This is a genomic window from Kribbella sp. NPDC020701, from assembly GCF_055562215.1.
In genome coordinates this window covers 1-56,853 of record NZ_JBVHFT010000014.1, presented here as the reverse complement: position 1 = coordinate 56,853, position 56,853 = coordinate 1, and the positions used below count along the sequence as shown (strand labels likewise).

The 56,853-nt window shown below is 68.1% G+C and carries 48 protein-coding genes and 2 pseudogenes (1 of these 50 only partly in view); 28 read left to right on the top strand and 22 right to left on the bottom strand.

What is annotated here, in order from left to right:
- Positions 1-402, top strand: partial view of an aminoacyl-tRNA deacylase gene (locus ACZ3HV_RS29785; protein WP_465688909.1) — the 3' portion only. The gene continues 48 nt to the left of window position 1, outside the view; 402 of the gene's 450 nt are visible here — the last part of the coding sequence; its start codon lies off the left edge, out of view; it ends in the stop codon at positions 400-402.
- On the opposite strand, the gene ACZ3HV_RS29780 is transcribed toward ACZ3HV_RS29785, so the two are convergent.
- Entirely contained in the window at positions 399-1,319 is a 921-nt protein-coding gene (locus tag ACZ3HV_RS29780) for a helix-turn-helix domain-containing protein (RefSeq protein WP_465688907.1), read from the bottom strand. The two genes, ACZ3HV_RS29785 and ACZ3HV_RS29780, sit on opposite strands and share 4 nt — an antisense overlap.
- A gap of 1 nt (position 1,320) precedes the next feature.
- Positions 1,321-3,003 (bottom strand): chitinase, encoded by a 1,683-nt coding sequence (locus ACZ3HV_RS29775; RefSeq protein ID WP_465688905.1) that lies wholly within the window; start codon positions 3,001-3,003, stop codon positions 1,321-1,323.
- 412 nt (positions 3,004-3,415) lie between these two features.
- Here ACZ3HV_RS29775 and ACZ3HV_RS29770 point away from each other — a divergent pair, with 412 nt between their 5' ends.
- Positions 3,416-4,240: an HAD family hydrolase gene (locus tag ACZ3HV_RS29770; protein WP_465688903.1), complete on the top strand. Its 825-nt coding sequence runs from the start codon at positions 3,416-3,418 to the stop codon at positions 4,238-4,240.
- A 305-nt stretch (positions 4,241-4,545) separates the two neighbouring features.
- On the opposite strand, the gene ACZ3HV_RS29765 is transcribed toward ACZ3HV_RS29770, so the two are convergent.
- Positions 4,546-5,325 carry a Fic family protein gene (locus tag ACZ3HV_RS29765; RefSeq protein WP_465688901.1) on the bottom strand — a complete coding sequence of 260 codons (780 nt, stop codon included), beginning with the start codon at positions 5,323-5,325 and terminating at the stop codon, positions 4,546-4,548.
- A gap of 24 nt (positions 5,326-5,349) precedes the next feature.
- Here ACZ3HV_RS29765 and ACZ3HV_RS29760 point away from each other — a divergent pair, with 24 nt between their 5' ends.
- From ACZ3HV_RS29760 to ACZ3HV_RS29745, 4 genes are all read left to right on the top strand, one after another.
- Positions 5,350-7,572, top strand: coding sequence for a bifunctional glycosyltransferase/CDP-glycerol:glycerophosphate glycerophosphotransferase (locus ACZ3HV_RS29760; protein WP_465688899.1), 2,223 nt, complete (start codon positions 5,350-5,352; stop codon positions 7,570-7,572).
- 118 nt (positions 7,573-7,690) lie between these two features.
- Positions 7,691-9,385, top strand: coding sequence for an arginine--tRNA ligase (gene argS / locus ACZ3HV_RS29755; RefSeq protein ID WP_465688897.1), 1,695 nt, complete (start codon positions 7,691-7,693; stop codon positions 9,383-9,385).
- Between the two features lie 12 nt (positions 9,386-9,397).
- A complete protein-coding gene (locus ACZ3HV_RS29750) occupies positions 9,398-10,429 on the top strand; it encodes an alpha/beta hydrolase (RefSeq protein ID WP_465688896.1) in 1,032 nt (343 codons plus the stop codon).
- Between the two features lie 40 nt (positions 10,430-10,469).
- Positions 10,470-11,438, top strand: coding sequence for a GNAT family N-acetyltransferase (locus tag ACZ3HV_RS29745; RefSeq protein WP_465688894.1), 969 nt, complete (start codon positions 10,470-10,472; stop codon positions 11,436-11,438).
- On the opposite strand, the gene ACZ3HV_RS29740 is transcribed toward ACZ3HV_RS29745, so the two are convergent.
- On the bottom strand, positions 11,439-12,926 hold the full coding sequence (locus ACZ3HV_RS29740; protein ID WP_465688892.1) for an MFS transporter: 1,488 nt from the start codon (positions 12,924-12,926) through the stop codon (positions 11,439-11,441).
- Positions 12,927-13,071: 145 nt separating this feature from the next.
- On the opposite strand from ACZ3HV_RS29740, the gene ACZ3HV_RS29735 reads away from it, so the two are divergent.
- Positions 13,072-13,650 (top strand): TetR/AcrR family transcriptional regulator, encoded by a 579-nt coding sequence (locus ACZ3HV_RS29735; protein WP_360364521.1) that lies wholly within the window; start codon positions 13,072-13,074, stop codon positions 13,648-13,650.
- Here the strand turns inward: ACZ3HV_RS29735 and ACZ3HV_RS29730 are convergent.
- On the bottom strand, positions 13,631-14,164 hold the full coding sequence (locus ACZ3HV_RS29730; protein WP_465688889.1) for a dTDP-4-dehydrorhamnose 3,5-epimerase family protein: 534 nt from the start codon (positions 14,162-14,164) through the stop codon (positions 13,631-13,633). The two genes, ACZ3HV_RS29735 and ACZ3HV_RS29730, sit on opposite strands and share 20 nt — an antisense overlap.
- Positions 14,161-15,366 (bottom strand): DUF2786 domain-containing protein, encoded by a 1,206-nt coding sequence (locus ACZ3HV_RS29725; RefSeq protein WP_465688887.1) that lies wholly within the window; start codon positions 15,364-15,366, stop codon positions 14,161-14,163. Before ACZ3HV_RS29725 ends, ACZ3HV_RS29730 begins: the two co-directional genes overlap by 4 nt.
- A gap of 300 nt (positions 15,367-15,666) precedes the next feature.
- On the opposite strand from ACZ3HV_RS29725, the gene ACZ3HV_RS29720 reads away from it, so the two are divergent.
- Positions 15,667-17,061: an FAD-binding oxidoreductase gene (locus tag ACZ3HV_RS29720; RefSeq protein WP_465688885.1), complete on the top strand. Its 1,395-nt coding sequence runs from the start codon at positions 15,667-15,669 to the stop codon at positions 17,059-17,061.
- On the opposite strand, the gene ACZ3HV_RS29715 is transcribed toward ACZ3HV_RS29720, so the two are convergent.
- Genes ACZ3HV_RS29715 through ACZ3HV_RS29700 form a run of 4 tightly spaced genes read right to left on the bottom strand, consistent with a single transcriptional unit; the run spans position 17,058 to position 19,504 of the window.
- On the bottom strand, positions 17,058-17,804 hold the full coding sequence (locus ACZ3HV_RS29715) for an SDR family NAD(P)-dependent oxidoreductase (protein WP_465688883.1): 747 nt from the start codon (positions 17,802-17,804) through the stop codon (positions 17,058-17,060). The genes ACZ3HV_RS29720 and ACZ3HV_RS29715 overlap by 4 nt on opposite strands.
- Positions 17,797-19,038: an AMP-binding protein gene (locus tag ACZ3HV_RS29710; protein ID WP_465688882.1), complete on the bottom strand. Its 1,242-nt coding sequence runs from the start codon at positions 19,036-19,038 to the stop codon at positions 17,797-17,799. Before ACZ3HV_RS29710 ends, ACZ3HV_RS29715 begins: the two co-directional genes overlap by 8 nt.
- The gene (locus ACZ3HV_RS29705; RefSeq protein ID WP_465688881.1) at positions 19,035-19,286 is read right to left on the bottom strand and encodes an acyl carrier protein; all 252 of its coding nucleotides are present in this window, start codon (positions 19,284-19,286) and stop codon (positions 19,035-19,037) included. Before ACZ3HV_RS29705 ends, ACZ3HV_RS29710 begins: the two co-directional genes overlap by 4 nt.
- Positions 19,287-19,327: 41 nt before the next feature.
- Positions 19,328-19,504 (bottom strand): hypothetical protein, encoded by a 177-nt coding sequence (locus tag ACZ3HV_RS29700; RefSeq protein ID WP_465688879.1) that lies wholly within the window; start codon positions 19,502-19,504, stop codon positions 19,328-19,330.
- Between the two features lie 114 nt (positions 19,505-19,618).
- Here ACZ3HV_RS29700 and ACZ3HV_RS29695 point away from each other — a divergent pair, with 114 nt between their 5' ends.
- On the top strand, positions 19,619-22,081 hold the full coding sequence (locus ACZ3HV_RS29695) for a hypothetical protein (protein ID WP_465688877.1): 2,463 nt from the start codon (positions 19,619-19,621) through the stop codon (positions 22,079-22,081).
- A gap of 31 nt (positions 22,082-22,112) precedes the next feature.
- Here ACZ3HV_RS29695 and ACZ3HV_RS29690 read toward each other — a convergent pair whose 3' ends face one another.
- Positions 22,113-23,693 carry a glycoside hydrolase family 10-like protein gene (locus ACZ3HV_RS29690; protein WP_465688875.1) on the bottom strand — a complete coding sequence of 527 codons (1,581 nt, stop codon included), beginning with the start codon at positions 23,691-23,693 and terminating at the stop codon, positions 22,113-22,115.
- 83 nt (positions 23,694-23,776) lie between these two features.
- Here ACZ3HV_RS29690 and ACZ3HV_RS29685 point away from each other — a divergent pair, with 83 nt between their 5' ends.
- Both ACZ3HV_RS29685 and pseI read left to right on the top strand, forming a co-directional pair.
- On the top strand, positions 23,777-24,283 hold the full coding sequence (locus ACZ3HV_RS29685) for a GNAT family N-acetyltransferase (RefSeq protein WP_465688874.1): 507 nt from the start codon (positions 23,777-23,779) through the stop codon (positions 24,281-24,283).
- Positions 24,283-25,332, top strand: coding sequence for a pseudaminic acid synthase (gene pseI / locus ACZ3HV_RS29680; RefSeq protein ID WP_465688872.1), 1,050 nt, complete (start codon positions 24,283-24,285; stop codon positions 25,330-25,332). The genes ACZ3HV_RS29685 and pseI overlap by 1 nt, the downstream gene beginning before the upstream one ends.
- A 94-nt stretch (positions 25,333-25,426) precedes the next feature.
- On the opposite strand, the gene ACZ3HV_RS29675 is transcribed toward pseI, so the two are convergent.
- The 6 genes from ACZ3HV_RS29675 to ACZ3HV_RS29650 all read right to left on the bottom strand — a co-directional run bounded on the left by ACZ3HV_RS29675 (position 25,427) and on the right by ACZ3HV_RS29650 (position 34,351).
- Positions 25,427-27,610, bottom strand: coding sequence for a glycosyltransferase family 2 protein (locus ACZ3HV_RS29675; RefSeq protein ID WP_465688870.1), 2,184 nt, complete (start codon positions 27,608-27,610; stop codon positions 25,427-25,429).
- Positions 27,610-29,346 carry a hypothetical protein gene (locus ACZ3HV_RS29670; RefSeq protein ID WP_465688868.1) on the bottom strand — a complete coding sequence of 579 codons (1,737 nt, stop codon included), beginning with the start codon at positions 29,344-29,346 and terminating at the stop codon, positions 27,610-27,612. The genes ACZ3HV_RS29675 and ACZ3HV_RS29670 overlap by 1 nt, the downstream gene beginning before the upstream one ends.
- Positions 29,339-30,160 carry a hypothetical protein gene (locus tag ACZ3HV_RS29665; protein ID WP_465688866.1) on the bottom strand — a complete coding sequence of 274 codons (822 nt, stop codon included), beginning with the start codon at positions 30,158-30,160 and terminating at the stop codon, positions 29,339-29,341. The genes ACZ3HV_RS29670 and ACZ3HV_RS29665 overlap by 8 nt, the downstream gene beginning before the upstream one ends.
- Positions 30,160-32,442, bottom strand: coding sequence for a glycosyltransferase family 2 protein (locus ACZ3HV_RS29660; RefSeq protein WP_465688864.1), 2,283 nt, complete (start codon positions 32,440-32,442; stop codon positions 30,160-30,162). The genes ACZ3HV_RS29665 and ACZ3HV_RS29660 overlap by 1 nt, the downstream gene beginning before the upstream one ends.
- 57 nt (positions 32,443-32,499) lie before the next feature.
- Entirely contained in the window at positions 32,500-33,252 is a 753-nt protein-coding gene (locus ACZ3HV_RS29655) for an N-acetyltransferase (protein WP_465688862.1), read from the bottom strand.
- 115 nt (positions 33,253-33,367) lie between these two features.
- On the bottom strand, positions 33,368-34,351 hold the full coding sequence (locus ACZ3HV_RS29650; protein ID WP_465688860.1) for a glycosyltransferase family 2 protein: 984 nt from the start codon (positions 34,349-34,351) through the stop codon (positions 33,368-33,370).
- Positions 34,352-34,480: 129 nt separating this feature from the next.
- On the opposite strand from ACZ3HV_RS29650, the gene ACZ3HV_RS29645 reads away from it, so the two are divergent.
- Positions 34,481-36,646 carry a hypothetical protein gene (locus ACZ3HV_RS29645; RefSeq protein ID WP_465688858.1) on the top strand — a complete coding sequence of 722 codons (2,166 nt, stop codon included), beginning with the start codon at positions 34,481-34,483 and terminating at the stop codon, positions 36,644-36,646.
- On the opposite strand, the gene ACZ3HV_RS29640 is transcribed toward ACZ3HV_RS29645, so the two are convergent.
- The gene (locus tag ACZ3HV_RS29640; protein WP_465688856.1) at positions 36,639-37,661 is read right to left on the bottom strand and encodes a PseG/SpsG family protein; all 1,023 of its coding nucleotides are present in this window, start codon (positions 37,659-37,661) and stop codon (positions 36,639-36,641) included. The two genes, ACZ3HV_RS29645 and ACZ3HV_RS29640, sit on opposite strands and share 8 nt — an antisense overlap.
- Before the next feature lie 177 nt (positions 37,662-37,838).
- Here ACZ3HV_RS29640 and pseB point away from each other — a divergent pair, with 177 nt between their 5' ends.
- The 8 genes from pseB to ACZ3HV_RS29600 all read left to right on the top strand — a co-directional run bounded on the left by pseB (position 37,839) and on the right by ACZ3HV_RS29600 (position 45,832).
- Positions 37,839-38,822 (top strand): UDP-N-acetylglucosamine 4,6-dehydratase (inverting), encoded by a 984-nt coding sequence (gene pseB / locus ACZ3HV_RS29635; RefSeq protein WP_465688854.1) that lies wholly within the window; start codon positions 37,839-37,841, stop codon positions 38,820-38,822.
- 3 nt (positions 38,823-38,825) lie between these two features.
- Positions 38,826-39,950 carry a UDP-4-amino-4,6-dideoxy-N-acetyl-beta-L-altrosamine transaminase gene (gene pseC / locus ACZ3HV_RS29630; protein WP_465688852.1) on the top strand — a complete coding sequence of 375 codons (1,125 nt, stop codon included), beginning with the start codon at positions 38,826-38,828 and terminating at the stop codon, positions 39,948-39,950.
- 10 nt (positions 39,951-39,960) lie between these two features.
- Positions 39,961-41,346, top strand: coding sequence for a methyltransferase domain-containing protein (locus ACZ3HV_RS29625; protein ID WP_465688850.1), 1,386 nt, complete (start codon positions 39,961-39,963; stop codon positions 41,344-41,346).
- Positions 41,346-42,161 carry a hypothetical protein gene (locus ACZ3HV_RS29620; RefSeq protein WP_465688848.1) on the top strand — a complete coding sequence of 272 codons (816 nt, stop codon included), beginning with the start codon at positions 41,346-41,348 and terminating at the stop codon, positions 42,159-42,161. The genes ACZ3HV_RS29625 and ACZ3HV_RS29620 overlap by 1 nt, the downstream gene beginning before the upstream one ends.
- Positions 42,149-42,886: a cytidylyltransferase domain-containing protein gene (locus ACZ3HV_RS29615; protein WP_465688846.1), complete on the top strand. Its 738-nt coding sequence runs from the start codon at positions 42,149-42,151 to the stop codon at positions 42,884-42,886. The genes ACZ3HV_RS29620 and ACZ3HV_RS29615 overlap by 13 nt, the downstream gene beginning before the upstream one ends.
- A gap of 50 nt (positions 42,887-42,936) precedes the next feature.
- The gene (locus ACZ3HV_RS29610; protein WP_465688844.1) at positions 42,937-43,752 is read left to right on the top strand and encodes a class I SAM-dependent methyltransferase; all 816 of its coding nucleotides are present in this window, start codon (positions 42,937-42,939) and stop codon (positions 43,750-43,752) included.
- A gap of 104 nt (positions 43,753-43,856) precedes the next feature.
- On the top strand, positions 43,857-44,198 hold the full coding sequence (locus tag ACZ3HV_RS29605; protein ID WP_465688842.1) for a DUF485 domain-containing protein: 342 nt from the start codon (positions 43,857-43,859) through the stop codon (positions 44,196-44,198).
- Complete coding sequence (locus tag ACZ3HV_RS29600; protein WP_465688841.1) at positions 44,195-45,832, top strand: solute symporter family protein; 1,638 nt, start codon at positions 44,195-44,197, stop codon at positions 45,830-45,832. The genes ACZ3HV_RS29605 and ACZ3HV_RS29600 overlap by 4 nt, the downstream gene beginning before the upstream one ends.
- A gap of 47 nt (positions 45,833-45,879) precedes the next feature.
- Here the strand turns inward: ACZ3HV_RS29600 and ACZ3HV_RS29595 are convergent, their stop codons facing one another.
- Entirely contained in the window at positions 45,880-46,536 is a 657-nt protein-coding gene (locus tag ACZ3HV_RS29595) for a winged helix-turn-helix transcriptional regulator (RefSeq protein ID WP_465688839.1), read from the bottom strand.
- 49 nt (positions 46,537-46,585) lie between these two features.
- On the opposite strand from ACZ3HV_RS29595, the gene ACZ3HV_RS29590 reads away from it, so the two are divergent.
- From ACZ3HV_RS29590 to ACZ3HV_RS29580, 3 genes are all read left to right on the top strand, one after another.
- Positions 46,586-47,017, top strand: coding sequence for a pyridoxamine 5'-phosphate oxidase family protein (locus ACZ3HV_RS29590; RefSeq protein ID WP_465688837.1), 432 nt, complete (start codon positions 46,586-46,588; stop codon positions 47,015-47,017).
- Between the two features lie 177 nt (positions 47,018-47,194).
- The gene (locus ACZ3HV_RS29585) at positions 47,195-50,785 is read left to right on the top strand and encodes a discoidin domain-containing protein (RefSeq protein ID WP_465688835.1); all 3,591 of its coding nucleotides are present in this window, start codon (positions 47,195-47,197) and stop codon (positions 50,783-50,785) included.
- Positions 50,786-50,978: 193 nt separating this feature from the next.
- Positions 50,979-51,446 carry a hypothetical protein gene (locus ACZ3HV_RS29580; RefSeq protein WP_465688833.1) on the top strand — a complete coding sequence of 156 codons (468 nt, stop codon included), beginning with the start codon at positions 50,979-50,981 and terminating at the stop codon, positions 51,444-51,446.
- Between the two features lie 142 nt (positions 51,447-51,588).
- Here ACZ3HV_RS29580 and ACZ3HV_RS29575 read toward each other — a convergent pair whose 3' ends face one another.
- The 3 genes and pseudogenes from ACZ3HV_RS29575 to ACZ3HV_RS29565 all read right to left on the bottom strand — a co-directional run.
- Positions 51,589-52,005 carry a MarR family winged helix-turn-helix transcriptional regulator gene (locus tag ACZ3HV_RS29575; RefSeq protein WP_360364468.1) on the bottom strand — a complete coding sequence of 139 codons (417 nt, stop codon included), beginning with the start codon at positions 52,003-52,005 and terminating at the stop codon, positions 51,589-51,591.
- A 67-nt stretch (positions 52,006-52,072) separates the two neighbouring features.
- Positions 52,073-52,582, bottom strand: a pseudogene (locus ACZ3HV_RS29570) (asparagine synthase-related protein); the annotation flags it as partial.
- Positions 52,578-52,733: pseudogene (locus ACZ3HV_RS29565) on the bottom strand (hypothetical protein); the annotation flags it as partial. The pseudogenes ACZ3HV_RS29565 and ACZ3HV_RS29570, both read right to left, overlap by 5 nt.
- A 493-nt stretch (positions 52,734-53,226) precedes the next feature.
- Here ACZ3HV_RS29565 and ACZ3HV_RS29560 point away from each other — a divergent pair.
- The 5 genes from ACZ3HV_RS29560 (at position 53,227) to ACZ3HV_RS29540 (ending at position 56,677) form a co-directional block, all read left to right on the top strand.
- Positions 53,227-53,352, top strand: a complete 126-nt coding sequence (locus tag ACZ3HV_RS29560) for a hypothetical protein (RefSeq protein WP_465688831.1) — start codon at positions 53,227-53,229, stop codon at positions 53,350-53,352.
- A gap of 20 nt (positions 53,353-53,372) precedes the next feature.
- Complete coding sequence (locus ACZ3HV_RS29555) at positions 53,373-54,164, top strand: SDR family NAD(P)-dependent oxidoreductase (RefSeq protein ID WP_465688829.1); 792 nt, start codon at positions 53,373-53,375, stop codon at positions 54,162-54,164.
- 65 nt (positions 54,165-54,229) lie between these two features.
- Entirely contained in the window at positions 54,230-54,937 is a 708-nt protein-coding gene (locus ACZ3HV_RS29550) for a hypothetical protein (RefSeq protein ID WP_465688827.1), read from the top strand.
- A gap of 28 nt (positions 54,938-54,965) precedes the next feature.
- On the top strand, positions 54,966-55,667 hold the full coding sequence (locus ACZ3HV_RS29545; RefSeq protein ID WP_465688825.1) for an NAD(P)-dependent oxidoreductase: 702 nt from the start codon (positions 54,966-54,968) through the stop codon (positions 55,665-55,667).
- 47 nt (positions 55,668-55,714) lie between these two features.
- Positions 55,715-56,677, top strand: a complete 963-nt coding sequence (locus tag ACZ3HV_RS29540) for a sigma-70 family RNA polymerase sigma factor (protein WP_465688823.1) — start codon at positions 55,715-55,717, stop codon at positions 56,675-56,677.
- Positions 56,678-56,853 lie beyond the last annotated feature (176 nt).

The window sequence follows — 56,853 nt, the reverse complement described above, 5'->3', positions numbered from 1 at the left end:
GTGACGCGGCACGGCCGGGTGAACTCGCTCGAGGAGGCCGCGGCCGCGCGAGGGATCGAGCCGGCCAGGCTGATCAAGACGATCGTGGTGCGGCTGGCCGACGACGACTACCGGTTCGTGCTGGTGCCCGGCGACCGGGAGATCGCCTGGCCGAGGCTGCGCGCGCTGCTGGGCGTCAACCGCATCTCGATGCCGGACAAGGACACCGCGTTCGACGTGACCGGCTACGTCCGCGGCACGATCACTCCGCTCGGCAGCACGCACGCCTGGCCGGTGATCGCCGACGACCGGATCACCGGCACGATCTCGATCGGCGGCGGCGACCACGGCGTCGGCATCACCGTGAACGCCGACGACCTGGTCAAGGCCCTCGGCGCCACGGTGGCCGACGTCACGGACTAAACCAAGAGCCCTCGCTGACCTGCGCGAAGGCCGGCCTGGAAGCGGGTCGTGGCATCCAGAGCTTTGAGGATGCGTTGCATACGGCGTTCGACTGTGCGTTGGGCTACGCCTAAGCGGCGGGCTATTGCCTGGTCTGTCAGGCCTGCCGCGGCCAGCGAGAGTAGCTGGCGATCCTCGGAGGTCAACGGACCTTCGGTGGCGGATGGCATCAGCGGGGTCGCCTGTTGCCACAGAAGTTCGAACAGGCGCACCAGCGCCTTCAGCAGACTCGAAGGCCCGAGCTCGACAAGCACGTCCGGACCCGTCGGCAGCAGCGCGGTACGCCGGTCGACCAGGACCAACTTGAGCGGGACATCACGCAGCATCCGGCAACCGGCGGACCGCGCCGCGGCCACGTCGGCCGGCTCGGAGAGCGACCTCATGTCGTAGACGGTTCGATAGGACACTCCATGCGCCCGTCGTGACTCGATCGGCAGCACGACATACGGAGGCCGATCGAGGCGCAGCACCTCCTCCCGGGCACTCTGCTGCGCCTGGAAGAAGCGTTGGGCCACGGCCTCACTGCCACGAATGACGGTCAGCAACCCGGCGTCGTCCCGGTGGAACTCCGAGGTGAGGACCGACGCGCCCAGCCGAGCCTCCACGATGGCTGCCTGTTTCCGCAGCGCGAGGAGCTCGACGGCGGCCTCCGGCACGGCAGGGAGGTAGCGAGCCGGACGGCCTGGTGTGCGAAACGCCAGGCCGAGGGACAGCAGGGAGCGTAGGTGCCGGCCGACGCGGGTGGCCGGCCAGGCGGTGTCGTGGGCCAGATCAGTCGTCGTGGACTCCGGGCGGGCCAGAAGCGCCCGGTAGAGCTGCTCGTCGTCCGAGCAGACACCGAGCGCCTCCAGCACCGGAGCCGGTCGATAACTGTGCATGTCAGGGCAACGCGTGAACGTGGGCGCCGACCTGGTTGGCGAACTGGCTGCCGTTCAGCGCGTCCCAGTTGGTCGACCAGGTCATCGCACCGCGCAGTGTCGGCCACGTGGTGCTCGGCTTGAAGTTGCCGCAGTTCGTGCCCTTGGTCAGGCAGTCCAGCGCGTTGTTGACGATCGCCGGCGAGACATAACCGCTCCCGGCCGCCCGCGACGATGCGGGTACGCCGAGACCGACCTGGTCGGGCCGCAGTCCGTTCTGGAGCATGATGCAGGCCTGGGCGGTGATGAAGTCGACCGTGCCTTGCGAGTAGACCTGTCCGTCGCAGCCGTTCATCGAGCCGGAGTTGTAGTACTGCACGTTCACCACGGTCAGGATGTCCTTGATCGCCAGCGCGAGCTTGAAGTACTCGAACGAGGTGCTCTGCATGTCGATCGTCTGCGGCGCCATGGCGACGATCAGCCCGCTGCCGAACTGGCTCTGCAGACTGTGCAGCGCCTGACCCATGTACTGCGCGTTGACGCCGTTCTCCAGGTCGATGTCGATCCCGTCGAAGCCGTACTCGCGCAGCACCGAGAGCGCACTGCTCGCGAAGTTGGCCGCGGCGGTCGGGTCGGCGACGGAGATGGTGCCGTTCTGGCCGCCCACCGACAGGATGACCTTCTTCCCGGCCGCCTGCTTCGCCGCGATGTCGGCCTTGAACTGGGCAACGGTGTAACCACCCAGTCCGGCGCTGTCGAGGTTGAAGGTGATGCCACCGGGCCGCGACGGGTCGGCGTCGGCGAAGGCGACCGCGATCAGGTCGTACGCCGCCTGCACGTCGGAGATGCGCTGCACCGTCGCGCCGTTGTTGAAGTTCTGCCAGTAGCCCGTGACCACGTGCTTCGGCAGCGGTCCGGCCGGCGGGTTCGTCGGTCCGCTCGAGGTGGTGCCCGACACGGTCGCGCCGTACGGCGAGCAGTTGCCACTCGGGTCACACGCCCGCACCTTGAAGGAGTACGTCGTACTCCTGCTGAGGCCGGTGGCGGTCCAGTTGGTCACGTTGCCGACGCTCTGCGCCGCCCCGGTACCCCGTACGACGTCGTAGTGGTCGATCCCGTTCGCGTCGGAGGCGGCGGACCAGTTGAGCTGCAGCGAGCTCGACGTCGGGCTACCGACAGCCAGACCGCCCGGAGTCGACGGCGGAGTGGTGTCCGCGGTCCCACCCGGCCCATCCAGTACGACGTCATCCACCTGGTACGGCGGGAGTGCGTACCAGCCATGCAGATAGATGGTGACCGAGGTGGCCGAGGCACTCGTGGTGAAGGGAACGGTCAGCTGGCTCCACGTACTACTGGTGGTCCAGGTGCTGGCTCCGCCGTCGACACCCAGGTAGACGTTCGACCCTTTGACCCAGGCCGACAGCGTGTACGCCGTATTGGGCTGCACCGGTATCGACTGAGAGCAGCGGGCGATGTCGCCCGAGCTGGGACTGGCTTGGAGCGCGTAGGTCCCGGAGTGCGGGGCGGACGTGGTGACGGCGCCGGCCGGACAGGACCATCCGGACAGCGAGCCGCTCTCGAAGCCGGCGTTGGTGACGAGGTTGGTGGCGGCGGATGCGGCACCGGGGGTCAGCAGGAGACCCATGAGAACGACGAGCAGGCTGGTGATGACCGCTGCCTGGGGGCGGTACGCAGGCGGTTTCATGACTTACAAAGTGTGACCACTCAATTACATTGTCAAGACCCTGCATAAAGTGAGCGCGCTCTCACGCGGGAAAAAGCTGAGAAATGTACAGGTCTTTACAGAGGAGACCTGGAGGAGGAAAGGCGACGGCCCCCGGCGGGGGGTGACCGGGGGCCGTCTTCGGCCACGGGCTCGGGGGGAGGAGCCGGGGGCCGTTCAGGAGGCGACAGTCTGCCACTGTCAGGGGGTATGTACCCCCCGAAAACGGATCTCACACATCTCAGTTCGGTTGCGAACCGGACCCGTTTGATCCAGGCGTCAGAACCGCCGATCAGGCGCTCCCAGCCAGTGTCACTGTCACACTGCTCACCAGTCTAACGGGATACCGGCCCACGCAAAAGCCCGGGTCCCTCGGCGTTTCGTCCGGCTGCCTATGCTCGACCTCATGGAGCACCCTGGGACCGCCCGATCGGCCGCCTTCTTCGATCTGGACAAGACCATTATCACCCGTTCCAGCACGCTCGCCTTCTCGCGGCCGTTCTACGCCGGCGGGCTGATCAACCGCCGGACCGTGCTCCGCAGCGCCTACGCCCAGTTCGTCTACCTGCTCGGCGGCGCCGACCACGACCAGATGGAGCGGATGCGCGAGTACATCTCCGCGATGTGCACCGGGTGGGACGTCCGGACGGTCCAGGCGATCGTCGCCGAGACCCTCGACCACATCGTCACGCCGATGATCCACGACGAGGCGGTGGAGCTGATCGAGCAGCACCACGCGGCCGGCCGGGACGTGGTGATCGTGTCCTCGTCGGGCGCCGAGGTGGTCGAGCCGATCGGGGCGATGCTGGGCGCCGACAAGGTGATCGCCACCCGGATGGTCGTTGCCGACGGCAAGTACACGGGCGAGATCGCCGACTACGCGTACGGTCCGCAGAAGGCGGCCGCGATCCGCGCGCTGGCCGCGGCCGAGGGCTACGACCTCGAAACCTCCTACGCCTACTCGGATTCCGTCACCGACGAGCCGATGCTGGCCGCTGTCGGCCATCCGTACGCGGTCAATCCGGACAAGGCGCTGCGCCGGCTGGCGATCGCCCGGGACTGGCCGGTCCTCGATTTCAGCGAGCCGGTCGGCCTGACCGAACGGTCCCGTTTCCTGCAGGTACGACGTCCCGCGGTGGCTACCGTGGCGGTCGCCGGACTGGCCGCCTGGGCCTTCTTCCTGGCCACCCGCCGGCGCACCCGGCCGGCCGCGCACTGACCTCTGACGACACTCGCAAGTAGCCTGGAAAGCTGAAGGTTGCTTCATTGTTCTCAACTCCATGAAGGCCGCGCATCCCCTTCCCAGGAAGGGTTTTCAGGAGTACAAAGGAAGCACAAGGATCTTCGGATCCGGTAGAGATTGCACGGCAGCCAGGCACCCACGCGGCGACCAGCCCATCCCAAACGGGCAGCGCGACCCAGGCCAGTCCTGTGGCGGCAAACCGGTGCACGCATGGTAACCCGGATGGCGTGCCAGCGACGGCGTTCTCAGTTGAGAGCGCCGTTCGCACGTCCGCACAAAGCTCAGTCGGCGACGGCGAGCGGCGAGCGTTCGGCACCCAGTGACACGACCTCACACGACCGCAGCAACCAGTCACGGACTCCGGTCAAACCTCGCGCTGCGTAGTCGCCGAGCCCCGGCGCATAGGAGCTCGCCAACTCACAGTGACCGACCTCGGGCACGGTGACCGCGACCGGGTCGATGCCTCGGGCAACCAACAGGCAGCGTTCGGCGGCGCGGGCAACCAGTCCGTTCGCGGTCGGGAAGGGGCGCAGGATGGCCAGCTCCGCGTGCACGACGGCCGCGACGACCAGGCCGGGCGCCGCGGTCGGGCGGGTCAGGTTCTGTGCGAGAGCGCTCAGCCGCTCCCACATCTCGTCGGCCGACGGCGCCGGCGGCAGACCGGGGATGTCGTCCGGCACCGGCTCCCGGCTGGTCCGCAGATGGCCCAGTTCCTCGTCCGGACCCAGGTCGACGGCGGCCAACTGGTGCAGTCTGGTCCATACCTGCACCGGGTTGGTGTCCACTCGCGGTGCGAGACCCATCAGCTCGCCGGTCATCCGGACCGCGCCGGAGGCCAGTCCGTCGGCAGCACCCCGCCGTACCTGGTCCAGCGTCGCCGGGCTGCCGGCCAGGACGGCGGAGGCGTGGGCACCGAGCAGCAGGGCCTCGGCGGTGACGTCCGAACCCACCCTGCGCAGCCCGCGGTCCCGGAGCAGGACATCGACCGCGTCCCGGGCCGCCCGGGCCGCCGATCCGACCCCTTCCAGACCGGCCAGTGGCTCGAACACATCTGTACTCATGACTGCACCTTAGGATGACGTGGCATGGCGCTCGGCACCGTCCCCAAGTTCAGCATCGTGGTCCCCTGCCATGCCTCCCGGGCGTGGCTGCGACCCTGCCTGGACTCGGTGCTGAGCCAGTCGTTCACCGACTTCGAGGTGATCGGGGTGGACGACGCCGACTGGGACGGCGTCGGCCGGATCCTCGACGAGTACGCCGCGGCCGACCCGCGGGTGCGGGCACTGCACCTGGTCGAGAACGTCGGCCTCGGTCTGACCCGGAACGCCGGGCTGAAGGAGTGCCGCGGCGAGTACGTCCTGTTCCTGGACGCGGATGACCTGTACCTGCCCGGCTCGCTGGAGGCGATCGCGCGCCGGATCGAGGACACCGGCCAGCCGGACCTCGTGCTGTTCGACTACGAGCGGATCTTCTGGGACGGCCGGGTGGTCGGCAACCGGCGGCACGACGCGTTCGCGCGGGAGGGCGCCGGGGTGTTCACCGCGGCGGAGCGGCCGATCTTCCTCACCTTCCTCGAGGTGGTCTGGAACAAGGCTTACCGCCGGGGCTTCCTCGACCGCCACGGGTTCGGCTTCACGGCGGGGTTCTACGAGGACGCGCCGTGGACCTACTCGACCATGCTGACCGCCGAGCGGATCGCCACGCTGGACCGAGTGGTCGTGCACTACCGCCAGCACCGGACCGGCGGCAACATCCACGCCACCGCCGGCCGCAGGCAGTGGGACATCTTCGACCAGTACGACCGGGTGCACGCGTTCATCCAGTCCGATCCGGACCTGACCGGCTGGCGCCGGTTCGCGTTCGACCGTTCGCTGGACCACATCCTCGCCGTACTCGCGAAGCCGGAGCGGCTCGATCCGGATGACCGGGCCGAGTTCTTCCACGCCGCGCATGCGTTCGCCAAGCGCTGGAAGCCCGACGGGTACACGACCGACCGGACCGGGCGCGGGTTCAAGCGCTGGCTGCTCATCCACGACGACTATGCGACGTACTCGACCCTCAAGCTCAGCGCGAGAGTCCTGCAGGTCCAGAGTCCGCGCAAGACCGTCGGCAAGCTGCTCCGGCGCGGCAAGCTCGACCCGAACCTGGCGGCGTACACGGCCTACTGGGGCAAGCAGTTCGCCTGCAATCCACGGGCCATCTACGAGAAGGCAGCCCAGCTGGCGCCGAATCTGCGCGGAGTCTGGGTCGTCGACGCCGACCACCTGAGCGCGATCCCGGAGGGAGTCGAGTACGTCGTCGCGGACTCACCGGCGTACCAGAAGCTGCTGGACCGGGCGACGTACTTCATCAGCAACATGAACTGGCCGAAGGAGCTGGACAAGCGCGAGGGCCAGATCCACCTACAGACCCAGCACGGTACGCCGCTCAAGACGATGGGGACCGATCTGCGGCACTTCCCGGCGGCCGCGAAGGACCTGGACCTGGACGAGCTGATGCGCCAGACCGACCGATGGGACTTCAACCTGTCCTCGAACCGGTACTCCTCGGAGATCTGGGAGCGGACCTACCCGGCGTACTTCGAGGAGCTCGAGTACGGCTACCCGCGGAACGACCGGCTGCTCACGGCGACGGTCGACGACGTCCGGGCGATCCGGGCCTCACTCGGGTTCGACGACTCGCACCTGGTCGTGCTGTACGCACCGACGTTCCGCGACGGCGTCGACTCGATCCGGACCCCGAGCGGCCTGGTCGACCTCGGCGGGGACGGGATCCACCTCGACCTGGACGAACTGGCGACGGCGGCCGGTGCGCACGCCCGGGTGCTGGTGCGGACGCACTACTCGTTGTCGAAGGCACCGGAGGCTCACTCCGGCGCGGTGATCGACGTGTCGGAGCATCCGCGCGTCGAGGACCTGATGCTGGCGGCGGACGTGCTGATCTCGGACTATTCGTCGATCAACTTCGACTATGCGAACCTGGACCGCCCGATTGTGCTGCTGGTCGACGACAAGGGCTTCTACGACGGCCGGCGTGGGACCTACTTCGACGTCACCGAGTTCCCGCCCGGGCTGATCGCGCGGTCGGCCGAGGAGCTGCACACCGCCTTCCGGACCGGCGCGTTCGCGGCACCGGAGGCGGCCAAGCACCGGCAGCTCTACCGGGAGAAGTTCTGCGAGTACGACGACGGCCGCGCGGCCGAGCGAGTGGTGCGGCGAGTGTTCCGCGGCGAGACCGACGTACCGGCGATCGTGCCGCTGGGCGACCGGCGGCCCGCACCCTCGCCGTACTTCATGCATAATGGCTGACATGTCGATCAGCCTGGAGTCCCTGAGCGCCCTGCGCCTGCGGTCCAGCCTGCGACGACGACGCACTGTCTGAACACCTCAGCCTGTTCCAGTCGCGTCTCCCCTGAAGGACTTCATCATGTCCGCTGTTCTGCCTGTCCTGGCCACCAGACTGTCCACCGCCGCCATGGCCGCCTTCGGTCCGGCGTACGCCGACCTCGATCCGGAACTGCGGTCGGCGACCAAACCCGAGTTCGGCCACTACCAGAGCAACCTCGCGCTCCGGCTCGGCAACGCGTTGGGCCTGTCGCCGCGCGCAGTCGCCGAACGCCTCGTAGCCGAGCTGCGGATCGGGGATCTCTGCGAAGAGCCGGCCATCGCGGGACCCGGTTTCATCAACCTCACGCTTCTGCCGTCGACGCTCGCAGCCGCCGTCAACCAGCCACAGACCTTCCAGACCAGGGGTGAGCGGGTCGTCGTCGACTACTCACAGCCGAACGTGGCCAAGCAGATGCACGTCGGCCACCTGCGGTCCACGGTGATCGGCGACGCGCTCTGCAACGTCCTGCGGTACGTCGGGTACGACGTCATCCGGCAGAACCACGTCGGCGACTGGGGCACGCAGTACGGAATGATGATCGAGCAGCTGCTCGCCGAGGGCTTGGACGCGAAATCCCTTGATCTACAGGGATTGCAGCTGCTCTACGAACGGAGCCGGCAGCACTTCGATGCCGACGGAACCTTCGCCGACCTGTCCCGGGCACGGGTCGTGCTGCTCCAGTCCGGTGATCCGGAGACACGGGCGATCTGGCAGCGGATGGTCGACGTGTCGCTGGACGACTTCGAGCAGGTGTACGCGTTGCTCGGCTCCGCCCTGACGCGGGACGACGTGGTCGGCGAGAGTGCGTACAACCACGATCTGCCCAATGTCGTCGACGAACTGCAGGCAGCCGGTCTGCTGACCGAGTCAGAGGGGGCGATGTGCGCCTTCCTGCCCGGGTTCGTGGGCCGGGACGGATCGCCGCTGCCGGTGATCGTGCGGAAGTCCGACGGCGGCTTCGGCTACAGCGCGACCGATCTCGCCGCCATCCGGCACCGGGTGAACACCCTGCACGCCAACCGGATCGTGTACGTCGTGGATCACCGGCAGGCGCTGCACTTCGACCAGATCTTCACGCTCGCACGGACGGCAGGATGGTTGCCGTCGGCAACTCCGGCTGAACACGTGTCCTTCGGCACCGTCCTCGGACCGAACGGAAAGCCCTTCAAAACCAGAGCCGGCGGCACGGTGAAGCTGACCGTGCTGCTGAACGAAGCCGTCGCGCGGGCCGGCGAGTTGCTCGAAGACCGGGAGGGCATCGACCGGCAGGCGACGGCGCGGGCGGTCGGCATCGGAGCGGTCAAGTACGCCGACCTGTCCAGCGACCGGGGCAACGACTACGTGTTCGACCTGGACCGGATGGTCGCGATGACCGGCAACACCGGGCCGTACCTGCAGTACGCCCACGCCCGGCTGACCCGGTTGCTCGCCAAACCGGGCTCGGACGGCGGCGAGGTCACCGAGCTCAAGGACCCGGCCGAAGAGCGGCTGGCCCTCTTGCTGACCGGTTTCGCCGCCACGGTCGCCCAGGTCGCCGAGACCCTCCAGCCCCACCGGCTCTGCACTTACCTGTACGAAGTCGCCTCCGCACTGTCCACCTTTTACGAACAGTGCCCGGTCCTGACCAGCGAGGGCCAGACGAAGGCGAGCCGGATAGCCCTCTGCACGGCGACCCGGGCGGTGTTGCAGGATGGACTCGGCCTGCTCGGTATCGAGGCCCCAGACGCCATGTGACGGAGGATGCCCATGTTGCCGTGGTCCGCAGATCTCGCCGGCCGGCTCGAGCGGAAGACGTACGAGAGCGAGTTGCTCCGCGGGAACCCGCTGGGTGATCCGCATGAGCGGCCGGTGCTGGTCTACCTGCCGCCGGGGTACGACGACTCGGACCAGCGCTATCCGACGATCTACGTGACGATGGGGTACACCGGCCACGTCGGGATGTGGTCCAACCGGGTGCCGTTCCGGCAGCCCTACCCCGAGTTGCTGGACGCGATGTTCGCCGCCGACGACGTGCCGCCGGGGATCGTGGTGTTCGTCGACTCGTGGACCAAGTACGGCGGCAGCCAGTGCCTCGACTCTCCGGGCACCGGGCAGTACCACTCGTACCTCTGCGAGGAGATCGTCCCCTGGGTCGACGCGACGTACCGGACCATCGCCGATCGCGATCACCGGGCCGTCACCGGTAAGTCCAGTGGTGGCTACACGGCTATGGTGACGCCGCTGCTCCGGCCGGACGTGTTCGGCGCGCTCGCGACGCACGCGGGTGACGCGGCCTTCGACCTCTGCTACCGGCCGGAGTTCCCGGTGCGCGCCCGGACGCTGCGGGACAAGTTCGACGGCAGCTACGAGAAGTACTTCGAGGACCTCGCCGACCGGACGGGCCGGACCACGAACGAGGACCTGCACCTGCTCGAGATGTACGGCTACGCCTCGGCGTACTCCGCCGAGCCGGACGGCACCGTGCTGCTGCCCTTCGACGATCTGGGCGCGGTCATTCCGGAGATCTGGGAGCGCTGGCTGTCCCGCGACCCGGTCGAGATGGTCCGGGAACCGCAGTACGCCGAAGCACTCCGCTCACTGCGCGCCGTTTGGATCGACGCTGGCCGGCAGGACGAGTACTACCTCGATCTGGGCGCCACCGCGTTCCATCGGGCCGCCAAAGAGGCAGGCCTGGCGGACGAGCGGGTGCACTTCGAACTCTTCGAGGGCACGCACGGCGGCATCGAGTACCGCTACCCGATGGCAGTCCGCTGGCTCTGCGAGCAACTCACGCAGTAATTGGGGTGCTGCGGCCGATCGCACGTCGTACCTTCGAGCCATGAGCTGGCCGGAGGGGATCGAGGCTCGTCCGATCGACAAGGCGGACGCCGAGGCGTGGGCGGAACTGCTGGCTGCCCGGGAGAAGGTCGACCAGGAAGGCGAGAACTACAGCGCCGACGACCTGATCGAGGAGCTGGACGACCCGCATCTGGACGCGGCCCACGACACCATCGGTCTGTGGGCCGACGGGCGGATGGTCGCCTACGGGAAGGTGCAGGCGACCGTGACCGTGGTGGACGTGGACCGGGTCCGGACCGAAGGCACTGTCCACCCGGAGTGGCGCCGGCGCGGCCTCGGTACGACGCTGATGCGGTGGCTGATCCAGCGGGCCGGTGAGGTGCACGCCGCCAAGCACCCGGACGCGGTCGGCGAGGTCACCAGCGGCACCATCAGCACGAACGCCGGCGCCGACCGGCTGCTGCGGAACTTCGGCTTCGAGGAGACGCGGTACTTCTTCGACATGAAGCGCCCGCTGGATCAGCCGGTCCCCGACGTGGCCCTCGCGGACGGCTTCCGGCTCGAGGCCTTCGATCCGTCGATCGACGAGGCGCTCCGGCTGACGCACAACGAGGTGTTCCGCGACCACTGGGGCTCGACCCCGCGGGACGCGGAGAGCTGGAAGGTCTGGAACACCGGAGCGCGGTCGTTCCGCGGCGGATCGTCGTACGTCGTCCTGGAGGGCGAGACGATCGCGGCGTACGTGCTCGGCTACGAATGGGACGCCGACACCGAGGTGACCGGGATCCGGGAGCTGTACATCGGCCAGGTCGGGACCCGCCGGGCCTACCGGGGTCGCGGGCTGGCCCGGGCCGCGTTGGCGAAGGTGCTCGCCGAGGCCGTACAGGCCGGCTACCAGCGGTCGGGCCTCGGCGTCGACGCCGACAACCCCACTGGCGCACTCGGCCTGTACGAAAGCCTCGGCTTCTCGGTTCACGGCAAGTGGGTCACCTACCGCTTGCCGCTCTGATCAGACGTGTGAGTCGACCACCACGGGCTCATTCGTCGCCTCGATCGGCTCCGGCCGGGTGCGGAACCAGTTCCACGGGCGGACGCTGATCACGATCATCGTCAGGCTCAGTACGGCGTACACGAGGGATCCGATGAACGCCGCGTGCACCCCGTCGACCAGGACCTCCCGCGGGATCGTCGAGCTCGAGTTGCGGCTCGCCGTACCGAAGATGGTGACCAGGATGCCCAGGCCGAGTGCGCCACCGACCTGCTGGACGACGTTCAGCATGCCGGACGCGGCGCCCGAGTCCTCCGGCGCGACACCGGAGATGGCCCGGCCGACGAGCGGGATGAAGATCATCCCGGCACCCGCTCCGAACAGCAGCAGCGGTCCGACCACATCGGCCAGATACGTGCTGTGCGCGTCCAACTGGGTCAGCCAGACGGTGCCCAGCGCGACCAGGGTCGATCCGGTCAGCATCAGCTTCGCGCCGTCGATCCGGGCGACCAGCTTCGGTACGACTCGCGACGCGGTGAACAGCAGACCGGTCAGCGGCAGGAAGGCCAGACCGGCGGCCAGCGGGCTGAGCTCGAGCACACCCTGCAGGTACTGCGTGAGGAAGAAGAACATCCCGAACATCGTCCCGACCACGAGCAACATCGTCACGTACGCCGCCGACCGGTCGGCGGACCGGAACAGGCGCAGCGGCACGATCGGGTGGCTGACTCGGCGCTCGATCAGCACGAACGAGACCAGCAGGACCACACCGGCCGCGAACGCGACCAGCACCTCGGTCGACGTCCAGCCGGCGTCGGCGACCCGGATGAAGCCGTAGACGAGCGAAGTGATGCCGAGCGTCGAGGTGAGCGCGCCGGCCACGTCGAACCGGCCGGTCTCCGGCGCGGTCTCGGTCAGCACCCGGCTCGCCGTGATCACCAGCGCGATACCGATCGGGACGTTGATGAACAGACCCCAACGCCAGGACACCCAGTCCGTCAGCATGCCCCCGAGCACCAGGCCGACGCTTCCTCCACCGGACGACACCAGGCTGTAGTAGCCGAGTGCCTTCATCCGCTCGGGACCTTCGCGGTAGGTGAGCATGAGCAGGGTGAGTGCCGCCGGTGCAGCGATCGCACCGCCGATGCCTTGCAGGACACGGGCGGCGAGCAGCAGCTCGGCGTTCGGCGCGAGTCCGCCGAGCAGCGAGGCGAGGGTGAAGATGCTGATACCGGTGATGAACACCCGGCGCCGACCGAGCAGGTCGCCGGCGCGGGCGCCGAGCAGGAGCAGACCGCCGAACGCGAGCGCGTAGGCGTTCTGCACCCAGGACAGGCTGGACGGGCTGAAGTGCAGGGCTTGCTGGATATGAGGCATCGCGATGTTCACCACGGTGCCGTCGAGGATCACCATCAACTGGGTGACCAGGATGACTGCGAGGACTACCCCGGCCCGCCGGGCTGGCGTGCCTGAGGCGGCGCCGGCCGGCGCCGCGGCTGTTGCCGACATATTGCTCCTTACCCCGGAGGGGCTACAGTTGGGAGGGAAAGCGGAGCGCTCCTCCGGATACAATACGGAGGCACCCTCCGCTTTGCAAGCGATATTGTGTGCGGACTTTCAGCGGCATGCCCGCCACGGACAGTGAGGAGGCCGGATGGCGCCCACACCGTTGCCGTCCCTGCGGCCGACCCGGGCCGACGCGGCGCGGAACTACGACCTGCTGGTGACGGCCGCCCGGGAGGCGTTCTCCGAGCACGGCACGGACACCTCGCTGGAGGAGATCGCCCGCCGGGCCGGCGTCGGCATCGGCACGCTCTACCGCCGGTTCCCGAGCCGGACCGCGCTGCTCGAGGCGGTCTACGTGGACGAGATCCAGTCCGTGTGCGATCGCGCGTACGACTTCGACCGGGAGCTGGAGCCGTTCGAGGCGCTGGCCGCCTGGCTGCGCAGCTTCGTCGGGTACGGGCTGTCCAAGAAGAGCCTGGCCAGCGAACTCACGGTTGCCCTAGGCAAGGACTCGCAGTTCTTCCAGTCCTGCAAGGTCAACGTGCAGGAGGCCGGCCAGCTGCTGCTGGACAAGGCGAAGGCGGCCGGCGAGGTCCGGCCCGAGCTCGAGCTGATGGACATCATGCGACTGGTCGGCGGCATCAACATGGGCCGCGACATGGAGCCCGAGCAGGCGCATCGCCTGCTCGACATCGTCCTGTGCGGACTCAGGCCCGCTGCTTCCTGACGTCCGCCAGTGACGGGTTGGCGGCGTCCCTCGCGGTGTAGCTGAGCTGCTCGCGCGGGAACGGCCAGTCGATCCCCAGCTCGGGATCGAAGAGATCCACGGTGATCCGCTCCGGCGACCAGTGCTCGTTCACCAGGAAGTTGTACGTCGTGTGCGGCACGAGCGTGCAGAACGAGTTCCCGACGCCACGTGGGACATACAGCGCCTGCGACGGGCCGAGCTCGAACGTCGCGACCTGGCCGAATGTCTCGATGTCGCGCAGATCGACGAGCGCGACGAACACCCGCCCGGCTGACGGCGACAGGTACTTGTCCCACGGCTCGGCGTGGATCCCCCGAATGATCCCGGCCCCGGCCAGCGACAGGACGTTGTGCTGGACGACGTCGAAGCGCGGCATCCCAGCGGCCGCGAGCTTGCCCGCGTGGAAACTCTCCTTGAACCACCCGTCGTCGTTGAGCTGAAGCTCCAGCTCGATCCGCAGCGCCCCGGGGATCCCGGTCTGGTGAACCTTCACCGGCGGACCTGCCGGCGGGCGTCGAGCTGCGCCTGATCAGCCGCGGTCAGGCCCGCGTTCCACCCGGCGCCGTTCGTGATGCGTGTCCGCCGGGTCGTCGTGTTCGGGAACAGCTTGGTGAACAAGGCGTCCACCTGCTCCTCCCGCTTGGCCAGCACCGGCAGCAGCCGGCCCGCATCGGCCTCGGGTACGGCGGCCTGCGTCGCGGCCGTGGACGCCTCCAGCCGCTCGCCGATCCGTTGGGCGTAAGCCATCAGGAACGACTGCCGGAACGAGCGGGTTCGGGACTCGCCGCGGTGACCAATGTGTTTGCCTGCAGCAAGCATCGCGCGGTTCGCCTGGACCAGCAGGGAGGTGCTGAGGATCTCCGTGAGCTGGAGATCCAGCTCGGCACCGACGATCGTGACGACGGCCAGGTTGTCGATCACGACCGTACGGCAGCGGTTGGCCGACGCCACCGCGCCGACGAGCTGCGCCTTCGCGGACACGTACGGCGTATCGACCCAGAGCCGGCGGCCGGCGGAGTCGTCCGGGATCTCCACCTCAGCGTCCACCAAGGCGCTGTCGAGGGAGAACTTGGCCATCAGCTCCTGCGCCTTGCCGGACAGGGCTTCCGCCTCGTCCGGGAACTCGGTCGCCTCCGCCTTCGCGAGCAGGCGCCGGATCCGCGCCAGCATCTTCCCGTTCACCGGTACGACGTGGTGCTCACCAAGAACCGTCGTCCCCGGCAGTGGATAGAGCCGGGACAGGACCGGCAAGGCCTGGAGGAAACCGGCCAGGGAGAGGGCGTGGTGCAGCGTGAGATACCGACCGACACGCGCTGCGGCCGCCCAGGCGGTGAGCGTCAACTCGGTGAACGGCTGCGGGATACCGACGGCGGTCAGTTGATCGAGCCAGCGGGGGTCGATGGTGGCGGCCTTGTAGCGCTGGTGCTCCGCGGAGATCGCGGCCAAGAGGAGCGGCTCAACGCCGGGGTCCAGCTCGCGCCGGCCGTGCTGGACCACGTCGGCCGGCGCCCAGCCGCGTTCCCAGGTGGTGCGGAGCAGGCCGGCCAGAAACACCTGCAGGCAACGATCCACCTGCGCTTGATCGCGTTCGTCGTACGCACCGAGGCGAGCCAGCTGACCGTCGGCCCGGTCGTCGCGCCCGGCAACGATCGTCGCCGCGACCGGTAACAATCGCAGGATCTCCTCGTCACTCACTCGGACAAGTCTGACAGACACGCGCGAGGGTCTGCCCGAAAGGACCGGAGCGTCCTCGGTCGACGACGGACTGATGATCGACCTGAGCCTGCTGAACCAGGTGACGGTTGCCCCGGAGGCACGCCGGGAACGTGCCTGGGTGCGATCGTTCTGGGACGCGCTGCGACCGCACACGAGGCGACGAACGACCGGACAACGTCTTCCACCGCAAAGAACATCAGGCCGGCCATCTGAAGGTTGCCTTAAGCCCACTCTGGGACGATCCTGCCGAAAGGGGACATCTCAGGGGGAGGCAGTCTCATGACTCAACTTGCCGACAGCGGCATCGGTGATCTACGCACGACGATGGGCGGACCGGTGCTCGGACCGGACGACTCCGGGTACGACGACGCACGCCGGCTGTGGAACGCGGGGATCGATCGGCACCCGGCCGTGATCGCCCGGTGCCAGAGCGCGGCGGATGTCAGCCGGGCGGTGCTGTTCGCGCGCGACCACGGACTGGAGATCGCGGTCCGTGGTGGCGCGCACAGCCCGGGCGGCTCGGCGTGCGTCGACGACGGGCTGATGATCGATCTCGGCCTGCTGAACCAGGTCACGGTCGACCCGGTGACGAAACAGGCCCGGGTCGGCGGCGGCGCCTTGCTCGCGCAGCTCGACGCGGCCGCCCAGGAGCACGGCCTGGCGACACCCGCCGGCATGATCAGCCACACCGGCGTCGGTGGCCTGACGCTCGGCGGCGGCATGGGGTGGCTGACCCACAAGTACGGGCTCAGCATCGACAACCTCGTCTCGGTCGAGATCGTCACGGCGGACGGGCAGGTCCGGCGCGCCTCCGACGACGAGAACCCAGATCTGTTCTGGGCGGTTCGCGGTGGCGGCGGGAACTTCGGCGTGGTGACGGAGTTCGTGTTCCGGCTGCACGAGGCCGGGCCGATGATCCAGTTCGGGCTGGCGTTCTGGGATCTGGACCGGGGCGCCGACGTACTACGGATGGCCCGCGAGGTGATCGGGAAGCTTCCGGACGAGGTCAGCATCGTGGTCGGCGCCGTGAATGCACCGCCGGCTCCGTTCGTGCCCGCCGAGTACCACTTCCGGCCCGGGTACGCACTGATCGTCACCGGCTTCGGTACGGCCGAGGAGCACGCCCAGGTCATGGACGAGATCCGCTCGGCCGTGCCACCGCTGGTCGAGTTCGCGAGCCCGATGCCGTACACGGCGTTGCAGCAGATGCTGGACGAGGCGAACGCGTGGGGCTTCCACGCCTACGACAAGGGCTTCTACCTCGACGACTTCACCGACGAGGCGATCGAGGTGATCACCGAGCACGTGCCGCTCAAGCAGTCGCCGGGATCCGTCGTGCTGTTCTACCGCCTCGACGGCGCCTACTCGAAGGTCGCCGAGGACGCGACCGCGTTCAGCGGCAGCCGGGCACCCGGTTACGCGGGCTTCCTCATCGCGGTCTGCCCGACACCGGAGCTGCTCGAGCAGGACCGGGTCTGGGTGCGGTCCTTCTGGGACGCGCTCGTACCGGTCGGCCGTGGGATCGGGAGCTATGTGAACGCGATCAGCGACAGCGGCGCGGACGATCGGGTGCGGGCGTCGTACGGCGCCAAGTACGACCGACTGGCCGCGATCAAGGCGACGTACGACCCGGACAACGTCTTCCACATCAACGCGAACATCAAGCCCGCCTAGATCGACGCCGCTCCGTCGATGACCAGGACCTGGCCGTTGATGTTGGTGTTGTCGAGGAGCAGCATCCGGACCACCGGTACGACGTCGTCCGGTTCGGTCAGGTGACCGGTCGGGGTGCGGCGGACGATCTGGTCGAGTTGGGTCTGGCCGAGGACCGCGGACATCTCCGAGGCGAAGAAGCCCGGCGCGACCGCGTTGGCCAGGACGCGGCCACCGAGTTCACGGGCGAGTGAACGGGTGGCTGCGTCCATGCCGCCCTTGGTGGCGGAATAGGCGACCAGCCCCGGGTACCCACGCTGTGCGCAGATCGAGGTGACGTTGACGATCCGGCCCTTCAAGCCCTTCGCGAGCATGCGACGGAGCACGAACCGGGTCAGGATCAGCGGCGAGGTCAGATTGGTCCGGATGATGTCGTCGAGACGCTCGGCCGAGGTGTGCACATGCAGCGAGTCCTGGCCGATCGCCGCATTGTTGACCAGGGCGTCGATCGGTCCGAGTGCTGTCTCCACGGCCTTGACGAAGTCCTGCCCGGCCGCGGAGTCGTTGATGTCGACAGAGCCGTAGTACAGGTGGTCCGGGTACTTCTCACCGAGCGCGGTCAGCTCAGGAGTCACGGTCCGGGCGAAGGCGGCGACCTTCAGGCCGGCTGCGAGCAGGTCGGTGACGATCGCCAGGCCGAGGCCGCGGGATCCTCCCGACACCAGTACGACCGACGCGGGCGGGACCACGCTGACTTCAGACATCACTCTTCAGGGTTTCCTTCTGCGGGATCGCGTCGAGGAACGTGATGCGCCGCGGTACGCCGTAATCGGGCAGGCGGCTCGAACACCACTGGACCAGGTCGGCGTTGCTGATCGGACCCAGCGCCCGGTTCGGCACCACCTCGGCGGCGACCATCCGGCCGACCAGAGGAGCCTTGCGCGCGAACACCCGCGCCCAGGAGACACCCGGGTGACCCATCAGCACGCTGCGGACGACACCGGCGGACACCTTCGATCCGCCGACGTTGATCTCGTCGGTGTCCAGCCGCCCGGTGATCATCACCCGGTCCCCGTCGTACTCGACCCGGTCTCCGGTATGGACCGCACCGACCAGACCGGCCCCGTGATGCGGTGAGCGGATGACCAGTTCGTCGCCGTCGATCGAGAGGATCGGGCGGTCCGGATCGGGCTTGCGGTCGAGCCAGGTTTTCGGGAACCCGGCCTTGCCGTCGTGGACCACGATCGACGCGCCGACCTCGGAGGACGCGTAGATCCAGGAGATCCGGGTCTTCGGGAAGATCTCCCGGAGCTGGTCGAGGATCGCCTGGTCGACGGGCTCACCGCCGAGCGTGATCTGCTCCAGCGGTACGTCGCTCAGCGCGTCGGCGTCACGGTAGATCGCCTGCCGCCAGAAGGTCGGCGTACCGGAGGCGGCGGTGACGCCGTGCTCGGCGGCGATCGCCGGCCAGTCGTCGAGCTCGCTGGGCTCGATCACGACCAGGCCCTGATCGGCATGGGTCAGGGAGAGGGTGACGACCTGCCACCACGCGTAGGTGCCCGGCGAGTACGGCAGCAGCCACGTACGCGCGGGTTGGTCGCCTGTGACCGTGGTCAGCGACTCGAGGGTGTGGCCGATCCGCTTCGGGCGGCCGGTCGAACCGGACGTGAGCAACCAGGCGCGGCCCGACTCCTCGACGCGCTTGAGTTTGGCCGGGGTCACTTCCCCATCGGGCAGAACGACCGCGAATCCGGACTCGCCCAGTTCTTCGCGCATCCGCTCGTCGACACGGGTCGCGGTGGAGACCAGGAGCTCGGTGCCGTGCACCGCGTGGTGGCGGAGGGCGGCGAGCGCGTCGGCGCCGTTGTCGACCAGGACGGCCGCCGGCGAAGGAATCTGCGGGAGCTTGTGCAGGGTCCGCCAGGTCAGGCTCTTGCCGGTGACGACCACTGTGTTGTCGTCACCGATCAGGGCGGTGCTCCGGCGCCGCGTGCTCACGCCGACTGAAGCTGCTCGATGAAATCCAGCACGTCGCCGACAGTGGCGATCCGGCGCAGCCCGGGGGCATCGAAGTTCAGCTCGTCCTCCAGCTCGTCCTCCACCCGGAGGGCCAGCTCGGAGAAGTCCAGCGATCGGAACCCGATCTCCCTCAGATCCGCCGCGTCATCAGCCGGCAATGTCCGTCCCTGCGCCGTCATCACCTCACCCATCAATTCCCTGATCCGACCCCGGTCCACCGAACTCATAAGCCCAAAGCCTAGCGTCCCCGATTTTCCGCGGGCCGGGCTCAGGGGGGTTCCGGCGGCGGTGCTCCCGCTGGCGACTGACGGCGTACCCGGGCTTTCAGGCGTTTGATTCGCGCACTGATCTCCCAGCCGACCAGGGCGATCAAGGGGCTCGCGGCGGCGACGGCGGCGAGCAGGACCTCCTCGACCGGCAGTCCCGCGATGTGGAGGGCGACCATCGAACCTCCCGAGCGCTGCGGGTCTAGGAGATTACTGAGTGTAAAGGGGAATCTTCCGGCGGTAAACGGGTTACCGGCCACCGCCGCGACTCCGGCGACTCATACACTTTGGCGATGATCAGAGCCGGCCGGGGGAAACGCGTGGCTTTGGGACGTGGGACGCGCGTGGCGGCGATGGTGAGCCTGCCGGTGCTGCCGCTGGCCTGGTTCGTGGCGTTGCAGGAGCACCCGCCCTGGATGACCGGCGCGTATCTCGGGTACCTCGTGATCGTCGTCGCCGGTCCGGGCACGATCTTCTGGCGCCGGCTCACCGGCGGTTCGGGCTGGTTCACCGCGGATGTGGTCCTGGGTACGGCGTTCGGCCTGGCCGTCGAGGCGCTCCTCTATCCGATCGGGATGCTGTTCGCGATGCCGTTGGCGGCGTTGCTGATGCCAGCGCTGGCGTTCGGGGTATGGCGGGCTCTGCCACGACGGAGGCTGCCCGAGCGGACGACGCCGTGGTGGGCGACGGCCGGTGTGATGGTGGCGGTCGGTGTCGCGGCCGCGTGGTTCGTACGGGTCGGATCGCAACTCATCCCGCTGACCGGACCCAGTGCACTCAGGCCGAACTCGGACGCCCCGCACAACCTCGCGGTGGCCGGCGAACTGACGCATCACTTCCCACCGCGGGTCCCATACGCCGATGGCAAGTGGATGACCAGCCACTGGGCGGCGTACGACCACATCGCGTCGACGCACTGGATCACCAGCATTCCGCTCGACGTGCTGACGTACCGGATGGTGCCGTTCGCGTGGATCCTGCTGACCGTGTTGGGCGCTGCGGCGGTCGGCATGGTGCTCACCGGTCGGGCTGTAGCAGCTCCGATCGCTGCCGGGCTTACTGTGGCCGCGGGCGACCTGGTGGCGTGGCCGTGGGTGGTGTCGAACCGGGTGTTCGCGGACGGACCCTTCTCACTCGGTCAGCTGACCAATCCGCCGCAGGCCTTCTCGACTGTGCTCTTGCTGCCACTCATCGCGGTCACTGCGTTGCTCCTGCGTCGCAAGCCCGGTCAGACGCGCGGACAGCTGTTCCGGCTGTTCGTGACCGCCGGAGTGCTCATTGCGGCGTTGGCTTTGACGAAGGCGACCACGCTGCCGGTCTACGCCACCGGACTGGCCGCTGCGTGGATCTACCTGACTGTTCGGGCCGGACGGCTGAACCTGCGCGCGCTGGTGCTCGGTGTGAGTGTCGCGGCGGCGTACGCGGTGGCCTTCTTCGTCGTCCTGCGTGGCGCCCGGTCCAGTGTGATCTTCGACCCGGCGGCGACCTTCGAAGGTCTGGCGGACCAGATGGGCGGTGGCTCCGCAGTGGCGGTGATCGCCGTAGTGGTGGTGGTCGGCTGGGTCATGCCTCTGGTCGGCGGCCTGCTGATCAAGCGACGGATCCCGCGCGATCCGATGCCGGTGTTCCTGGTCTTCGGCTTCGTCGCGGCGATCGTGGGTGCGTCGCTGTTGTACGACGAGGGCGAGACCCAACTGTTCTTCGTCCGCACCGGCTTCATCTACGGCGTACTGATCGCCACCTGGGGCCTCGGCTCACTTCAGCGCCGGCAGTACTGGATTGCCGCGGTGGCCTTGCTCATCGGGGTCGCCGCGATCTATTGGGGTCGGTACCGGTCGGACGACTCGTGTACGTCGGCCAGTTGCTTCGCTCAGAGCCTCGCAGTCGCCTTGGCGATCGCAGCCCTCGGCATCGGGGTGTTCGGGCTCATCCTGCGCGGCTCCCGGCGTACCTGGGCCGTCATCGCCGTGGCGGTCCTCCTGGGGATGACGGCGTCGTCGACGGTGGTGTCGTTGCGGAAGTTCGCCACACCGCCGTTGACGGAGTACCAATCGATCGCACCGGGTGGGATCGAGGCCGCACGGTTCATCCGGCGGAACTCCGGATCCGACGACAAGATCGCCACCAACCTGCATTGCCACCAGGCTCGCGCGTCGCACTGCCTCACCGGCTCCTACTGGATCGCCGGGTACGCCGAACGCCGCGTACTCGTGGAGGGCTGGGCCTACCAGACCCGTGTCGACGACACGTACCCCGACGGCGTCCAGAGCAGCTACTGGGACGAGGAGAGGCTCCGTCTGAACGACGAAGCCTTCACCAACCCCACTCGCGAGGTGCTCGAGAAGCTGCGGACCACGTACGACGTGCAATGGCTGCTGCTCGACGAACGCGTCAGTGCGCCGCCGAAGAACCTGGACCGGCTGACCGAGCTGCGGTTCCAGTACGGCACCGTCCGCGTCTACCAGCTCTATCCGCCGCCGCCGGAGAACCCGTTCCCATCCCAGACGCCGTCTCCGACCGGCACACCGTCGCCGACGCCATCTCCCTCGTTCCCGACCGGTTCACCGACGCAGAGTCCAAGCTTGCCGACGCAGACCCCTGGAGTCCCGGTCCAGACCCTGACACCTGGCCAGACGCTGCCGAGTCAGCCCTTCCCGACCGGCAGCCTGCCGACGGGAAGTCTGCCTCCGCCGACCTTCCCCACCGGCCCCCTCCCGACGCAGCTCACCACTACGCCGGGAGTTCCGAGCCCCTGACCGTCTGCGCAGGGCCGTCAGCGCAGGGCCGTCAGCGCAGGGACACGGCCGGGATCGGCACGCTCTGGTTCGCCAGGCGGTCCAGGGCGGCCACCGTGTAGAGATAGGCCGTGCCGGGCGTCGCCGTGGTGTCCAGGTAGGACTGCGCGACGCCAGTCGACCGGACCGTCGCGATGAGGTTGCGGGCGTCGTTGTCCGGGCAGTGGTCGCCACCCAGCAGCTCGCGACGATAGACGGCGTACGACGTCGTGTCGCCGGACGTGCGACTCCACTTCACCTGGACACCGTCAGCGCTCCGCGTCGCCTGGACGGCGTGGGCCGGCAGCGGCTGGCGGGAGTCCAGCGACGGCATCGCGGGGATCAGTGCCGGCCGCGTGTACCAGTTGTTGTTCAGCAGTGTGGTCGCACCGAGGCGGTCCGCTCGGACGTCCTTGGCCGAGAAGTAGATGTTGCCCTTGACCTCGGGGATCGTGCTGTCGAACGCCAGGTGATCGCTGAGCTCCTGCGGATCCGCCCAGTCCGGCGACTGCGTCGACGTACCGACCTTGTACGTCGCCTCGCCGATGTAGAGGTGCACGTGCGTACCGCGGACCTGGTCGGCCCACCACGGGACGATCTTGTTGTAGTCGGCCGGCGCGAACCCACCGGCCCAGTAGACCTGCGGGACGATGTAGTCGATCCAGTCCTCCCGGACCCACTTGCGGGTGTCCGCGGCCAGGTCGTCGTACGTCTGGACGCCGGCCGTGGTGTCGGAGCCTTCGGGGTCTGTGGCCTTGTTCCGCCACACCGCGAACGGCGAGATGCCGAACTTCACCCACGGCTTGATCGCCTTGATCCGCGACTGGATCTCCTGGATCAGCAGGTCGATGTTGTTCCGCCGCCAGTCGGCCAGCGCCGGGAAGCCGGCGCCGTACTGCGCGTACGTCGCGGCGTCGTCGAAGACCTGTCCGGCCACCGGATACGGGTAGAAGTAGTCGTCGAAGTGCACGCCGTCGAGGTCGTAGCGCGAGACCGCGTCCATGATCGCGTCCTCGACCAGCTTGCGGGCCGCCGGGATCCCGGGGTTGTAGTACAGCTTCCCGCCGTACGTGACGACCCAGTCCGGGTGCTGCCGGGCCGGGTGCGTGGGGACGAGGGCGTTGATGTCGGTGCCCATCGAGAGCCGGTACGGGTTGAACCAGGCGTGCAGCTCGAGGTTGCGCTTGTGCGCCTCGGCGACGGCGAAGGCGAGCGGGTCGTAGCCGGGGTCGCCGCCCTGGGTGCCGGTCAGGTACCGCGACCAGGGCTCGACCTTGGACGGCCAGAAGGCGTCGGCGGTCGGGCGGACCTGCAGGATGACGGCGTTGTGGTGCTGCCGGACCGCGTCGTCGAACCACGAGATCAGCTCGGCCTGCTGCTGTGCCGCGCTCAGACCGGTCTTGGACGGCCAGTCGATGTTCACCACCGACGACACCCAGGTCGCGCGGAACTGCCGGAGCGGTGTCGTCGGACTCGGGGCACAGCTCTGCTGACCCGCGGGCGGCGCTTGCGCGGCCGACGCCGTACCGGGCAGACCGCTCAGTAACAGCCCTGCCGTCACGCCGAGGATGCCCATAGCTCGCCAGACTCTCATGTCACTCTCCGACCGTCGTTCAAGGTGAAGTCGAAAGATGTTTACACACCAAGGCGCTCAAGAGAAGACGCTAGGTTAGGTGCATGCTGCGGACCGCTACCGAGGACGACGTCGACACCATCCGGCGGCTGCGGAACCAACAGGCCAATCGCGAGGTCAGCATCACGTCGCACGAGATCGGCGCGGACGAGCACGCTGCGTGGTGGGCGAAAGCCTCGGTCGATCCCACGCGCCGAGTCCTGATCTACGCACGGGACGACGTGACCGCCGGTGTTGTGAACTTCTTCGACCTCGAAGGCTCGACCGGCTCGTGGGGATTCTTCCTCGACGCGGACGGGCTGGCTGAGCGTGGTGAGACGCTGCCCGCGTGGATCGAGGTGATGCGCGAGGCGACGGCGTACGCGTTCGGCGACCTCGGCCTCGACGTACTCACCGGCGAGGTGCTCGAGCACAACACCGTGGTCCGGCAGATGAACCGGCGGTTCCGCTTCACCGAGGGAACGCCCGAGCGACGGTACGCCGACGGCCGCGAGCTCACCGTGATTCCGATCAGCCTGCGCAAGCAGGACCGTAGAACTCAGGGGAAATGATGAGCACCATCGAGATCGGCGGCGTGCCCGTCGGGCCGGATCACCAGCCGTTCGTCATCGCGGAGATGTCGGGCAACCACAACGGCGATCTCGAACGGGCGAAGGACATCGTCCGGGCGGTGGCCGAGTCCGGTGCGCAGGCGCTCAAGCTGCAGACGTACACCGCGGACACGATGACCCTCGACCTCGACCTGCCGGCGTTCCGGCTGCCGGTGGAGCACGCGCTCTGGAGTGAGGCGCGGCTGTACGACCTCTACGCGGAGGCGCACACACCGTGGGCCTGGCATGAACCGATCTTCGAGCTGGCGACCTCGCTCGGGCTGGTGGCGTTCTCGTCGGCGTTCGACCAGACCGCGATCGACTTCCTGGAGAAGCTGAACGTCCCGGCGTACAAGGTCGCGTCGAACGAGATCGGCGATCTTCCGCTCGTCCGCGGGATGGCGGAGACCGGGAAGCCGATCATCATCTCGACCGGTTCGGCGACGCTGACCGATATCGATGCCGCCGTCCGCGCGGCGCGTTCGACCGGCAACGAGCGGATCATCGTGCTCTCCTGCACCGCGAGCTACCCGGCGCCGCCTGAGCAGTCCAACCTCCGGGCCATCCCGGTCCTTCGTGATGCACTCGGCGTACAGGTCGGCCTGTCCGACCACACGATGGGCATCGGCGCCGCCATCGCGGCGGTGGCGTTGGGCGCGACCGTGATCGAGAAGCACGTCACCCTCAAGCGCAACGACGGCGGCGTCGACTCCGCGTTCTCCCTCGAGCCGTGGGAGCTGGAGTCGCTCGTCGAGAACACCCGCGTCGCCCAGCTGGCTCTAGGTCAGCCCATCATCGGCCCCAAACAAGCCGAGCAGAACGTCCTCCGCTTCCGTCGCTCCCTCTACGTCACCCAGGACGTCCGCGCCGGCGACCCCATCACCCCCGACAACGTCCGCTCCATCCGCCCCGCCGGCGGCCTCGCCCCCGACCTCTATCCCCAAGTAGACGGCCGCCCCTTCCGCACAGACACCAAAGCCGGCACCCCCCTCACCTGGGACCTCCTGTAAGGCGTACCCGGCCAGGCGATTGGCAGCAGACGCGATCTGAGCACGGCCCAAACCTGCGCTTTCCGGAACATTCCGGTCACCTGGCGCAGAATAGTTACCGAAGATCCAAGCTGCCCAAACCCGCCCGCCGCTGAACGTCGACGTGCAGCGTCCCCGCCAGTGGTCGCACGGCGAGGACGTGCTCACCACGCGGGACCGTCAGCGGCAACCGGCTGGACAGAAAGGGCTCACACTGCACCGCATGCGACGACCCGTCGGGCACCGTCGCAAACAGAATCCAGTCCTCCGACGGCTGAAGCAGCTCGTCCAAGTCCACCACCGCAGCCCAGCCGTCGTCCGAGACGGTACGCCGGCACACCACATCCACGTGGTCGTCGGAGCCGGCCAGATACCGCCGCCAACTGAACGAGACTTCGCCCCAATCAGGCCCGCGCACCACCAACTTGTTGCCCGCAGCAACAGCAGCTGTCGCAGTCATCCGGATCGGCGACTCGTGCAGGTTCACGTACCCACCGGTCGACCGCGTCAGCATCACCACGCCGCCACCTTCGGCATGCGAGACCAGCCGATCACCGGCCGTCCACAACAGCACCTGCTCCCGCCCCTCGGGACCGCGTATCCGGAACGCCCGCGTCGTCCGCTGACTGAACGGGTCGTCCGGATTCGTCTCCTCGAGGATCGGCCGGATCGGCAGCCTCGCGGTGAAGTCGCGGCCGTCGAGCTCGAGCGGAACCTCTTCCTCACCGCCGGCCACCGGCCGGGTGACGAACAATGCAGGCTCGTCGAACGACGACCGCCCGTGCAACACCAATGCGTCGGGAGTCTGCTCGACCGAGGTCAACCGGCACGGATCGGTCAGCCGCCGAAGCGCGAAGCAGCCGTCCTTGCCAGACCCCGGCTGAATCCAGTTGCTCTCGTCGATCCACGCTCCCGGCGGCCACCCCGGGCTGCCTGCCCGCTGCCCGCGCAACCTGTCCCGCCGCCGTACGCGCCCTGACCGCATCCGTACATCGAAATGCGCCGGACCGGCCGTGCACCGGCCGAGCAGCTCGCGATCCAGCAGTACTTCGAACCCGACCAGCGACTCCTCGCCACGCAGATCCGTCGCGGCATACGGCCGTACCTTCAACGGATAGGACCTCCCGGCGATCACCAGCGAGATCCGAAGGCTCGGAGCACTCGCCTGCAGATGCCGGATCTCGGCAGTCCCCTTGACCGACAGCCTGCCGTCGACCCACGTCACTTCGCGCACGCTCGTCGCCAGCGTGAGATCCGCGGCCGAAACCTGGAAGTGTTCCTGCGCCTCGGCACCGTCGAGCGCCAGCCTCCGGAGCAACTCGACATCGCCGCCGTCGAGCGCCGCGTACTGCATCCGGTCGAAGCGAGATGCGTCCTCGAGCACCGCTGCGTCCAGCCGGTCACTCAGTTCGTGCGCGAGCTCGACGAGGTGCTGCTCCTCTTCCGCGGGAACCGTGCCGAAGGCCGTCAGCACCGCATGCAGGTCGATCTGGCGGAAATGCGCGTGCACCCCACGGCGAACCGAGGGCAGGGCGTCGTCGACCAGGTCCAGCACCATCCCGGCCGAGAGAACCCGGTCGCGGAGGTTGCCGAGCTGGAACTTCTGCTGGGTGATCGAGTCACCCGACTCCCGCTCGCGCCAGTAGTAGACCGGTGCGGCGAGGGTGTCGACCGTGACCGCGTCGAGGTGCGCCTTGAGCGTGACCGGGTAGTCCTCGTACCGGATCGCCGGGAAGCGGTACGCATACTCGTCCCAGAACGACCGCCGGTAGACCTTGTTCCAGATCATCCGGTCCAGCACGAGCTCCGGCGTCTCCGACACGTGCGTGGCGAACCGGTCCTGCGTGAAGCACTGCCGTTGCAGGTACGACGGCCGGACGCCGTAACTGTTGTTGAATCGCCGCGCGTTGCCACCGGCGAAGTCGGACCCGGTCCGGTCGAGCGTCCGGACCAGCATTCCGAAGCCGTGCCGCGTGACCAGATCGTCGCTGTCGACGAATGCGATGTACTCGCCCGCGGCGTGATCGGTGCCGGTGTTGCGCGCCGGCCCGAGCCCGGCGTTCTCCTGCTGGACCATCCGGAAGCGGGAGTCGCGCGTACAGAAGTCCTTGGCGATGACCGCGCTGTCGTCCATCGAGCCGTCGTCGACCAGGATCGCCTCGAAGTCGGCCCAGGTCTGCCGCGCGATCGAGTCCAGACAGGGACCGAGGTACTCGCCGACGTTGTAGAACGGCACCACCACGCTCAGCCGCGGCGGCATCAGCGCCTACGCAGCCGGCGCGACAGCTTGCGGGCGACGACCCGCGGCTTGCGGACCTGAGCGGCATGGAAGACCACGCGGGACAGCGCGTACGTGCGTGATCCGCGGATGCGATCGTGGGCCGCAGTCACCTTCTGCAGCTGGATCCGAAGCTCGCGGATCCGGTTCTCCCGCGTCTTCATCGCCTTGTTGCGGAACCCGAGCGTGCGCTCGAGGCCGTAGACATGCCCCTTCAGCTCGAACAACTCCTGCCCCGCCCGCTGAGCGTCCGCGAGCTCGGTGCGTACGTCGACACTGTCAGGCAGCTCCAGCACGCCGGCCAGCGCGGCGGCCAACTCCTTGCCTCGAGCAACGTGTTCCCCGGACGCCGGCGGAGTATCGGGTGAGGTCGCCTGGACCGGCTCCGGCAGTTCGACACCGGACATGCCCAGCCAGGTGGAGACCAGGTCGTCGCCGAGCATCCACGGCGGCCACGGGTGCCGCCGGTGCTGGCCGATCATCCGATCGTGGAACCGATACCACGCAGCCGCGAGCAGGTCCGCTCGGTCCGTTTGCTCAGCGGTTGCCCAGGGCGAAACCCCGTAGGCAAAGGTGTCTCCGTCGACCACGACGTCGTCCCACCGAAGCACGGCCCGCGAGTGGGTGGCCCATTCCCCCAGGCGAGCGGCCAGCTTCCGGAAGCCTGGCACGTCCTCGGCGGCAGCCAACCGAAGCAGGACCGACTCGACAGACACGCCACCAGGTACCACCGCCGGCACAACGCCGGCATCAAAATCCAGCGTGGTCGGGGAGGGGAGGTCGCTCCCGGCCACCGGAGCGTCGGCGGCGCCGGTGGTCGGCGCGGGGCCGGTGGTCGGCGCGGGGCCGGTGGTGGGCGTGCCGATCGTTGTCTGCCAGCCGGATGTGCCTTGGTTGGCGGTCAGGGTTGCCGGGCCGGTTTCGACGTACAGGTCGTGTTCGGCGTGGGTGCCGGAGATGGCGAGCCAGCCGGTGGGGATGGCGGCCAGGAGGCCGGCGCGGGCGGCGGAGTCGACGCCGTCGGCGATCGGCGAGAGCAGCGGGATGTCGACTGCTTCCAGTGCGTCCGTGGCCAGGCGGGTGGGCAGCTCCCCCGGGCGCGCGGCCGCGGCGACCTCGGCGGCGACGAACGTCCGCGAGCCGAAGTCGGCGTACACCTGCGCAGTCCACGGCAGAGCGGACGTGAACTGATCGGCGGACACCGGTCGCGTCGGGTCGTCGTGCAGCGGACGCCAGTCGTCGTCGCCGTGGCGCTCGTGGGGCGGACGACGGTCGAGCAGGTTCAGTAGGGAGAACTCGTTCTCAAGGCCCAGGACGACGACCGCATCCGGAGTCGCGAGCGCCGACACCGCCGCCAGGCGCTCGGACCAGCTCAGGCTCTCACTGTCGTAGCCCAGCACCCGGTCGAGCCCGTCGGCGGCGAGGACCACCTCGAACGGTTCGGACCTCAGGCCGTCCAGAGCACCGGCGACGACCTGGAGACGGTCCCCGAACTCCGCGGCCAGCTCCTCGGCGTCCGACACCGAGCGGAGCAGGATGGTCGCGTCGGAGGTCCGCTCGGCGACGGCCGAGATCAGCGCACGGGAGTGCGGCCCGACGATCAGGGTACGGCGGTTGCCGGGAAGGACGTCGGCCAGCAACGCGGCCAGGGCCGGGTGGTGGTCGGTGCGATCCGTCCACGGTTGCATCTCACCGAGAACCACCTGCAGGTCAGACACGCTCTCTCCAATCGAACAGCATTCGCAGCTCCGCGGGCGGCATCATCCAGGGCTTGCCGAGTTCCAGGTCGGTCGTCGCCCGGGCGGTCTCCAGGTCGATGGACTTGCCGAGCATCTCCGGCCACAGCCGCTCGATCCGGCTCTGCCCGCCGAACAAGGGGTTCTCGCCGTCCATCTCCATCGGGTCGCCGTAGACCGCGGGTTCGCAGCCGGCCGCGACGCCGTAGAAGATTGCCGTCGACAACCGGTTGGCGGCGACCCGCTTGTGCCGCCGCAACTCGGCCAGCTGCTTGAACAGGAAGCGCCGATCCGTTCCCTCGTAGGAGAACCCGCGGCGCCCGAACGACACCACGCGGAAGCCGGCGTCCTCGTAGTACCCGCGGACCTCGGGACGGTCGTACTCGGTGTAGTAGAGGCTGAAGGTGACCGGGCCGGGCTCGGTCTCGCGGATCTCGTCGATCAGCCGCTGGTGGTCGCCGTGGATCTTGCCGCCCTCCCACCCGTGGAAGAGGAACCACAGCGTGCCCTCACGCTCGACCGGCTCCTCCTCCTGCTCGAGCTCGAGCAGATAGAGGAACGGCGCGCCGATGCTGTGGTAGTTCCGCCGGCCCAGCGAATGCCCGCGCCGTCGCGGTGCGTCGCTCCAGGTGAACCGCCAGGCGCCGTCGTAGAACTCGTGCACCGGGTTCCACCCGCAGCCGATGTTCCACCCGTGCTGCAGATAGCCGCGCAGCCGGGGCGGGTGGTCGAAGTCCAGACCGGCGTACCGCGACAGGATGTGCGTCTGGCCGTAGTAGTGGTTGTGGTGATGCATCAGCGGACCTCCACGTGCAGCGTGCCGGCATGCGGTCGTACGGCGAGAACGTGAGCACCGCGCGAGATCGTCAACGGCAACCTGCTGCACAGGAAGGGCTCGCACTGCACGGCGTGCGACGACCCGTCGGCCTTGGTCGCGAACAGGATCCAGTCCGCCAGCGAGGCCAGCGGGTCCGGCGAGACCCGCACCGCTGCGGCGGGGATCAACGCGTCCACCTCGGCGGCTGCCGACCAGCCGTCGGCGGACGACCTACGACGGCAGGCCAGGTCCAGGTGATCGTCGGAGTCGGCCAGGTACCGCCGCCAGCTGAACGAGACGTCACCTCCGTCGGCCCCGCACACCTCCAACAGGTTGCCTGTAGCAACAGCAGTGGTGGCCGTCGTCCGGATCGGGGACTCGTGCAGGTTCACGTACCCACCGGTGGATCGCGTCAGCGTCACCACCCGGCCGGCCTCGGTCCGGGAGACCGCGGAATCACCGGCCGTCCACAGCAGCACCCGCTGCTGTCCGTCGGGATCACGGAGCCGGAACGATCGCGTCGTCCGCTGGCCGAAGGGGTCGTCGGGATTCGCCTGCGCCAGGAGGTCCGCGATCGGCAACCGCGCGGTGAAGTCACGACCGTCGAGCTCCAGCGGAATCTCTTCCTCGCCGCCGAGCACCGGCCGGGTGACGAACAACGACGGCTCGTCGAACGACGACCGGCCGTGCAACACCAGCGCATCCGGTGTCCGCTCGACCGAGGTCAACCGGCACGGATCCGTCAGCCGACGGAGGGAGAAGCATCCGTTCTTGCCCGAACCCGGCTGAATCCAGTTCGTCTCGTCGATCCACGCACCGGGCGGCCAGCCGGGACTCCCCGGCCCCTGCCCGCCGAGCGTGCCCCGGCGATCCCGGCGCCCGGACTTCATCTGTACGTCGAAGTGCGCCGGAGCGCCCGTGCATCGACCGAGCAGCTCGCGATCCAGCACCACCTCGAACCCGACCATCGTCGTGTCCCCGTGCAGGTCCAGGGCGTCGTACCGGCGTACTTCGAGCGGGTGCGGAGTGTCCGCGATGACCAGGGAGATCTGCAGGCTCGAGGAGCGCTCGGTCGCCAGGTGGCGGATCTCGGCCGTGCCCTTGACCGACAGCGCGCCGTCGACCCAGGCCACTTCGCGCACATTCGTCGCCAGAGTGAGGCTCCGCTCGGAGACCCGGTACAGCTCCTGTGGTACGACGTCCTCCCGCAGGCCGGGGTAGTTGTAGTCGAGCTGCCGCGTCCGCCGCGGCCGCTGAACCGCCCGAGCGCCGCCGCGGAGACCCCCGTCGTTGCGGAAGTGCGCCAGCCGCCGGAGCAGCTCGACGTCGCCGGCCCGGAGCGCGGCATGCTGGATCCGGTCGTACCGGTGGGTGGCCGCCAGGACCTCGTCGTCGAGCCGATCGAGCAGCTCACCGGACAACTCGACGAGGTGCTGCTCCTCCTCGGCGGGCACCGAACCGAACGCGGACATCAGGGTGAGTACGTCGATCTGGGCCAGGTGCGCGTGCACCTGCCGGCGGACGATCGGTACGGCGTCCTCGACCAGGTCCAGCACCATTCCGGCCGAGACGACCCGGTCGCGGATGTTGCCGAGCTCGAACTTCTGCTGAGTGATCGACTCACCCGACTCCCGCTCGCGCCAGTAGTAGACGGCCTGCGTGATCGTGTCCACGGTCACCGCGTCCAGGTGCGCCTTCAGCGCGACGGGATAGTCCTCGTAGTGGATCGGCGGGAAGCTGTAGCCGTACTCGGTCCAGAAGGACCGCCGGTAGACCTTGTTCCAGAGCATCCGGTCCAGCACGAGGTCGGGAAACTCCGAGACGTGGGTGGCGTGCCGGACGCGGGCGAACGGCTGCCGGTGCAGCCACGACGGCCGGACCCCGAAGCTGTTGTTGAACCGCCGCGCGTTGCCGCCGGCGAAGTCCGATCCGGTCCGGTCCAGGGTCCGGACCAGGGCGGCGAACCCGTACCGCGAGACCAGATCGTCGCCGTCGACGAACGCCAGGTACTCGCCGGTCGCCTCGCGGATCCCCGTGTCCCGGGCCGGCCCGGGACCGGCGTTCGACTGCTGGACGAGCCGGAAGCGGGAGTCGCGCGCACAGAAGTCCTTGGCGATGACGGCGCTGTCGTCGGGCGAACCGTCGTCGACCAGGATCGCCTCGAAGTCGCCCCAAGCCTGCCGGGCGATCGACTCGAGACAAGGCCCGAGGTACTCGCCGACGTTGTAGAAGGGCACGACCACACTGAGCCGCGGCGTCACTCCGGCAAAACTCCCCTCGCTGCAGCTAGGTAGCTAGATGTGCCCCCAAGGCACTTTCTACGTAGCGGCAACGAGGTGGAGCGTCAGAAGGTTATGCACAGGCTCGAATCCGTACCGGGCCCAGACTCGCTGGATGCCGGTGTGATGGGCCTGGGTCGACACGACCAGGCGCCGGGTGGTGCAGGCGTCCTCGACCGCCGCGAGCAGGTGACCGTACCGGCCGCGGCCCTGTTCGGCCGGTACGACGCCGGCCAGCTGGATCTCGGTCCACGAGCGCTGCTGGTCGATCGCGGCCAGCGCGAGCACCCGCCGATCGGGGCCGCGCAGGACGACCGCGCCGGCGTCCGCGATCCGGCGTCGGGCCCAGTCCTGCCGGCCGGCCAGCGCGACAGCGCGGTCGAACACCGGATTGGCGCAGTAGTGGCTCCCCGAATCGCCGAACACGTCCGCGACCAGGTCGTCCACCAGGACGTCATCCGCCTCGGGCTCGACCTGAGCGGTGAACCCGGCCAGTGGCGCCGGCCGGCGACCCTTGCCGGCCGGGAGCGACCAGTAGACGACGGTGTCGGCCAGCAGCGCCTGTCGCGGCCCGCTCGCCAGCGCGGCGAACCAGGTGGTCTCGCGGGCCGGGTACCGCAGCACGACCACGTCGGCCGTCGACCGCTCGACGGCAGTCAGCACCTCGGACAGCGGCGTACCGGCGGAGGCGGACACGCTCATCCGGTCGATCGAGACGCCGAACCGCTTCGCAGCGTCCACGGACGGCCGCACGGTCAACTCACCGGCCTCGAGCGCGTCAAACCAACTCATAGGGGGGTGAGCTTAGGGCATGTCTGCCAATCCCGTGCAGTCGCGAGCAGGTGCTCGGGGGTGTAGCTCGGCGCGCCGCCCCGCGCAGCACGCACGGGGTTGGCAGACATGCCCTTTAGTCGTTCTCGTCGACCGTTTCGGCGAAGGTGTGGTGTCCGTGGTCTTCGAGGCTGTCGTAGCCGACCAGGAACTGGGGTCGCCGCTGACTGGATTGGAACAGCCGGGCGACATACTCGCCGAGCAGGCCGAGGCAGAGCAGCTGGATCGCGCCGATCACACTCACCGCGAGCACGGTCGACGTCCAGCCCGGGATGCTGCGACCGGCCAACTTGATGACCAATGCTCCGATCACGAACACTCCCGACAACATCCCACCGAGCAGCCCCAGCCACGTCGCCAGCCGCAGCGGGGCCGCCGAGAACGCGGTCACGCTGTCGAAGGCCAGCCGGAGCATCTTGGTGAAGTTGTACTTCGTCGTCCCGGCGGCCCGCTCGGCGCGGACGTACCTCACTTCCGCGCTCGGGAAGCCGAGCCACGGGATCACCAGCCGGAAGACGCGACCGTCCTCGGGCAGTGAATTCACCGCGTCGACCACCCGGCGCGACACCAGCCGGAAGTCACCGGCGTCGAACGGGATCTCCTTGCCGACCAGCCGGCACATCAGCCGGTAGTACATCCGCGCGGTCGTCCGCTTCAGCCAGGTGTCGCTCGAGCGGTCCGAGCGAACGCCGTGCACGACGTCGACGTCCTGGTCGCGCGCCGCGGTCAGGAACTCGGCGATGACCTCGGGCGGGTCCTGCAGGTCGGCGTCGATCGTGACCAGGTACTCACCCCGGGCGCGGCGGAAGCCGGCCGACTGGGCGGCCTGGTGACCGCTGTTCCGCAGCAGCCGGATGACGCGCAACTGCGCCCAGTCCTCGGCGGCCTCGAGCAGCAGCGTCGCGGTCCCGTCCCGGCTGCCGTCGTCCACCACGATGACCTCGTAGGAGATCCCGAGTCCGTCCAGCAGCGGGCGCATCCGTGCGAAGAACATCGGCAGCACCTCCTCCTCGTCGTACATCGGTACGACGACGGAGAGCGCCGGGTGATCGGCATGCATAAATCGGGACCTTACTAGTCGTGACACTCCGCATTCGTGACCTAACAGATTTCACATTACTGTTACGACATGCGCGCGAAGGCGAGGCGGCGGGGGCCGCGGACAGCGGGGCCTTCCCTTTCCGGACTCATGGCCGGGCTGGCGGTCGTGATCCTCGCGATCGTGCTGCTCGCCCTCCACTCGACCTTCTTCGAGCTCGCCCGGTTCGTGCTGTTCACCGGGCTCGCGATCGCACTGCCTGGCTTCGCCCTGTGGCGACTGATCGGCAGCTACGGACGCAATCTGGTCGAGGACCTCGCGGCCGGGCTCGCAGTGGGTACGGCCGCCCAGATCGTCGTGTATCTGGCCAGTGCGTCGATCGGATTGCAGGCGTGGTCGTGGGTGTGGGCGCCGGTGGTGCTGTTGATCACCTTCGTGGACAGTGACGTCCGGGCGCGGGTCTGGCGGCGGGTTGACCAGCCGCTGCGACCACTGCAGGCCTGGCTGCTCGCTGCGGCGACGGCAGTCGTCGTACTGGTCGTCTACCGGCGCGGTCCGGGCCAGTTCCTGCCGGCGTACACCGACCCGCTGCGCTCGTACCCTGACCTGGCCTTCCAGCAGGCACTGGCCGCCAGCGCGAAGTACGACGTACCGATCTCGACACTGTGGCTCGGTGGCGAGCCGATGAAGTACCACACGTTCTTCCACCAGGCGACGGCCGCGACGGCGTGGGGGACGCGGATCGATCTGACCGACCTGATCCACTCGCTGAGCTGGCTGCCGTTGTTCCTCGCCGGCTGCGGACTGGTCTTCGCACTGACCACGCGCTTCGCCCGGACCTCGGAGTCGGGCGCGACCTGGGCGGGGCCGCTCGCAGTCCTGGTCGCTGGGCTCGGCGGGGCGGTGCAGCCACTACCCGACCAGGGGCTCGGCGGGATCTCCACTGCGGTCGCGGCGTACCTGAGTCCGACGCAGAACCTCGGCGTACTGATCGCACTGGCGCTCTGCATCGTGGCGGTCGATCTGCTGCGGTCGAGCGCACCCCGCAGTCGCTGGGTGTTGCTGATCTTGCTCGCGCTGGTCGCGGCCGGCGCCAAGTCGACGATCCTGCCGTTGCTGGACGTCGGGTTCGCGTTCGCGTTCCTGCAGCTGACGGTGGCCCGGAAGCCCACGCGACCGGCGACGATCGGTGGGGCGCTGTCGTTCGTGGTGTTCGTGGGCGGGCTGATCACGATCTTCGGCGGCAGCACGTGGGGGACGGAGATCAAACCGTTCCAGACGTTCATCCAGCTGGAGCCGTACCCGATCGTGATCGACAACCCGCACGCGCAGTTGTTGTCGGCAGCAACGACCTTGCTGAGCTGGGGCCTGGCCGCCTCGGGGCTGTTCTTCATCGGACGGAAGTGGCGGGACCCCGGCGCAGTGTTTCTGCTCGGCTTCGCCGCGGCGGGGCTGCTCGGGGCGATGCTGACGACGCAGTCCGGCGTCAGCCAGCTGTACTTCCTGCGGACTGCCTTCCCAGCGGTCGCCGTACTCGCGTCGGTCGGGCTGGCGAACCTGGCCGGGCGGCTCGCGGACCGGCGGGCTGTAGTGCTCGTGGGTGCGGCCGGATCGCTCGCGCTGGTGGGACTGGCTGTCGCGCGATCCGAGTCGGCAGACCTCAAGGGGATCAGGGGGCCGTGGCTGTGGACGGCTGCGGTGCTTGTAGCGGTTGCTGTCGTCGTTGCCCTTGCGTGGAAGGCGTTCCGGCGACCCGGGAATGTCTTGGTGGCTCTGCTCGTCGGTGCGGTGGCAGCGAGCATGATCGGAGCCATGCTGCTTCCGCTGCAGGCGTTCGTGTCGGACAAGGCGTCCAATCTGGTCTTCGCTCATCCTTTCCGCGGCGGTGCGACCGCGGCCGAGGCCGGTGCGGCGCAGTGGCTGCGCCGCAACAGCACACCGGGCGATCTGGTCGCCACCAACGCGCACTGCATCATCCAGCGCGACGGCATCTGCGACAGCCGGCACTTCTGGCTCGCCGCCCTGTCCGAACGACCAGTGCTGATCGAAGGTTGGTCGTACTCCAACCAGGCCAACCGGATCGCCGTCACCACGGGCGGGAACCCTAGCCTGATCCCGTACTGGAACCGCGAGGAGCTGGCCGCCAACGACGCCGCCTTCAAGGCCCCGACGCCGGCATCGATCGAGCGCCTCCGCAAGGCCGGCGTGCGCTGGCTGTACGCCGACCATCGCGCGGGCGAGGTGTCACCGGCACTCCGCAACTACGTCCGGCTCCGGCACGCCACGCTGGACGCCACGATCTACGAGCTCAGATAAGGGCCGTCAGGGCATCTGCGACCCGGACGCGACCGTTGCCATCGACAAGCTTCCAGCCAGCCGCTGCCAGGCGAGCGCGCTCAGTCGGGTCGGTCAGCAGGCGTTTCAGCGTTGCCGCTGCAGCAGCCGGATCCGTCTTCAGGTCGGACAGCACACCGACTCCGGCCGCCGTACCAGTCGCTATGGCTCGCTCGTAGCCCATCACCTGGTTGTCGACCACACAGACGAGTCCGGCCGTGGCTCCGAGGCACAGCAGCTCCCAGGTCGACGTACCCGAGGCGCTGATGGTCAGATCGGCCTCGCGCACGGCTGCCGCGAGCTGATCCGTCGGCCCGATCACATCGACTCGTTGCCCCGCCTGCAGGTTGACCGCGGCAACACGCGCAGCTAAGTCGACCGTCGGCGCGACCACGGTGGCGTCGAACGGTACGCCGGTGGCCGCGAGAGCTCGCACCACAGGAGGACCGGCGCCGAACGCATCCGTTCCCCCGAAGAACGCGAACACCTTCGGTACGGCGACCTGCCGCGGCGCGGGTGGTTCGGACGGGCGGAGGGCGAGGATCTCGTCGCGGATCATCACGTACTCGAGACCGGCCAGCCTGGTCGAGTCAGGCGCCAGCTCGGGGTGGTCGAGCTCGGCGGCGAGGTTCTGATCGACCAGCACGTCCGCCTCGGCGCCGCGAAAGTCACCGTCGACGATGGCAAGGGTGGGGATGGGCGTCCCGCGGACGGCCGAGTAGACGGACGCGTCCAGGTCATAGGAGTCGAAGACCACCGCGTCCAACTGGAGGCGCTTGAGCAGCTCGACGTGCTCGGCGGCCGTCCACACCGCCGGCTCCACCCCGATCCCCCGGGCCGCGATCTGCTCGGCGGCCCACGGCACGGTGTGCGCGTCGCAGACGAACACGAGCTCGATCCCGCGTCGCCCTACCTCCTCCGCCAGCGCCAGGCACCGCATCACGTGCCCGATGCCCCGCCCCGGTCCCACATCACACCGCACCCCGACGCGTTTCACGCCCCGACCGTAGCGGCTGCACCTGCGATTTCCCGCTTCCAGAACGACTTCGAGCGTACGTTTGATCACCTCTGACCGGGCTGCGGGATTGAAGCGGCTTCGGAGCGGGCAGCTATTGTTCGAGTCTGCACTGCGCGTACAGTGCTCGGAACTGTCCGTCAGAAGGGTCCTGCTCGAGTGTCCATCCTCACCGGCTCCGACATCCTCGTCACCGGAGGCACCGGATCCTTCGGCCGGGCGTTCGTCCGGCATGCGCTGGACCAGCTGAACCCACGCCGGCTCATCGTCTTCAGCCGCGACGAACTCAAGCAGTGGGAGGTCCGCCAGCTGTTCGGCGACGACCCGCGACTGCGGTTCTTCCTCGGGGACGTCCGGGACCGGTCACGACTGCTGCGGGCCATGCACCGGGTCGACTACGTCGTCCATGCGGCCGCGCTGAAGCAGGTGGACAGCGGCGAGTACAACCCGTGGGAGTTCGTCCAGACCAACGTGATCGGCTCGCAGAACGTCATCGAGGCCGCGATCGACTCCGGCGTCAAGCGCGTCGTCGCGCTGTCGACCGACAAGGCGTCCAGCCCGATCAACCTGTACGGCGCGACCAAGCTGACCGCGGACAAGCTGTTCATCAACGGCAATCACTACGCGGCGGCGTACGACACCCGGTTCGCGGTGGTCCGGTACGGCAACGTGATGGGCAGCCGGGGCTCGATCATCCCGAAGTTCCGCGCGCTGCACGCGGCCGGCCAGTCGCTGCCGATCACCGACCTGCGCTGCACCCGGTTCCTGATCACGTTGCCGCAGGCGGTCGAGTTCGTGGTCGACTCGTTCGAGCTGATGACCGGCGGCGAGCTGTACGTGCCGCGGATCCCGTCGATGAAGGTGACCGACCTGGCCGAGGCGATCGCGCCCGGCGCGAAGATGCACGACATGGGCCTGCGCCCGGGCGAGAAGCTGCACGAGGAGATGATCAGCCCGGAGGAAGGCCGCCGCGCGCTCGCGGTCGGCAACCGGTTCGTGCTCCAGCCCGACCTGGCCACCTGGGGCTACCTCCCGCCGTCGGACGGCATCCCCGTCGTGGACGGATTCCACTACGCGTCGGACACCAACGACCTGTGGTACTCGATCGAGGAAATCCGCAAGATCCTGGAGAGCGACGTCTAGGAAATGTTGCCGTATGGGCGTCAGTCGATTTCTGACGCGGATATCGAGGCCGTCACCGCCGTACTGCGGGGCGACTGGCTCACCACCGGACCTGCCGTCACCGCGTTCGAGAACGCCGTGTCCGAGCTGTCCGGCGGACATCGCGCGGTCAGCTGCACGTCGGGTACCGCGGCGCTGCACATCGCGTACGCCGCACTCGGCGTGGGACCGGGTGACGAGGTCGTCACCACCCCGATGACCTTTGTCGCCACGGCGTCCTGCGCGGCGATCCTGGGAGCGAAGGTGGTCTTCGCGGATGTCGACGAGGACACCGCCCTGATCGCTCCATCAGCCGTCGAGGCTGCACTGACCGAGCAAACGAAGGTGATCGCGGCCGTCGACTACGCCGGTCAGGCCGCGGACTACGCCGCCCTGCAACCGCTGGCGGATCGGGTCGGTGCACGGACGCTCGCCGACGCGGCCCACTCGATCGGCGGCTTCGCCGACGGCCGCCCGATCGGGGATCTCGCCGATGTGACCACGATGTCGTTCTTCCCGACCAAGAACCTCACCACCGGCGAAGGCGGCGCGGTGGTCTGCAAGGACCCGGCGATCGGCCAGCGCGCCCACGAGTTCCACTTCATCGGTCTCGTCCGCGATCCGGACCGCTTCGAGATCACCGATGAAGGCCCGTGGCATCAAGAGGTGCACGAGTACGGCGTGAACTACCGGCTCACCGACCTCGGAGCGGCTCTCGGACTGTCGCAGCTCGCTCGGCTCGCGGACTTCAAGCGCCGCCGGGCCGAGATCACCGCGCGTTACAACTCGGCGTTCGCTGACGTGGACGGTCTCCGTACGCCGGTGCAGCGGGCGGGCGTGGATCCGGCCTGGCACCTGTACCCGATCCGGATCCTCGGCGACCGCCGGCGCGAGATCTTCGAGGGCATGCGGGCCGCGGGCATCGGCGTACAGGTGAACTACATCCCGGTGTACTGGCACCCGGTGTTCGCGCGCCAGGGGTACCAGCGCGGGCAGTGCCCGAACGCCGAGCGTTTCTACGCCCAGGAGCTCTCCCTCCCCCTCTTCCCGGACCTGACCGACAGTGACGTCGACCGGGTGATCGAGACCCTGCTGAAGCTGATTGGCTAACGTGACTGATGTGACCCGGTCGAACTTGATCGGCGGAGAGATGCTCAACTGGTCGGATCTGCACCCGGTCGACGCCCGCCCCGCGGCCGCCGGACCCGCCGCCGCGGCACTCCTGGCCGCCACCCTCCAGCCCGCGGACTCCGTCCTGATCGCCGGGCCGCACGCCGTCGACCTGATCACCGCGGTCGCCTCACAGGTGACGTCGGTGGATCTGCTGCTGCGCTCGGCCCCGGATGCGGAGGAGATCGCCGAACTCCTCGCCGACACCAAAGGCCAGGTCTTCTGCGGAGCCCTCGACCGTTTCGTCGAGGACGAGACGTACGACGTGATCGTGGCGCTGGACGGGCTCGAGCGGCTCGTCGGTCCGGACACCCCCTCGTTGACCTGGACCGAAGCCGTCACCCGCCTGCAAGCCCGGCTCGCGCCCTCCGGCCGGCTCCTCCTCGGTGCGACGAACTCCTTCGGCCTCGAACGCCTGATCCAGCCCGCGATCACCGCGGCCCTCCCCCGCGACGAAGACTGGTCCCGCTCCGTCACCGACACCGCCCCTCCCGGCCTCAAGCCGCTTCAGGCCGCCTTGAGGGATGCCGGTGTCGAGGTCTCGCAAAGCTACGCAGTCTTCCCGTCCCTGATAGAGGCAGAACTCGCACTCATCTCAGTGGACGGCTTGGCAGCAGTCGCCGCGGCCCGAGCTGTTGCCGCACGCAACGCAGGCCCGGTCCTGATGGACCCCTACCGTCTGCTGTTGGATGCAGCTGACGCAGGCCTGGCAAAGGAGCTCGCACCTGCCTGGTACCTCGTCGGCGGAACCGCCCCTGGCATCCTCCCGGGCGGAGCGGTTCCCGCCGGGTCCGGAGTCGTGCTCGAGGAGTATCTCCTCGCCGCTCTCCGCGTCGACGATCAGGCGACTTTGCGGCGGATCATCCCCGGCTACGTTGCCTGGCTGGGGACCGGGGGCGGCGGGTCGCCGGACAACGTCATCCTGGACGGGGCGTCGTACCGGGTGTTCGGGGAACGGCAGGAGCTTGATGTTGCCGGGCATCTCCAGCGGTTCGCGCAGCGGGCGCTGGAAAGTGGCTCGCGGCAACCATGGCCCGCGGGTGGCGACCCGCACGCCTTGACCGCGCGGCTCGCGTCGATGGCCGGAATCACTGTGCCAGAAGACGATTCGACGCCGGCCGAGGTGATCCGTCCACTGGGAAGCGCCGAGCAGCTGGCGACCGTGGCGCGCCTCGCGGACGAGCTGGCGCACGCGAGCGCACGCGCGATCCTGTTCGAAGGCACGGTCAGCGGGATCCGGCGATCGCTGCCCTACCGCGTCGGTCACGCGGTACTGAACCCGGCCCGAGTGATCCGCCGCCGCGCGAAGCGTCTGCTCCGGAAGGTCCGCCGCTGATGCACCACGCGAACCACTTCTACGGCCACGCGAACATCATGGCGTCGTACGCCGGACTCGCGAAGCCACCGCGGATCTGGGGCTACCTCCAGCACGGCTGGAACATCCTGGACGGCTTCGCCCACGGCACGAACTTCGCGCCCGGGATGCCGAAGTTCGTCTGGTCCGACAGCGTTCGCCGGCGTGGCCACTCGATGGGGATGCGCAACTACGAGGTGATCGGTTCGGTCTGGCTCTACCTGCTGAAGGTGCACCCCGAGCTCGCCACTCCCGCGACAGGGGCCAAGGGCACCATCTTCTACCCGTTCCACGGCTGGGAAGGCCAGCACGTGCTCGGCGACCACGGCCGCCTCGTTGCCTCGATCAACGAGCACGAGACCGGTCCGGTGACCGTCTGCCTGTACTGGAACGAGTACGACAAGCCCGAGATCCGCAATCTGTACAAGGACGCGGGATTCCGCGTCATCACCCACGGCTACCGGGGACTGCACTGGCGCCGCACCGACACGAAGTTCCTGGTCAAACAGTTGCGCGAGCTCCGCAAACACACGCGGGTCGCCTCCAACCGGCTCAGTTCCGCCGTCCTGTACGGCGGTTCGATCGGCCTGCAACCGGGGGTCTACGGTGATCCGATGGTGCTCGAGCACGAGCATCCGTCGTTCGGCGGGCAGGCGCGGATCAAGCGGCTCTGGCCGGAGCTGGACCAGCCGTTCGTCCCGCCGGCGATCGCCCGTGAGTTCACCGACACCGAGCTGGGCGTCGACCATGTCGCCGGTCCGGCCGAGATCCGGGAGATCTTCAAATGGACCACCTGAAGATCGGCATTGTCACGCAGGTCAGGGTGACCAGTACCCGGCTGCCGGCCAAGGTCCTGCTGAGCGTCCGCGGCCGGACCTATCTCGAGCACCACCTCGATCGACTGAGCGGCACCGGTCTCCCGGTGATCGTCGCGACCACCACGAACTTCAACGACGACATCGTGATGGAGGTGGCCGGGCAGTCCGGGATCCCGGTCTTCCGCGGCAGTGAGGACGACGTCCTGAGCCGCTTCGCCGGCGCCGCCCGTGAGCACGAACTGGACGGGATCGTCCGGGTGACGTCGGACTGCCCGCTGATCGATCCCGAAGTCGTTGCTACCGGCGTCGATCGCTGGCGGGCCGAGAACGACCTCGATCTCTACCTGTCGAACTGCCTCGAGCGGACCTATCCGCGCGGCATGGACTACGAGATCTTCTCCGCGGCCCGGCTGTACGACGCCGAGGCCAAGGCGACCCTGCGGTCCGATCGCGAGCACGTCACGCCGTACCTGCACCAGAACCGATCCGGCGACCTGCGGTTGCTGAACCTGGGTTGGTCGGGCGGCGGAGCGCAGTACCGGCTGACGCTGGACACCCCGGACGACTGGAAGTTGCTCGATGCCCTCATCGAGGACTTCGGCGCGGCCGACCTGAACTGCGCCGAACTGGTTGCGATCCTGGACACACATCCGCACCTGGCCACGCTCAACGCGCACATCGAACAGAAGAAGCTCGGCGAGTAGGACGCGACCTTTCAGCGCGGCAGGCTGCGGCTACGGCATGATTTACGGTGATGACCACCGATGATCCAGGATCCGGCGTACCGGACGCGGCCCGCGCGAAGGCGTTCGGCGCCGTCGCGGCCGCGTACGACGCCGGCCGGCCGACGTTTCCCGCCGAGGCGCTGACCTGGATCCTGGGCCCGGGGCGGGGGCTGCAGGTCCTCGATCTGGGGGCCGGCACCGGCAAACTCTCCGCCGTCGCCGCTGAGCTCGGGCACGACGTGGTCGCGGTCGACCCGTCCCAGGAGATGCTCGAGGTCTGCCGCCGGCGGCCCGGGATCGACTCGATGGTCGGTGCGGCCGAGTCGATCCCGCTCGCGCACGCCTCGGTGGACGCGGTGATCGTCGGCCAGGCCTTCCACTGGTTCGACCACGCCCGGGCCCTGCCGGAGATCGCCCGCGTCCTGCGGCCGAACGGCGTACTCGGCCTGCTCTGGAACAACGCCGACACGGTCGTGCCGTGGGTCCGGCGGATGGTCCACGCGATGCAGGGCAGCGACCACATCGGCGACGACCGGTTCGACCCGATGCCGATCCTGCTGCAGTCGGACCTGTTCGCGCTGGTGGAGACGGCCCGGTTCCGGCACTGGCAGGACCTGGACCGGAAGGGCCTGCGGCAACTGGCCCTGTCGCACTCCCGGATCGCCGTTCTGACCGAGTCCCGCCGTGACGCGGCGCTCGACCAGGTCGACGCGCTGTACGACGCCACCGCCCGTCCTCCCGAGCCGCTGCGGATGCCGTACTTCACCGACTGTTACCGCGCTCGGCCCAGCGACTTGGCGAACTACCGCCGTACTCTCGACGCCCCGGTCGCCCCGCATCTGTGAAACAGGTGAACGTTTTGGTTGCGGTGGGTCACAAATCTGCGACTTGGGGCTAACGTGCATCTGTTCGTGTCCAGTGCTGCGTCATGGGAGAGAACAGGGATCAGATGGACGAGCAAGCGGTGCGCGAGCGGGATGCCCGCGCGTACGAGGCGGTGTACGAGGCGGCCGACTTCACCGAGCTGAGGCGGCGCTACAAGAACTTCGTCGTGCCGTGGACCATCACGTTCATGGCGTGGTACCTGGCGTACGTCGCCTGCAACAACTGGGCCCGTGACTTCATGAGTCACAAGGTGATCGGGCACATCAATGTGGCCCTGATCTTCGGTCTGTTGCAGTTCGTGTCCACCTTCCTGATCGCCGCGATCTACGGCCGGTTCGCGAACCGGAAGCTGGATCCGCTCGCCCACGGGCTGAACGCCAAGTACAAGAGGGAGCGCCGCCGGTGAACACGCTTCTCGTCCCGCTGGCCACCGAGCCGGGCAACCGGGCGCTGACCATCTCGCTGTTCACCGCGGTCGTTGCCGTGACGCTGTACATCACCTGGTGGGCGTCCCGGCAGAACAAGACGGCGGCCGACTACTACGCCGGCGGCCGCTCGTTCAGCGGCGCGCAGAACGGCCTCGCGATCTCCGGCGACTACATGTCCGCGGCGTCGTTCCTCGGCATCTCCGGCTCGATCGCGCTGTACGGGTACGACGGCTTCCTGTACTCGATCGGGTTCCTGGTGGCCTGGCTGGTGGCCCTGCTGCTGGTCGCCGAACTGCTGCGGAACTCGGGCCGGTTCACGATGGCCGACCAGCTCGCGTTCCGGATGAAGCAGAAGCCGGTCCGGACCGCGGCGGCGACCTCCACGATCGTGGTGTCGATCTTCTACCTGCTGGCCCAGATGGTCGGCGCCGGTGCGCTGGTCGGGCTGCTGCTCGGCGTGAAGAGCGAAGGCCTGAAGGCGGGCGTGATCGTCCTGGTCGGCGCGCTGATGATCGTCTACGTGACGATCGGCGGGATGAAGGGCACCACCTGGGTGCAGATCGTGAAGGCCGTGCTGCTGATGGCCGGCGCCATCGTGATCACGTTCCTGGTGCTGGTGAAGTTCCACTTCAACATCTCCGACCTGCTCGGCACGGCCGCCGAGAAGTCCGGCAAGGGCGAAGCGTTCCTGCAGCCCGGGCTGCTGTACGGCAAGGACCTGACCGGGCAGATCGACTTCCTGTCGCTCGGCCTCGCGCTCGTCCTCGGTACGGCGGGCCTGCCGCACATCCTGATCCGCTTCTACACCGTGCCGGACTCGCGGACCGCCCGCCGATCGGTGCAGTGGGCAATCGGTCTGATCGGCGCGTTCTACCTGATGACGCTGGCCCTTGGGTTCGGCGCCGCGGCGCTGCTGGACACCAGTAAGGGTTCGGCGGTTGCCGAGTCGAAGGGCAACGTGGCGTCGCCGCTGCTGGCCGAGTCCGTCGGCGGTGGAGCCGACTCGATCGGCGGAGCGATCCTGCTCGCGCTCATCGCGGCGGTCGCGTTCGCCACCATCCTCGCGGTGGTCGCGGGCCTGACGCTGACCTCGGCCTCGTCGTTCGCGCACGACCTCTACGCGAACGTCATCGCCAAGGAGAAGCCGTCCGAGAAGAGCGAGCTGCGGGTGGCCCGATTCGCAGCCATCGGGATCGGCGCGGTCTCGATCGGGCTGGCGATCCCGGCACAGAAGCTGAACATCGCGTTCCTGGTCGCCCTCGCGTTCGCGGTCGCGGCCTCGGCGAACCTGCCGGCGCTGCTGTTCAACCTGTTCTGGAAGAAGTTCAACACCTCCGGCGCGGTCTGGAGCATCTACGGCGGCCTGATCTCGGCCGTCGTCCTGGTGATCTTCTCGCCGGTGGTGTCCGGCACGCCGACGTCGATGATCACCGACGCCGACTTCTCCTGGTTCCCGCTGTCGAACCCGGGCATCGTGTCGATCCCGCTGGGCTTCCTGTTCGGCGTCCTAGGCACGTACCTCGGCCGCGACAAGGCCAGCGAGTCCCGCTACCACGAGCTCTCCGTCCGCTCCCTCACCGGCGCCGGCGCAGAGGGCCCCGCCAAGCACTGACTCGGACCGACACAGGGCCGGCTCGCGTTCTGCGAGCCGGCCCTTCGTCAGTTGATCTGGAAGATCGTCGCGAACACATCCAGCTCCGCGGCGCTCGCCTGCCGGCCGACGATCCCGTCGGCGCGTGCTTTCGCCCCGTCGATCGCACCCGTCAGCAACGGCGTCAGCGGCGCCATTGCCTCGACGATGACCACGTTGGCAGGCGCAGGCTCGGGGAACGGTCCGGGAGCCGCCGTGAGCGTCGGACCGGAGCAGAGCGCGTGTACGACGATGTCCCCGAAGCGCAGTTCGTAGGCGAGCTTTCCAGCCCCACGCTTCGGCGGGTGGTACGTCGACCGCAGCGCCATCACCAGCGAGTCCGCCGTCGCGATCTCGCCCGGCCGGAGCTCCCCGAGTGACCGCGCTCCCCACCGGCCGAGCGCGAGTACGACGTCTTCCAGGTCCAGACCGTACGGCGTGAGCTCGTAAACGATCGCGCCCGACGGACGCGGCTGCACCCGGCGCTCGACAAGGCCGGCGCTCTCGAGCTCCTTGAGCCGGGTCGCCAGGACGTTGGTCGGGATCTTCGGCAGGCCCGCGCGCAGATCCGTGTACCGCTTCGGACCGACGAGCAGGTCGCGCACGATCAGCAACGCCCAGCGCTCCCCGACGAGCTCGAGCGCCCGGGCGACCCCGCAGTACTGCCCGTAGGTCTTCGACGTCATGACCCCAGTCTACTTGACAGAGTTTACTTGTTTTTTGCAAGCTTGCTTGATGACGACGAAACAGCAGTGGCGTGCGGAGTTTCTGGCCGGTCAGCACGTCGGGGTGGTGAGCGTGGGGCGGCCCGACGGGTTGCCGCCGACCACTGTGCCGACGTTCTACGCGTACGAACCGGGCGGTGCACTGACGATGTTCACCAACACTCAGGGGCGGACGACGGCCCGGGCCGAGGCGATCAAGGCAGCGGGCGTGGTCACGTTCCTGGTCCAGGAGGAGAGTTGGCCGGCGAAGTACGTCGCGGTCGAGGCGACGCTGGACTCGGTGAGCAGGCCAACGGTCGAGCAGATGCTGACGATCGTGCGCCGGTACATGCCGGAGGAGGCCGCGCAGCACTTCGCCCACGCCGAGGTCGACAACCCGGACAGCACCATCGTCTTCTTCAGTTTCACCCCGACGCGCTGGTTCTCCGCCGACTACTCCTGACCCTTCAAAGCCCCACCACGCGTCACGAACCGTTGACGCTCGCGTAGCCATGCCGTAACAATGAGCCAGCGCTGCGCAAGAAACGATCAAAATCTAAGCAAGTTTCCGACTTCCTTGTTCTTGACGGCACAGCGCGGCGATCTCTCTGCGTCCTCACCCCCGCCCCTAGGAGAGGCCATGCGAATCCCGAAGTGGCGGCGGCCAACCGCCTTGCTCGCCGCGAGTCTCGCGCTCGCGGCGAGCCCGCTCGTCCACCCGACCCCGGCCGGCGCCGCGGCGGCCGCCGTACTGGCCGGACCCAACCTCGCCGCGGGCAAGGCCGCGTCGGCCAGCACCGTCACCCAGACCTACGGCGCGTCGAACGTGACCGACGGCGATCAGGGCACCTACTGGGAGAGCGCCAACAACGCGTTCCCGCAGTGGGTCCAGGTCGACCTCGGCTCCTCGGTCGCGACCAACCAGGTCGTGCTCAAACTCCCGACCGCGAACTGGGGTGCGCGCGACCAGACCCTCGCGGTCCAGGGCAGCACCGACGGGCAGAACTTCAGCGACCTGTCCGCGTCGGCCCTCCGCGCGTTCACCCCGCCGAGCAATACGGTGACCATCGACTACGGCACCTCGACCACGCGGTTCGTCCGCATCCGGATCACCGCGAACACCGGCTGGCCGGCCGGGCAACTGTCCGAGCTCGAGGTCTACGGCCCGGCGACCGGTGACACCCAGACTCCCACCGCCCCGGGCAACCTGACTCTCACCGAACCCGGCGCCGGCCAGATCCGGCTCACCTGGACCGCCTCCACGGACAACGTCGGAGTCACCGGGTACGACGTCTATGCCAACGGCCAACTGCGGACCGGCCTGGCCGGCAACGTGGTGAGTTACACCGACAACCAGCCGGCCAGCACGACGATCTCGTACTTCGTCCGCGCCAAAGATGCCGCTGGCAATCAATCGTCGAACAGCAACACGGTGACCCGGAACGGCAGCAGCGGACCCGGTAGCAACCTTGCGCTGGGCAAGCCGATCGACGCGTCCGGGTACGTGCACGTCTTCGTGCCGGCCAACGCGAACGACGACAACGTGACGACCTACTGGGAGGGCAACGCCAACCCGGCCACGCTGACCACCCAGCTCGGCTCGAACGCGGACCTCAGCTCGATCGTGATCCGGCTCAACCCGGACTCGGCCTGGGGACCGCGGACACAGACGTTCTCGATCCTCGGCCGGGAGCAGAGCGCGTCCGGGTTCACCACGATCGTGCCGAGTGCGTCGTACAACTTCAGCCCGGCGAGCGGGAACAGCGTGACGATCCCGGTCAGCGCGCGGGTGGCCGACGTACGGCTGAACTTCACCGCGAACACCGGCGCCCCCGCCGGCCAGGTCGCGGAACTGCAGGTGATGGGGGTGCCGGCGCCGAACCCGGATCTGACCCTCTCGAACGTCTCGTGGACGCCGACCTCGCCGGTCGAGACCGACACGATCACGCTCCGGGCGACGGTGAACAACGGCGGTACGGCGGGCTCCCCGGCGACCGACGTGAACTTCTACCTCGGCCAGACCAAGGTCGGTACGGCGGCTGTCGGCGCGATCGCGGCCGGTGCGTCGACCACGGTCACCGCAGCGATCGACACCCGGGACGCGGGCAGCTATGCCCTGAGCGCGAAGGTCGACGAGTCGAACACGGTGATCGAGCAGAACGACGCGAACAACACCGCGAACGCATCCGGCCCGCTGGTCGTGACACCGGTCGCCAGCTCGGACCTGGTCGCGGCAGCGGTCAACTGGACACCGAACAACCCGGCGGCTGGGAACTCGGTCGCCTTCTCCGTGGCGCTCAAGAACCAAGGCAGCGTTGCCTCTGCGGCCGGCGCGCACGGGATCACGTTGACGGTGCTGAACGGGTCGTCGGTGGTCACGACGCTGACGGGGACCTACAACGGCGCGATCGCAGCCGGTGCGACCACGTCCGCTGTTGCCCTCGGCAACTGGACGGCGGCGAACGGCCGCTACACGGTTCGCGTCGTACTCGCGGATGACGCGAACGAACTGCCGATCAAGCGGACGAACAACACCAGCGAGCGGCCGCTCTTCGTGGGCCGCGGCGCGAACATGCCGTACGACCACCTGGAGGCCGAGGACGCCTCGGTCGGCGGCGGCGCTTCCGTGATCGGTCCGAACCGCACCATCGGCGACCTGGCCGGTGAGGCGTCCGGCCGGCGCGCGGTGACGCTGAACTCGAACGGCTCGTACGTCGAGTTCACCACCCGGGCCAGCACGAACACGCTCGTCACCCGGTTCTCCATCCCGGACTCGGCGGGCGGCGGCGGTCAGACGTCGTCGATCAACGTCTATGTGAACGGCAACTTCCACAAGGCATTGCCGCTGACCTCGAAGTACTCCTGGCTATACGGCGCGGAGGCTTCGCCGAACAACTCACCAGGGTCGGGTCCGGCCCGCCACATCTACGACGAAGCGAACATCATGCTCGACCAGACCTATCCGCAGGGGACGAAGATCCGGCTGCAGAAGGATCCGGCGAACAGTACGACGTACTCGATCGACTTCGTCGACACCGAGACGGCGACGCCGCTCGGGAACCCGGGCGCCGGATTCGTGACGCCGGCCGGGTTCACCCACCAGGACGTGCAGAACGCGCTCGACCGGGTGCGGCAGGACAGCTCGCTGCAGGGTGTGTACCTGCCGGCGGGTGAGTACCAGACGTCGTCGAAGTTCACCGTGTCCGGCAAGGCGATTCGCGTCATCGGCGCCGGGCCGTGGTTCACGCGGTTCGTCGCACCGCAGAACCAGTCGAACACCGATGTCGGGTTCGACGCGCAGTCGTCGGCGAACGGGTCGACGTTCAGCGGATTCTCGTACTTCGGCAACTACGACAGCCGCAACGACGGCCCGGGGAAGGTCTTCAACTTCGCGAACACCTCGAACATGACCATCGACAACATCTGGGCCGAGCACCAGATGTGCCTGTACTGGGGCGCGAACACCGACAACTCGGTGATCAAGAACTCGCGCATCCGGGACTCGTTTGCCGACGGCATCAACATGACCAACGGGTCGGCCGGCAACACGGTCAGCAACAACGACGCCCGGTCCACCGGTGACGACAGTTTCGCGCTCTTCAACGCCACCGACAACGGCGGCGGCGAGGTCCGGGACAACGTGTTCGAGAACCTGTCCGCGACGCTGACCTGGCGGGCCGCCGGGTTCGCGGTGTACGGCGGGACGAACAACGTGTTCCGCAACCTGTACGCCGCGGACATGCTCACCTATCCCGGCATCACGATCAGCTCACTCGACTTCGGCATCCCGATGACCGGCTTCGGCGCGACTCCGCCGACTCGGTTCGAGAACGCGTCGGTGGTGCGGTCCGGCGGGCACTTCTGGGGTAACCAGACCTTCCCCGCGGTGTGGATCTACTCCGCCACGAAGGTGTTCCAGGGGATTCGGGTCAGCGATCTCGACGTCGTCGATCCGACATACTCCGGGATCATGTTCCAGACCGACTACGTCGGCGGCAGCCCGCTCTTCCCGGTCGCCGACACCATCTTCACCAACACCACGGTGTCCGGAGCGCGCAAGTCCGGCGACTCCTTCGACACCAAGTCCGGCTTCGGCATCTGGGCCAACGAACTCCCCGAACCAGGCGAGGGCCCGGCCGTCGGCGGCGTCACCTTCAACAACCTCACCCTAACCAACAACACCACCGACATCCGCAACACCACAACAACCTTCACCATCACCCGCAACTGACACCCAGCCACCCGAAGCCGCCGGAGCACCCCTCCGGCGGCTTCTCCATCTGCCCCCGACTGCCCCGCACTGCCCCGGTGTCACAGTCCGGAACTTCGACGTCCTCGTGTGAAGGTCGAACGTTGCCATTCACAAGGGCGGGGACATGCCAATCCACGTATTCGTCGACGAGACCAAATCCCGAGGGTTCCTGATGGCTGCCGCGCGCTGCGCGTCAGGCGACGTCGCCGTCAATCGCAAGTCGCTCAGAGGTCTCCTGTTGCCGGGACAGGAACGATTGCACTTCAACCACGAGCGGCCGGCACGTCGCAAGCAGATCCTCGCCGTCATCGCGGGGTTTCATCTGCTCGTGGACATCTACAGCGCGGATCGGGACACGCACGCGGATCGGCGGCGGTGTCTCGAGGCTATCGTCAGGGACAGCGCGGCGACAGCTGAACGGCTTGTCGTCGAGTTGGAGGAGTCGACCTACGAGCATGATCGCCGGTGGCTACGCGACGCGACTCACCACTTCGGTTGCCACGAAACGCTTCGCTGGGACGTGTTGGTGGCCAAAGCCGACCCGCTGCTCTGGGTGCCGGATGCTGTCGCGTGGAGTTGGATGCGCGGTGGCGAATGGAGACGAGCCGTGGCGCCGTTCTCTCAGCTGAGGGAGCTGTGAAAACGCGAAACCCGGCTCGTCCACCGTCCGGTGAGCTGCCGGGTTCACTTCCGGGGGACTCGTGTCCCTCGGCATTCTCAACTGTAGCGGGTGTTGGTGGTTCGCGGAGGGCCTTTTGAGATCTGCCCCAGGTTGCCCCGGATCAGAGGTCGTCGGCGATGCGGGCGAGGGCTTCGCCGGCTTTGAGGACCAGGGCTTGGTCGGCGGGGTCGAGGCGGCGGAGGAGTTTGCCGAGTTCCTCGGCTGCTTGGCGGCCCGAGGCCTCGACGGTCGCGGCGCCGGCGTCGGTGAGGACGACCGCGGTGGCGCGGCCGTCCACGGGATCGGGCTCGCGGCGGACCAGGCCGGCCTCCTCGAGGGAGGCGACCGTGGTCGTCGCGGTGGGTTGCGAGCACGGCACCCGGGCGGCGATCTCGCCGATCCGGATCGGTTGCTCGTCCGCGACCAGCATCAGCGCCAGGAACTGCGTCGGGTGCAGGACCGCGGTGGTCCTGCTCCGGCGCAGGTGCCGCACGATCCGGTGCATGCTCACCAGCAGTTGCAGGGTTTCCTGAGCCATCGCGATCACCTCCGAGGGGAAGCGCCATCCTGGCACAGGCGGGCAACTAGTTCCTACCGCCGAAGCTTCAGTTGAGTCGGATGTCCGGATGGTAGAGGTCCAGCCAGGTCGCCAGCGACAGCGTCTGCTCCAGGTGCCGCCGGGCGGTACCGTCGGCCGCCCGAGTGAGCGATTCGGCCGACTTCCGGTCGACCAGGTCGAAAACCGGGTGGTGGTCGGCCAGCAGCCCACGGACCTGACCGGCGAGAGCTTCGACGTACGCCGGATCCTGGGTCTGCGGGTACGGCGACTTCTTTCGCTCGGCGACCGACTCCGGCAGCACGTCCCGGGTCGCGGCCCGGAGCAGGCTCTCCTCCTTGCCGTCGAACGTCTTGAGCGACCACGGCGTGTTGTACACGTACTCGACCAGCCGGTGGTCGCAGAACGGCACCCGCACCTCCAGCCCGACCGCCATACTCATCCGGTCCTTGCGATCCAGCAGGATCCGCACGAACCGGGTCAGGTGCAGGTAGCAGATCTTCCGCATCTCCCATTCGTCGTCGGACTCCCCCTCCAACCGCTCGACCCGCGGTTGGGTAGTAGAAGAACGGCTTGATGCCCATCCGGTCGCGGACCCTCACCAGGGTCTCGATCCGCGGGTCCCAGATGGCCACCGCGTACATCCCGTTCAGCCGCTCGGCGAACGCCGTACCCCACTCGGCGCACGCTGAATCGAGGCCATCCCACATTGCATCTGCGCCCATGACATGTCGCCGGCGTTGGCGAGCTGGTGGGCCTGTAACGCCGGCGTCAACGCGACGTGCCCTTGTCTGCAGGACGCGGTGGCGCCCCCGGGTGTCGCCGACCTGCCCGCGAGCATCAACAGCCCACCGAACGGCAGAGCGCCGATGACTTTCGCTCTGCGATCGCCTCTGTATGAGTCGGAGGTGGTCGCCATGACCAGAGCGCTCGTTGTCCGGGACCATACACGCGGCGAGGAGGCAGTGCGGGACCCTTCCGACTCATGCACGGGAGACGACAGTGAGCTCATCGCAGCAGCCGAAGCCCGCGGCGGTGGTCGCCGGAGCCGGCCGCGGTTTCGGTCGGCGATCGCCGCCGCCCTGATCGATCGGGATCAGTCGGTCGTGCGCGTCGCGCGCGCGAAAGCGATGATCCGGTTCCTCGCCTCGTACGCCGCGAGCGAATCCCTCTGCGCCACCCTTGGCGTCCGCTTCGCCCACGGTGCCGCCGCAGCTCACGCCTGCCGTCGTCGGCGCCGAGATCGCGCGACTGTGCCGGGACACCGGCGACCGGGACGTGCTGCAGGCATACCAGCTGACCGGCCACGGACTTCACGCGCTCGCGTGAACAACGAGAAAGAGAAGGAAATGTTGCTGGAAAACAAGAACGTAGTCGTCTACGGCGCCGGCGGAGCGGTCGGCGGAGCGGTCGCCCGCGGATTCGCCCACGAAGGCGCCCGGGTCTTCCTGACTGGGCGAAATCCCGACAACGTCACCACCGTCGCCAAGGAAATCTCCGCCGCGGGCGGAGCCGTCGAGACCGCTGTGGTCGACGCCAGAGACGAGAAATCCGTCACCGAGCACCTCGACGCTGTCGTCGCCGGCGCCGGCAGCATCGACGTGTCGTTCAACGCGATCGGAATCTCACCGCGAGGATTGCAGGGAATCCCGTTCACCGACCTATCGGTCGACAACTTCCTGCGACCGATCACGACTTACGCGCAGGCTCACTTCGTGACCGCAAGGTCCGCCGCGCGGCACATGATCCCTCGAGGTTCGGGAGTGATCATGATGCACACACCAGAACCCGCGCGCGCGAGCCTGCCCCTGGTCGGCGGCATGAGCGTCGGCTGGGCGGCAATGGAGGCCCTCAACCGCGCGTTGTCCGCGGAGTGGGCCCAGTACGGCGTCCGCTCGATCTGCCTGCGCACCACAGGAATGGTCGAGACACCGGTCATCGACGTCGTGTACGGGCTGCACGCCGACGCGCTGGGCATCCCGAAAGACCAATTCACCGCCGCCGCCACCGCGATGACCCACCGCAAACGCCCCACGACACTGGCCGAACTCACATCGGTCGCAGTATTCCTCGCCTCCGACCATGCATCCGCGATGACCGGAACCGTCGCCAACCTGACCGGCGGACTCATCGTCGACTGACCACCACACCCTCGGCCGCCACACCACGTCGGCGGCCGGTGCACCCCTATGAGAGGAGCAAAGCAATGAACGATCTACTTGCGAGTGCGGTCGCCGCGCACGGTGGTGTGGACCGGTGGAGTCGGATCCGGGCGATCCGCGTGGACGCCGCCATCACCGGAGCCTTCTGGCAGATCAAGGGAAAGGCCGACGCGCTGAAGGACATCCGCTTCGAGGTAGACACCACACGGGAACGGCTGACCATGGACTTCGTCGGTCAAGACCGACGGTCGCTCTTCCAGCCGGACCGGGTCGTCCTCGAGCAACCCGGCGGTACGGTGATCGACGTACGTGACGACCCAGAACGGTCGTTCGACGGCCACCAGTTCCAAACACCATGGGACGACCTACATCTGGCGTACTTCACCGGGGAAGCACTGTGGACGTACTTGAATACGCCGTTCCTGTTCACGTGGCCGGGGTTCGTCTGCGAAGAGATCGCGCCCATCGAGGCCGACGGTGAGACATGGCGGCGGCTGCACGTGACCTTCCCCGACCACATCAAGACCCACACCCGCAAGCAGGTGTTCTGCTTCGGCCCGGACGGGCTGCTGCGCCGCCACGACTTCACCATCGACATCGTCGACCCGGCCACCGAGTCACACCTTCACGCCACCGACTACCGCGACATCGACGGCATCATCATCCCGGCCACCCGACGGGCCTACACCACCATGGGCGACGACCAGATCGTCCTGGTCGCCATCGACATGGCCGACATCACGACCAGTTGAGTGGAATTTCCCTCCGCGCAGGAGAATCATGCAAATCGGAATTATTGGTGCCACCGGCACTATCGGCAGCCGAATCGTCACAGAGGCGCTCGACCGTGGGCACCAGGTCACAGCGTTCAGTCGAAGCGTATCTAATGTTCAGGACAGTCGTGAGAACATCCGATGGAAGAACGTCGATATCACAGATGCCGACAATCTCGCCGCAGTCCTAGCTGGCCTCGACGTCCTGATCAGCGCATTCGGAGTCGGCAACGCCGCCAAAGACCCGGCTGACGCCGTGGCGCGCGCCATCGCCGACCCCGGCATCTACGCCCGGGCGGCCGCGGCGTTGCTGACCGCACTGGAAGGCCATTCCCGGGTCCGGCTAATTGTCGTCGGCGGCGCCGCGAGTCTCGAGGTCAAGCCCGGACTGGTGTTCGCCGACTCCGACGAGCTGCTCCATGCCGCGATCGACGGCTTCGGCCTACCCAGGGAATATGCCGCGGCAATGCGCGGCCACGGCGACGCGCTGAACCTCTTTCGTACCTCCAACCGGCGGTGGACCTACCTCAGTCCAGCCGTGGAAATTGCCCCTGGCGAACGCACCGGCCGTTTCCGGATCGGCGGCGACCAGCCCGTCATGGACGCCGAGGGGCGCAGTCGCATATCCGCCGAGGACGCAGCCGTAGCCGTTCTCGACGAAGTGGAGCTTCCGCGCTTCGTGCAGCGCCGCTTCACCATCGGCTATTGAGCGCGACACCAACGTGACGTCGACAACCGAACTCGGAAGGGCGGATCATGCGCACCATGGTTGAAGCCAAAGCCGGCAGCGACGATTTCGGAACGCTGAGCGAACCGTTCAGACGAGAGTTGCTCGCCTACTGCTACCGCATGCTCGGCTCGGTCCACGAAGCCGAAGAAGTGGTGCAAGACGTCCTTCTGGACGCTTGGCGTGCATACGACGGGTTCGAGGGAAGATCTTCGCTGCGTACCTGGCTGTACCGTATCGCGGCCCGGGCGTGTTTCAAGGCGCTGGAAAAGGGCCGACGCAGGCCGCTGCCCGCCGATCTCGGCGCCCCCGAGACAAACCCGCAGGCCAGGCTGGTCGAGCGAACCCCGGAGATACCGTGGCTCCAGCCGATACCCGACTTCCTGTTCGCCGCCGCACCGATCGATCCGGCCACAGTCGTGGTGGAACGACAAACTATGCGGCTCGCGCTCGTGGGAGCGCTCCAGCAGCTACCCCCGCGGCAGCGAGCCGTGCTGATCCTGCGCGACGTACTGCAATGGCGGACCGCCGAGGTGGCGGAACTGCTGGAGATGACGACCGCAGCCGTCAACAGCGCACTGCAGCGAGCCCGAGCCCAGGTTCCGCTCAGCGAAGACAACCTCACCGAACCTGTCGAGCCACAGCAGCGGGCTCTGCTCGACCGATACACCAAGGCCTTCGAAACCGCGGACGTCGATCAACTCGTCGCGGTATTGACCGAGGACGCACGATGGGAAATGCCGCCGATCGCCACCTGGTTCGAAGGCCGCGACACCATCCTCGCCTTCCTGGCCAGACAGATGCGGACGATCGGGCCGACCGAACTGGTCGCCATCTCTGCCAATGGACAGCCGGCCTTTGCGGTCTACGCCCGCGACCACGACGGTGCGCACCAGCCACACGCACTGCACATACTGACAATCACCCCCAAGGGCATCAGCAGGATCGTCGCCTTCCACGGCTCCGGGCTGTTTCCGCTGTTCGGACTCTGACCAAGCAACGGCATGTCCGAACAGGAAACATCGCCCAGCCCGCCGCGCTGCACGCACAGCTCCGGCTGTTCTGCCAACTCACCCCGGCAATTCATGGGGCTCAGTGATGGCGCCGCCGGGATGCCGGTGGGGCGGGCTTGGTGATGGTGGTGCTTCGCGGGTACGTCGGTTGGCCG

Coding starts and splice junctions, on each gene's coding strand:
- ACZ3HV_RS29780 (WP_465688907.1), bottom strand. CDS start 1,319: ATGCACAGTTATCGACCGGCTCCGGTGCTGGAGGCGCTCGGTGTCTGC.
- ACZ3HV_RS29775 (WP_465688905.1), bottom strand. CDS start 3,003: ATGAAACCGCCTGCGTACCGCCCCCAGGCAGCGGTCATCACCAGCCTG.
- ACZ3HV_RS29770 (WP_465688903.1), top strand. CDS start 3,416: ATGCTCGACCTCATGGAGCACCCTGGGACCGCCCGATCGGCCGCCTTC.
- ACZ3HV_RS29765 (WP_465688901.1), bottom strand. CDS start 5,325: ATGAGTACAGATGTGTTCGAGCCACTGGCCGGTCTGGAAGGGGTCGGA.
- ACZ3HV_RS29760 (WP_465688899.1), top strand. CDS start 5,350: ATGGCGCTCGGCACCGTCCCCAAGTTCAGCATCGTGGTCCCCTGCCAT.
- argS (WP_465688897.1), top strand. CDS start 7,691: ATGTCCGCTGTTCTGCCTGTCCTGGCCACCAGACTGTCCACCGCCGCC.
- ACZ3HV_RS29750 (WP_465688896.1), top strand. CDS start 9,398: ATGTTGCCGTGGTCCGCAGATCTCGCCGGCCGGCTCGAGCGGAAGACG.
- ACZ3HV_RS29745 (WP_465688894.1), top strand. CDS start 10,470: ATGAGCTGGCCGGAGGGGATCGAGGCTCGTCCGATCGACAAGGCGGAC.
- ACZ3HV_RS29740 (WP_465688892.1), bottom strand. CDS start 12,926: ATGTCGGCAACAGCCGCGGCGCCGGCCGGCGCCGCCTCAGGCACGCCA.
- ACZ3HV_RS29735 (WP_360364521.1), top strand. CDS start 13,072: ATGGCGCCCACACCGTTGCCGTCCCTGCGGCCGACCCGGGCCGACGCG.
- ACZ3HV_RS29720 (WP_465688885.1), top strand. CDS start 15,667: ATGACTCAACTTGCCGACAGCGGCATCGGTGATCTACGCACGACGATG.
- ACZ3HV_RS29715 (WP_465688883.1), bottom strand. CDS start 17,804: ATGTCTGAAGTCAGCGTGGTCCCGCCCGCGTCGGTCGTACTGGTGTCG.
- ACZ3HV_RS29705 (WP_465688881.1), bottom strand. CDS start 19,286: ATGAGTTCGGTGGACCGGGGTCGGATCAGGGAATTGATGGGTGAGGTG.
- ACZ3HV_RS29700 (WP_465688879.1), bottom strand. CDS start 19,504: ATGGTCGCCCTCCACATCGCGGGACTGCCGGTCGAGGAGGTCCTGCTC.
- ACZ3HV_RS29695 (WP_465688877.1), top strand. CDS start 19,619: ATGATCAGAGCCGGCCGGGGGAAACGCGTGGCTTTGGGACGTGGGACG.
- ACZ3HV_RS29690 (WP_465688875.1), bottom strand. CDS start 23,693: ATGAGAGTCTGGCGAGCTATGGGCATCCTCGGCGTGACGGCAGGGCTG.
- ACZ3HV_RS29685 (WP_465688874.1), top strand. CDS start 23,777: ATGCTGCGGACCGCTACCGAGGACGACGTCGACACCATCCGGCGGCTG.
- pseI (WP_465688872.1), top strand. CDS start 24,283: ATGAGCACCATCGAGATCGGCGGCGTGCCCGTCGGGCCGGATCACCAG.
- ACZ3HV_RS29675 (WP_465688870.1), bottom strand. CDS start 27,610: ATGCCGCCGCGGCTGAGCGTGGTGGTGCCGTTCTACAACGTCGGCGAG.
- ACZ3HV_RS29665 (WP_465688866.1), bottom strand. CDS start 30,160: ATGCATCACCACAACCACTACTACGGCCAGACGCACATCCTGTCGCGG.
- ACZ3HV_RS29655 (WP_465688862.1), bottom strand. CDS start 33,252: ATGAGTTGGTTTGACGCGCTCGAGGCCGGTGAGTTGACCGTGCGGCCG.
- ACZ3HV_RS29650 (WP_465688860.1), bottom strand. CDS start 34,351: ATGCATGCCGATCACCCGGCGCTCTCCGTCGTCGTACCGATGTACGAC.
- ACZ3HV_RS29645 (WP_465688858.1), top strand. CDS start 34,481: ATGGCCGGGCTGGCGGTCGTGATCCTCGCGATCGTGCTGCTCGCCCTC.
- pseC (WP_465688852.1), top strand. CDS start 38,826: ATGTTGCCGTATGGGCGTCAGTCGATTTCTGACGCGGATATCGAGGCC.
- ACZ3HV_RS29620 (WP_465688848.1), top strand. CDS start 41,346: ATGCACCACGCGAACCACTTCTACGGCCACGCGAACATCATGGCGTCG.
- ACZ3HV_RS29615 (WP_465688846.1), top strand. CDS start 42,149: ATGGACCACCTGAAGATCGGCATTGTCACGCAGGTCAGGGTGACCAGT.
- ACZ3HV_RS29610 (WP_465688844.1), top strand. CDS start 42,937: ATGACCACCGATGATCCAGGATCCGGCGTACCGGACGCGGCCCGCGCG.
- ACZ3HV_RS29605 (WP_465688842.1), top strand. CDS start 43,857: ATGGACGAGCAAGCGGTGCGCGAGCGGGATGCCCGCGCGTACGAGGCG.
- ACZ3HV_RS29595 (WP_465688839.1), bottom strand. CDS start 46,536: ATGACGTCGAAGACCTACGGGCAGTACTGCGGGGTCGCCCGGGCGCTC.
- ACZ3HV_RS29590 (WP_465688837.1), top strand. CDS start 46,586: ATGACGACGAAACAGCAGTGGCGTGCGGAGTTTCTGGCCGGTCAGCAC.
- ACZ3HV_RS29585 (WP_465688835.1), top strand. CDS start 47,195: ATGCGAATCCCGAAGTGGCGGCGGCCAACCGCCTTGCTCGCCGCGAGT.
- ACZ3HV_RS29580 (WP_465688833.1), top strand. CDS start 50,979: ATGGCTGCCGCGCGCTGCGCGTCAGGCGACGTCGCCGTCAATCGCAAG.
- ACZ3HV_RS29575 (WP_360364468.1), bottom strand. CDS start 52,005: ATGGCTCAGGAAACCCTGCAACTGCTGGTGAGCATGCACCGGATCGTG.
- ACZ3HV_RS29555 (WP_465688829.1), top strand. CDS start 53,373: ATGTTGCTGGAAAACAAGAACGTAGTCGTCTACGGCGCCGGCGGAGCG.
- ACZ3HV_RS29550 (WP_465688827.1), top strand. CDS start 54,230: ATGAACGATCTACTTGCGAGTGCGGTCGCCGCGCACGGTGGTGTGGAC.
- ACZ3HV_RS29545 (WP_465688825.1), top strand. CDS start 54,966: ATGCAAATCGGAATTATTGGTGCCACCGGCACTATCGGCAGCCGAATC.
- ACZ3HV_RS29540 (WP_465688823.1), top strand. CDS start 55,715: ATGCGCACCATGGTTGAAGCCAAAGCCGGCAGCGACGATTTCGGAACG.